Source organism: Streptomyces sp. NPDC046759 (assembly GCF_040645475.1).
Taxonomy (GTDB): Bacteria; Actinomycetota; Actinomycetes; order Streptomycetales; family Streptomycetaceae; genus Streptomyces.
This window is the reverse complement of sequence record NZ_JBEYYJ010000008.1, coordinates 167,287-223,949: the sequence shown is the minus strand read 5'-3', so window position 1 is coordinate 223,949 and position 56,663 is coordinate 167,287. Positions and strand designations below refer to the sequence as shown.

Genomic DNA, 56,663 nt, shown 5'->3' with positions numbered 1-56,663 from the left:
CCGGCCAGGCCCATGTCTGCTGGGCATGTCGTCGCCGCCGGCGTCCGGACTCCGCGCCGCCCCGCCGCCCCGCCGGTCGGCCCGTCGGTCCCGACCGAGCCGGCCGGTGGCGCTGTGGCAAGCGGTGGTCGCCCTGCCATGACAGCCAGGCGGACCGCGCGAGCGGCACGCCGCACCCGGCGGCCCTTGCTCACGCCCCGCTCCTCGCCCCCCGTTCTCCTGACGGCGTGACCTGGCCGTACGCAGAGCGGCACCGGGCCGAGGAGCGGCGTCGAGGCGGCAACGACCGGCAGGGTCACCGCGCCGGACCCGCACCCGATTCTGGATGATCTCTTACCGCCGTCTGCACGGCCACGGGCGGTGCGCTGCGTACGGTTTCCCTCGTGGAGCGGCTGTCGGTCGTGACAGCCTTCGATCAGGTGTGGGGGAACGGATGACGGCTGGTCGCCGCGCGGTGCTGGCCGCCATGGCGGGCGGACTGCTCGCCGGTTGCGCGGGCCCGAAGAGCAGCGCCTCCGCCTCCGCCTCACCCGGTCCGGCGAGGCCGACGACGGGCGCGGCGACCACGCCCACCCCTGGTCCCGTGCCCTCGGCGACCCCCGCCGCACGGCCTCCCGTCAGCCGCGCGCAGATCGTGGCCCGCTACGGGCGCAGCGTTCCGCACACCTGGGGCTTCGACGCCCCCGGCGTGGTGCACTCCCTGCCGCGCACGACACAGGACATCGCGCTGACCTTCGACGCGTGCGGCGGCCCGGGCGGCAGCGGCTACGACCGGGCGCTCATCGAGTTCCTGCGCACACGGCACATTCCGGCCACGCTGTTCGTCAACTCCCGCTGGGTCGACGCCAACCCGGGGCTGTTCCACCGGCTTGCCGCGGATCCGCTGTTCGAGATCGCCAACCACGGCACCCGGCACCGCCCCCTGTCCGTCACCGGCCGCTCGGCCTACGGCATCCCCGGCACTCGCGGCGCCGGCGAGGTGTACGACGAGATCGCCGGCAACCGGGCCAGGCTGACCCGCCTGCTCGGCGCCCCGCCCCGCTTCTTCCGGTCCGGCACCGCGTACTGCGACGACGTCGCGGCACACATCGTCACCGACCTCGGGGAACGCTTCGTCAGCTTCTCCGTCAACGGTGACGGCGGCGCCACCTTCACCGCCGAGCAGGTGCACACCACCGTGGCGTCGGCCCCGGCCGGTTCCATCGTGCTGTGCCACATGAACCATCCCGAGGGCGGCACGGCCCGGGGCATCGCGAGCGCCGTTCCGCACCTGCTGGCCACCGGACACCGCTTCGTCCGTCTCTCGGACGCCCTGCACCGGACCTGAGGTGTGCGCCGGAGCAGCACACCTGACGTGACCGGTCATCGCTCCCTGTGATCGCCAGGAGCGGCGGCGCGCCGGACGGCGGACTGCCGGCGCCCCGCTGTAGTTCGCGGCCTTCACCGCCCTTGTCGCACCACTCGTCACAGCGGCCCCGGTGGATCACAATGTGTCCCAGAGGCAGACCGGCCGCCGGGAGGCGTCATGAGCACATCAGCGGAGCCAAGGGTGTCCGGCCTTGAGGTCCGGTCCATCGACTACGTCCCCCTGAACGAGCGGCACGGAAAGCTGTGGCATCTGGGCCCGCTGTGGTTCATGTCCAACGCGCAGATCGCCACCCTGGCCGTCGGGCTGATCAGCATCACCGAAGGCGGCAACCTGATCTGGTCCCTGCTGGCCATCGTCGCGGGCACGGTCATCGGCACCTTCTTCATGGCCTTCCACTCGGCCCAGGGCCCCCAGCTGGGTCTGCCGCAGATGATCCAGTCGCGCCCCCAGTTCGGCTACGTCGGCGCCCTTCTGGTGTGGCTCTTCGCCTATGTGCAATACGCCGGTTTCAACGTCTTCAACAGCATCCTCGCCGCCGACTCGCTGCACACCACCCTGCACGGCAGCGTCAAACTATGGGTCATCGTGGTCACCGCGGTCGCGCTCGTCATCGCGCTGGTGGGCTACGACATCATCCACAAGGCCGAGCGGGTCCTGACGTACACCTTCCTGGTCGTCTTCGGGATCTTCACCGTCGGCGTCCTCGTCACCCTGCACTATCCGGCGGGCTCCTTCGATCTGGGCGCCTTCAAGTGGACCCCGTTCCTCGCGCAGTTCGGCGTGGTCGCCGGCTACCAGATCAGCTGGGCCATCTACGTCTCCGACTACTCGCGCTACCTCCCGCCGGACGTGACGGTGCGCAAGACCTTCTACTGGACGTACTTCGGCTCCGCGCTCGGCGGCATCTGGCTGATGGTGCTCGGTTCGCTGCTGGCCGCGTGGGCGGGCAAGGACTTCGACACCATCAAGTCGATCAACGCGGCCGGGGACAAGGTGTTCGACGGTTTCGGCGCGATCGTGCTGCTCTTCGCCACCCTGGGCCTGGTGTCCGTCACCGCGCTGAACATGTACGGGGGTTCGCTGACCCTCATCAGCGGCATCGACTCGTTCAAGCGGGTGCGGCCGACCCTGGGCGTACGCCTGCTGACCCTCGGCCTGACCGCGGCGCTCTCCCTGATCGGCGCACTGGCCGCGACCGCCAACTTCCTCGCGAACTTCAACGACTTCCTGCTGCTGGTGCTCTATCTGTTCATCCCGTGGACCGCGGTGAACCTCATGGACTACTACGTCGTGCGCCGCGGGCACTACGCCATCGCGGAGATCTTCAACCCGCACGGCATCTACGGCCGTTGGGGCTGGCACGGCATCATCTCGTACGTGGTGGGCTTCGCCGTCATGATCCCCTTTTTCTCCGTCGGCACTCTGTACGTCGGCCCCGCGGCCAAGGCGCTGGGCGGCGCCGACATCTCCCTGTTCATCGGCCTTCCGGTGGCCGCGCTGCTGTACTGGTGGCTGACCCGCTCGATCGACGTGGCCGCCGAGACCCGCGTGGCCCAGGCCGAGGCGGAGGCGCTGGAGCAGGCGGCCCACGAGCACCGTGAGCCCTGAACGTGGCACGACCGTCCACGACAGCGGGCGTGCCGGTCCGCCTCCGGTCCGCCGACGCCGCGGCAGATCGCCGTCTGCCGCGCACCGGCCAGGGTGAGAGGCGCAAAAACAAATAAACCGGGTAATAGGCTATTCAGTACGGTAAATGGGTACCTTTCGTACAGGGAGACGCTGACGGCACCGGGTGTGCCGTCAGCCCGCCTCGGGGTTCCGGCCAGCGCGTTCGCGGGCTCTGCGAGCGTCGGCAGCCGGCGTCTGCTCTGGTCGAAGGGATACCGGACATGAACGAGGACATGAGGAGCCTCCACCCGGAGCAGCCACCCGTGGTGGAGCCGCGTCCGGCGGCATGGGGCGACCCCGCCCCGCTGGGTCTGGCCGGTTTCGCGCTGACCACGTTGATGTTCTCGATCATCAACACCAACCTGTTGAAGGAACCCGGCGCCATCGTGCCGGTGCTGGGTCTCGCCGCCTTCTACGGCGGCCTCGCCCAGTTCGCCGCGGGCCTGTTCGAGTTCCGCCGCGGCAACTCCTTCGGCGCGACGATGTTCGTCTCCTACGCCGCGTTCTGGCTGTCCTACTGGTGGGTCGCCCCCCGCCTGCCGCTCGCCGGTGACACCCACAACGCGGTCGGCCTGTTCCTGCTCGGGTGGGCCGTCTTCACCGCCTTCATGAGTGTCGCCGCGCTACGGGTCAGTCTCGCCGTGCTGGCGATGCTGGCGCTGCTCACGCTCACCTACGTCTTCCTGGCCATCGCGTCCTTCCAGACCGGCGTGGGGCCGCACGTCACGACCCAGGTGGGCGGATGGTTCGGCATCCTCGCCGGACTCGCCGCCTGGTACGCGGCGGCGGCGACCGTCATCAACGAGGCGCACGGCCGTACCCTGCTGCCCGCGGGCACGCGCCGGCCCGGCGTACCCCCGCCGGCACGGGACGAGCGGGTCGTCTGAGACCCGGCAAGAAGGCAGCGCCCTCCTGCAGGCCGCTCCCGAGGGGGGACTGCCGTCCGGCGCGCCCTGCGAGCGTCGTTCGGCCGTCCCCGCTCTCACAGGCCTCTCACCCCCGGCCGGGACAATCCTCGTCATGAACGACGACACGGATGACGCCCGGAGCCGGCTGGCCAGGATCGAGCGGCTGCTGGAGAGCGGCGAACGCGAACTGGTCCCCGCCTGGCGCAGGGCGACGCGTGGTGAACCACGCTGGACGGTGACGGCGGTGATCCTGGCAGCCGTCGCGCTGCAGCTGATCCTGCCGCACCGGCTCATCCTCCTGCGCACGGTCTGGGCCCTGCCCGCGCTGGAGTTGGTGCTGCTGGCCGGACTGATCGCGGCCAATCCCCGGCGGGTCGAGCCCCGTACCCGCTTCCTGCGGTACCTGGGCCTGGCCCTGACCGGTGTGATCAGCCTGGCCAACGGCTGGGCCGCTGTCCGGCTCGTGGGGGACCTGGTGAGCGGCGGAGGGGGTACCGACGCGGTCCCGCTCCTGCTCACCGGTGGCGTGATCTGGGCGACTAACGTCATCGTGTTCGCCCTGTGGTACTGGGAGTGGGACCGGGGCGGCCCGATGGCCCGGATCCAGGGGCGGCACCAGTTCCCCGACTTCCTCTTCGTGCAGATGCAGAGCCCGGAGCTGGCCCCGCCGGACTGGGAGCCGGCGTTCCTGGACTACCTCTATCTGTCCTTCACCAACGCCACCGCCTTCAGCCCGACGGACGTCATGCCGCTGTCCCGCTGGTCGAAGATGCTGATGCTGCTGCAGTCCTCGGTGTCCCTGGTGACCGTGGTCCTCGTGGTCGCCCGCGCGGTCAACATCCTGAAATGACCCGACCGGCTGCGCGAGGCGGCCGGCGGGCGGGTCCGCCTGCGTTCCCTGGTACGGCGCTGCTCTGAGGAGCGAGGACCGAGGAGCGATGACCGCTGCCGGCTCCGGCCGAAACTCCGCTCACCCATATCACACGGGGCCGGGCTGTCTCGTCCAAGATCTCGGAAAGGCGAGCCGGAACCGGGAAGGTGTTGCTCATGGGTGTGTTCCCTGACGTCGGCAATGAACTCCCGCACCTGCGAGGAGGGGCCGAGTGAGCCGCGTCGAGGAGTTCGAGCGGCTGCGGCCGTTGCTGTTCTCCATCGCCTACCGCATCCTGGGCAGCGTCACCGAGGCGGAGGACGCGGTCCAGGAGACCTGGCTGCGCTACGACCTCTCCGCGACCCGACCGGAGTCGGCCAGGGCATTCCTGTCGGCCACGGTCACCCGGATCTCCATCGACGTACTGCGCTCGGCCCGCGTGCGCCGCGAGGAGTACGTCGGACCGTGGTTCCCCGAGCCACTGCTCGCCGACCCGTACCAGGATCCCGAGCACTCGGCCCAGCTCGCCGACTCGCTCTCCATGGCGTCGCTGCTCCTGCGGGAGCGGCTCAGCCCGCTCGAACGGGCGGTCTTCGTCCTGCGTGAGGTGTTCGCCTTCGGCTTCCCCGAGATCGCCTCGGCCGTCGGGCGTTCCGAGGCGGCCTGCCGTCAGCTCGCCGTACGTGCGCGCCGCCACATGAGCGCGGGCAGGCCCCGCTTCGAGGCCGACCACAGGGAACGGGAGCAACTCGCCGAGCGCTTCTTCGCCGCCTCGAAGGAGGGCAACGTCGACGGACTGCGGGACCTGCTCGCCGCCGACGTCCGGATGATCGTGGACAGCGGGGGCAAGGCCCCGCAGTGGGCGGGGGGAATCTTCGGCGTCGAGGAGATGTGCCGGATGCACGACGCGCTCCTCCTGCCGTTCCTCGGCATCGGCGGCGCCATGGAGCCACGCCAGGTCAACGGCCAGCCGGGCGCGGTCTTCCGCGACGGCGACGGCAGGGTCGTCAACACCTGGACCCTCGACATCCTCGACGGACGGAACCAGGCGATCCGCACGGTCACCAACCCCGACAAGCTCGGGCACATGAGCTCGGTCGCGGACGCCTGGGCCCTCCTGCGCCAGGCACAGCAAGCTCGCCGGGCCATGGGCCTACCGGCACTGACCTACCCGATCACCGCACAAGACCCCGTACAGCAAGCGGACCAGGAGAACTGACGTGACCAGGATCGGCATCATCATCGGCAGCACCCGCCCCGGCCGCAACGGCGACAAGGTGGCCCGCTGGGTACGGAGCCTGGCCGCCGAACACGCGGGTGACGCGGCGGAATTCGACATCGTGGACCTGAAGGACCACGCGCTGCCGCTGTTCGACGAGGCCGTCCCGGCCCTCAGGGCACCGGGCGTAGACAACGGCTCAGCCCACGTCGCGAAGAAGACGAAGGCCTGGCTGGCCACCTGTCCCCGCTTCAACATCCCACTCAAAGCCGCATGAACCCCGAAGGATCAACGCGGCGCTGCACCTAGTACTGGAAGAGTACTTCCGGATTGTTCGGCGAGGGGCCGTCCAGCAGCGGACTGTGGATCCCCTTCAGCGTCTGGTCGAAGAACGCTGTCACGTACTCGCGGGTGATCACCACCCCGCGTTCCGGGGAGAGGGGCGGCGTCGGGAACCCGGCCTCCTCCAGAAGCAGGTCCAGGTCGGTGAAGCTGGTGTGGTCGGCGCCGGCGACCGTCAGCCACTTCTTGTAGCCGCCGAGGGCGGCCCAGGCCTGCCCCCACGAGGTGTCGTGGCCGCCGACCGGGTGGTTGGCGGCCGCACCCAGCATGAGGAACGGCCGGCTGATCTGGCCGGGCATCGGGGCCGGGTGGAAGGCGCCGTCCATGTTCACTCCGGCCCGTACTCGCGGGTCGGCGATCATCGTGGCGGCGGCCGCCGCTCCGCCGATGGAGTGTCCGGCCATGCCGATCTCGTGCTTGTCGATGTGGTGTGCCAGGCGCCACGCGGTATTGCCATGCGTCAACTGGTCGATCACGAAGGACACGTCCAGCGCGCGGCTGGCGGCGACGGAGTCGAAGTCGAGCGCCGGGTCATGGCAGATCGCGCACGGCGGCGTCTGGCCGTTCGCCAGCGTCTCGCCGCTGTCCTCGTAGGTGTGGCCGACGAGCGCGACGACGTAGCCGTGACTGGCCAGGTCGGTCGCGAGCGAGGTGAGCACCATGCGCGGGTCCTCGAACCCGGGTGAGAGGACCACCAGCGGATACTTGCCGCTCTGCGGCCGCGCGCCGTCGAAGGCGTGAGTGGTGACGCTGGAAAGGTTCTGTGGGGTGACGCCGGAGCTCGCCGGCACCCCCCGGAACTGGATGGATCCGGCTGCCTCGGCCAGGGTCATGTAAGGGGCCGGAGTCCCGGTCCCGGGGACGGCCGGGTAGACCATCGTGACGGTCAGTTGGCGGGGGCCGGATGACGGCACCCACGGGTCGGGACGGCTCGCGTCGGTGAGGTGGATGACGTCCTCGCCGGCGGCGTAGGGGCCGGTCGGCACGGGGAGCGTGCCTTGGAAGGACCGCGTGGGCGCGGTAGCCGTGGCCGGTGCGGTGTCGAACGCGTGCGTGGCCACCGGTGTGGCCGACGGCGTGGTCGTGGCGGCGAACCCGGCGCCGGTTCCGGTGACGAGGGCGGCGAGCGCCAGCACCGCGACAGCGCTGATACGGCGATTGCGTTTCATGGGATCGACGCTAGGTTCCGCAGCTCCGTAGCGAGTCAGCCGATAGATGTAAACATTCTGGTGTCGTTCGTAGCCCCCGCGAGGTACCGGAGTCATCCGCCGGGACTATGTCGTGCGGCGCGGAGCTCCCCTCGCCGGCATCGTCGAGCGCCACCTTCGTCTTTGCCTGCGACTTGGCCTGCGACGAACACGACGCCGATCCCTACCGCTGGACCTACGACGGCAGCCCACTCAAAGCCGCATGAACCCCCGCAGGATCAACGCGGCGCTGCACTAGGCGATGCCGGGACCGTCGAGCAGCCGGAGCAGCACGGCGGCCTCCTCACGCAGCCGCGATGCCCGGTCGGCCTGCTCCGGCGCCGTGAACTGCGCTGCAACCGCGAGCCGTTCGCCGGCCTCGGCACGCACGAGGTCGGCGATGTGCTGTTCGCTCAGCTCCCGCCGGGCAGCCTCGGTGGCGCCGACACCGATCGGCACCTGCTCGAGAGCCGAGCCGCGCAGTTGCGCGGAACTCACCGGCACCGCCTCGGCGTTGTCCACCGCGGCGAGCGTGGAACGCAGGACACCGACCGCCGTCCTGTCCCGGGCACGCATCGCTTCCCGGAGGGCTTGGCGCATCTGAAGACGCAGAGACATGCGCCGACCTTATGGCTCCGCCTCCAGGAGCCTCAACGGAGTTATTCGTCCGTCACCGCAGACGGAGTCGGCCCGGATCAGCGGACATCGACAGAGGCGACGCGTACGAAGCCCTTCGTGGCCGTTGCCCACGCCGCCGTCCGGCGTGACGGGCAGCGCCGACACCGAGCACACAGAGCTCGGACGCCGTGTCACATGACGGCGATCCGTCTCGTCAGATGTGTGTGCACATCGCCACCGACTCGAGGAGAAGTCGTATGCCGACGGATGAGGCAACGCGTAACAAGGCGACGCTCGCCCGCTTCCATGGCGCCGTGAACACCGGCGATCTGGAGATCATCTCGAAGATGGTCGACGAGCTGGTGGCACCGGACGCGCTGTTCCACGCACCGGTGCCGACGGATATGACAGGGGTACGGGCGCTCAAGCACGTGTGGGCTGTGCTGCTGCGCGCATTTCCCGACATCCACGTCGCGACCGAGGACGTGATCGCCGAGGGGGACAAGGTCGTGGCCAGGAACACGGTGACCGGGACCCACCGGGGTGAGTTCCAGGGTGTGCCACCCACCGGCAGGTCCGTCACCTACGGCGAGATCTTCGTCCTGCGCTTCGAGGCCGGACGGATCGCTGAGATCTGGGGCGTCGTCGACGTCCTCTCCCAGATGCGGCAGCTGGGCGCCCTGTGACCGGGGCGAGCGGCCCCTGACCAGTGCCGTCCTCATGGGAGCGGAAATCTCTTTGCCCGGCGGGTCCAGCGGTTCCATACTGGGCCCATGCTGGGATTCGCCAGGACCGACAACGAAGCCCTCGTCTCCTGCCTGGGTGACCCGCAACGCAGCACCGCCGCGTTCCGCGAACTGCTGCGGCGAGAGGAGCGTGCGACGAGCGCCGTCCGTGCCGGCCTCCGGGACGGGGATCCGGCCGTAAGGGAGGCGTGCTGCCGCCTTCTCGACCACCTGGTCGACACGGACTCGATGGGCGAACTCGTCGCCATGGCCGGCGATCCCGACGCCCGTGTCAGGATCGCCGCCTTCCATGCCCTGGCCTGCGACCGATGCAAGGGCGGCACCTGCGCTCCGGGCGCGGACCAGGTCCTCGAACCCGCGCTGCGCCACCTGTCCTGCGACCCCGACCCGCACGTCCGGGCCATGGCTGCCGAACTCGTCGGCAAGTTCGCCCGTACCCATGCGCGCGCCGCCGCTGCCCTGCAGGAGTCCCGCACCGGCGACCCGAGCCCCGCGGTGCGGAAGAAGGCGGGCTGGTACGCGCCCGGAGGACCCGTGTACGAACGGACACTTCCGCGCACCCGGTGAGCGTCCCCCCGGCCGCCGACGGCGAACAGCACCGGAGAGGCGGCCGGGTGACGCCCCGTAGGCCGAGCGTGCCCGACGGAGCTGATGTGGCGGACGGTTTTCAGCCGGAGGCGCGGGAAGCCTCCAGCATCGTGCGGGCCGTGACGGAGGCGTCGTAGTCCTCGCTCACGCCCGGGACCAGGATGATGTCCCCCTCGATGTGCCGCGAGCGCAAGGGCGCGATGGCTTGGTACGCGTCCGAGTCCCACCAGGCGCGTGCCTGGTCGAACGACGGGAAGCCGATCACGACGACGTGCCCGGGCCATGCGCCCTCCTTCACCTCGTGCGGATCGCCGTGCACGAGGAATCGGCCGCCGTAGGGCTCGAAGGTGGCGGTGATGCGCGCGATGTACTCGGCGATCTCCGGGTGCGGAGCGGCTTCCTGCAGGTGAGCGATCGCGTAGGCGGGCATGGTGTCTTTCCTTCCGGCTGCTCGGCTGCTGTGACGTGAACGATCCTGCCCCAGCGGCCCGGGGCCGTCGATGACCTGCCGGGTAATCGGACGCCGTATCGCTGTCCGTTCGCTTGCGTCCCGGACGGATCGCCCGGAAAGGGGCTGGATCCGGCCAGCCGGAGCTGGTCTTGAGCCAGCGCCTGACGTGGTGTTTTACAGTGGCTGGCACCAGTTCCGGCGATAACACCTGTGAGGTATGCGCGACCATGCCGACTGAAACGCTCGAGTTTCAGGTAGAGGCCCGTCAGCTGCTGCAGCTGATGATCCACTCGGTCTACTCGAACAAGGACGTCTTCTTGCGGGAGCTCGTCTCCAACGCTTCGGACGCGCTGGACAAGCTGCGTCTCGAGAAGCTGCGGGACGACTCGCTGGACGCCGACGTGTCCGATCTGCACATCGAGATCGACATCGACAAGGACGCCCGCACCCTCAGCGTGCGCGACAACGGCATCGGGATGTCGCACGACGAGGTCGGGCAGCTCATCGGCACCATCGCCAACTCGGGGACCGCCAAGTTCCTCCAGGAACTGCGCGAGGCCAAGGACGCGGCCGGGGCGGAGGGGCTCATCGGCCAGTTCGGCGTGGGGTTCTACTCGGGCTTCATGGTGGCGGACGAGGTCACCCTGGTGACCCGGCGCGCCGGCGAGAGCCAGGGCACCCGCTGGACCTCGCGCGGCGAGGACACCTACACCCTCGAGCCGGTCGACGACGCTCCGCAGGGCACCTGTGTCACCCTGCACCTCAAGCCCGCCGACCCGGAGAACCAGCTCCACGACTACACCTCCCCGTGGAAGGTCAGGGAGATCGTCAAGCGCTACTCGGACTTCATCACCTGGCCCATCCGGATGGTCCCGGAGCGGGGCGAGGATGACGAGTCGCGCGAACCCGAGACACTGAACTCGATGAAGGCCCTCTGGGCGCGCTCGCGCGACGAGGTGTCCGACGACGAGTACCACGAGCTGTACAAGCACATCGGCCACGACTGGCGCGACCCGCTGGAGACGATCCGGCTCCAGGCGGAGGGCACCTTCGAGTTCCAGGCCCTGCTGTTCCTGCCCGCGCACGCTCCCTACGACATGTTCACGCGGGACTTCAAACGCGGTGTGCAGCTGTACGTCAGGCGCGTGTTCATCATGGACGACTGCGAGGCGCTGCTGCCGCCGTACCTCCGCTTCGTCAAGGGCGTCGTCGACGCGGCCGACCTCTCCCTCAACGTGTCCCGCGAGATCCTCCAGCAGGACCGCCACATCGAGATGATGCGGCGACGACTGACGAAGAAGGTCCTCTCCACGGTCAAGGACATGATGGCCAAGGACCAGGACCGATACGCCACGTTCTGGCGGGAGTTCGGCACCGTCCTGAAGGAGGGCCTGGTCACCGACACGGAGAACCGCGACGCCCTCCTCGCGCTCGCGTCGTTCGCGAGCACCCACCATGACACCGAGCCCATCACGCTCAAGAGCTACGTGGAGCGGATGAAGGACGGGCAGGAGGACATCTACTACCTCACCGGCGAGTCCCGGCAGAGCATCGAGAACTCCCCGCACATGGAGGCCTTCCGGGAACGGGGCATCGAGGTGCTCCTGCTCACCGACCCCGTCGACGAGGTGTGGGCCGACGCCGTCGGCGAGTACGAGGGCAGGAAGCTGCGCTCCGTCGCCAAGGGGCGCATCGACCTCGACGCCCAGGACGACGCCACCCCCGACGCCGATCGGGAGCAGCGGACCGAGGACTACGCCGGTCTGCTCGGCTGGATGAAGGAGCAGCTGGACGAGGACATCAAGGAAGTCCGCCTGTCCTCCCGTCTCACCGTCTCCCCGGCCTGCGTCGTCTCCGATGCGAACGACCTGACCCCGGCGCTGGAGAACATGTACCGCGCGATGGGCCAGGAGGTGCCCCGCGCCAAGCGGATCCTGGAGCTCAACCCGGACCACCAGCTGGTGAAGGGCCTCAACCAGGCGTACAAGGAGCGCGAGGACCGCGCGGAGCTCACCGAGACCGCCGAGCTCCTGCACGGCCTGGCGGTGCTCGGCGAGGGCGGCCGGCCGAAGGACCCGGCCCGTTTCGTCAAACTGATGGCGGACCGCCTGGAGCGCGCGCTGTAATCCGGCACCGTCGGACGCCGGCGGCCCGCCCGGGAGCGGGGCGGGCCGCCGGCCGCGCATGTCCCGGCCCGCGGGACCGGCGAGGAGCACGGCGGCCGATTCCTGTGCTCGTTCACGTCACGGCCGATCCTGCCGCTCGGTGCCGTCGCAGAGAGCACAGGGCGGTGGCCGTGAGGATCAGCGGCCACAGGAGGTAGCGGCCCGTCATGACGAGGAGTGCGGTGACCGCGACGAGGGCGAGCAGCGCGCAGCGGTGGGCCAGGCCGCCCCGGGGCAGGAGCCGCAGGGCGGCGGCCGTACCCAGGCGTGTACACGGTCACGAACGACCCCGTGGTGAGCAGCAGGAGCGGCCGTGGGCCGACGCCGGCGACCGCCGTGGCGGCCAGCGCGAGGCCCGACAGCCCGGACACGACCGCCAGGCTGCGGCGCGGGACCTCGCCGACGCCGCCGCCCCGGGCCAGCGGGCCGGGCAGGGCTCCGTCCCGGCCGAGCGCGGCGCCCAGTCTGGCCGCGCCGGCGAAGTAGGCGTTCATCGTGCCGGGGGTGAGGAGCGATGCGGCGGCCGCGGCCAGCACGTGGACCGTACCGCCGACGCCCAGGGCGAGCAGTTCGGCCGGCGGCGCGTCGGAGGTGCCGGCGGCCGGTCCGAGGACGAGAACACTGATGGCGGCCACGGCGAGGTACAGGGCGCCGACGACGGCCACGGCCAGGGTGGCGGCACGGGGCAGGTCGCGCGCCGGGCGGCGGAAGTCGGCGGCGAGATGGGTGATGGCCTCCCAGCCCGCGAAGCTCCACACCAGCAGGGCTGCGGCCGAGCCGGCCGCGGACCAGCCGTGCGGGGCGAACGGATGCAGGTTGCGCAGGCGGGCCTGGGGCAACGCGGCCGCGACCGCGGTCAGCAGCACGACGAGCAGCCCGGCGAGCGCGAGTTGCAGACGGCCGGAGACCGTCAGGCCCAACCAGTTGGCCGCCGTGACGAGGAGCAGCAACACCACCGCCGTGACCACCACCGTGCGCCGGCCGCCGCCGAACGCGGCCGCGACGTACGCTCCGGCGAACATGCCGGCAGCCGGAGCACCCGTGGGTACGGCGAAGTAGAAACACCAGCCGACCACCGCGGCCGCCCGTGCGCCGAAGGCATGCCGGACGTAGGTGGAGACACCTCCGCCGTCCGGGAAGCGGGCGCCGAGCGCCGCGAACGTAGTGGCGAGCGGCACCGACAACAAGACCAGCCCGAGCCAGGCCAGCAGTGAGGCCGGTCCGGCCGCCCGGGTGGCCAGGGCGGGCAGGGCGATCACACCGGTGCCGAGGACCGCGCCGACGTACAGCGCCGTCCCCTGCCAGACGGTCAGGCGACGGAGGGCCGTCATCCCCATCGAGTCCGCCGAGCACACCGTCGGCATGCTGCTGCGCCTCGGCGCGGAGGCGGAGGTCGTGGCGCCCGCCGGGTTGCGGGCACTGATGGCACAGGCGGTCAGCGCGCTGGCGGACGCATACGGCCGCCCGCCCGCCCCACCGTGACCGTGAGGGCGGACCCAGGGGGGGACCAGATCACCGCTTGGACAAACCCGAGCGCTTCACTAGACTCCTCATCCAGAGATGGACGATTGATCTAAAGATGATGGGTCCAAAGATTCTCTCGAGGGGATCCCGTGGGTGACGCGGCAGACGGTCCGGTCAAGACCGAACACGACGGCAGGGAGGCCGTCGCCGCATGCTCCGGCGCGGCCGACGAGCACCTCATCCGTGAGGCGGAGAAGATCGCCGTGGCGCTGGGCCGCATGTTCCCGGGACTGTGCGAGGTGGTGCTGCACGACCTGCGGAACCCGGACCACGCCATCCGGGCGATCGAGAACAACCTCTCCGGCCGCCAGGTCGGTGACTCCGCCACCGAGTTGGGCCTGGCGCGCATCGAGGATCCCGACTACCCCAGCGTCATCCAGAACTACCCCAACCGGTTCCCCGACGGCCGCCCGGCGAAGAGCACGTCCATCGGCATCAAGAACCTTGCGGGGGAGTACATCGCGGCTCTCTGCCTGAACCTGGACGTGTCCGTCCTGTCACCGGTGACGCTCGCTCTGTCCAACCTCGTGGCGACGGACACCGAGTACCGAGAGCAGCCCCTGGAAACCCTGCGGGACCGCTACGCGCGCGAGCTGCGCCAGACGGTGGAGGCACATGCGGCGGAGCGCGCCGCGACGCCCCGGTCGCTGAGCCGGGACGACAAGAAGGCGCTCGTACGGCAGTTGCAGCGGGACGGCTACTTCGACTCGCGCGATGCCGCACAGACCATCGCGGACCTGCTGGGCGTGTCCCGGGCGACCGTCTACAACTACGCCAAGTGACACGGCGGTTGATGAGTCGCCGCTCGCCTCAGGAGAGGTCCGCAAGGCCCCCGTCGACCTGGACCCCGCCTTCGAAGAAATGGGACACCTCCCCGTGAACCCCTCCGTGAATTCCCCTGTGAACACCGGCGACGGCGCGCGCATCGCCTCCTCGGCCACGGCACGGACGCTGGCGGACCCGGACACCCCGTTCGCCGTCGTCGACGTCCACCCGATGCGGCGCAACATCGAACGCCTGAGGGCCAGGGCGGCCCGTCTCGCCGTCCCCCTGCGTCCGCACGTCAAGACGGCCAAGAGCCTCGACGCCGCCGCCCTCCTGCACCCCGGCACACCCTGCCCCGTCACCGTGTCCACCCTGGCGGAGGCCGAGGCGTTCGCCGACGGCGGCTACACCGACATCACGTACGCCGTCGGCATCGACCCCCACAAACTCCCTCGCGTCATCGCGCTCTCGCGCCGCGGTGTCACCCTGCGCCTCCTGCTGGACAGCGTCGAACAGGCGTCGTTCGTGGCCGAGGCGTCCCGCCGGGCGGGCATCCCGCTACCCACCCAGATCGAGACCGACTGCGACGGCCACCGCGGCGGAGTCGGCCCCGAGGACCCCGCACTGCTCGATATCGGCCGCATCCTGCACGGCGCGGGTTGCCTGGACGGGGTCCTGACCCATGCGGGAGAGTCCTACTTCGCGTACACCGCCGAGGAACAGCGCTCGGCGGCGCAGCACGAACGGGACACCGCGGTCGCCGCCGCAGAACGGCTGAGGGCGGCCGGCCTGCCCGTGAACGTCGTCAGTGTCGGCTCCACCCCCACCGCGCACGCCGCCGAGGACCTCACCGGCGTCACCGAACTGCGCGCGGGGAACTACGTGTTCTTCGATCTCATGATGGCCGGGCTCGGCGTGTGCCGGGTGGAGGACATCGCCCTGTCGGTGGTCGTGACCGTCATCGGTCACCGCCCCGAGTACGGGTGGATCATCACCGACGGCGGCTGGATGGCCATGTCGCGCGACCGCGGGACCGCCGCACAGGCACAGGACCAGGGCTACGGCCTGGCCGCCGACCTCGCCGGGAACCTCGTCCCCGGGCTGGTCATGACGGCCGCGAGCCAGGAGCACGGCACGCTCACGGCCCGCGACGGCGCCGCACTGCCCGACCTGCCGGTGGGCACCCGCCTGCGCATCCTGCCCAACCACGCCTGCGCCACCGCCGCCCAGCACGGCGGCTACCACGTCGTCGACGGCACCCGCGCGACCTACCCGCCGGCACCGGCGATCGAGACGTTCTGGGAGCGTGTCACCGGCTGGTGAACAGCGACTTCTGCACTGCAGCCGGCAACCCGGAACGTGCCGTCCCGCCGCGGAAATCGGATGCCGGCGGCGACGCCGGCCCCGCTGGGGCCGGCAGAGTGGTCCTGCGCAACGGCCTGCACCTGCCCGGGGTCTCGGTACCGGAGCGGATGCGAGTGCCCGGGTCATGGGTCCGTGAGGCGCGTGCGACGCTACGAGGCCGTCCCCCAGGAAGAAGACCGACCGTAACCACTGCAACTGCCCACCGGCGGCGGGTGACCGGGGATCCCGCCGTCGCGTGATGCCGGCTGCCGAGCCGCCGCCGGAGACCGGAGGGCTTTGCACAGACCGATGCGTTTCTTGGGCTGCACACGGTACGACCGTCCGTCGGTGTACATGTTCTGCCTCTCGGATGTCGGTGCACGACCCGCACGCTCCCACCGGCTCCACACAGTCCGAGGAGAAGCCATGTCCCGACGTCCGGCCCACCCCGCACGTTCCCTCACGGCGGCCGCGGCCGCGCTGGCCGCGGCCGGCGCGCTCACCGCCGCGGCAGCGCCCGCCGCGGCGCACGCCCCCGCCCACCCGCACCAGGCTGCCCGGCATGTCCTGCTGCTCTCCGTCGACGGTCTGCACCAGTCCGACCTCGCCTGGTACATCGCCCGTCACCCCCACTCGGCGCTCGCCCGGCTCACCACCGGCGGAGTGGAGTACACCCACGCGGCGACCACCAACCCCTCCGACTCCTTCCCGGGCATGATCGCCCAGGTCACGGGCGGCGATCCGGGCACCACAGGCGTCTACTACGACGACACCTACAGCTCCGCCCTCCTGCCGGCCGGTACGACCCGGTGCGCCGGAGCCCGGCCCGGTGCCGAGGTCGACCTCACCGAGGACCTGGACAAGAACCCGGACTCCCTCGACGCCGGCCAGGGACTGAGCGGACTGCCCGGAAGCATCCTGCAGATGACCGGGGACCCCGCCCGGCTCCTCGACCCGTCGAAGCTGCCGGTCGACCCGAAGACCTGCAGACCCGTCTACCCCCACGCGTACTTGCGCGTGAACACCGTCTTCGAGGTGGCCCGCGCCGCCGGCCTGCGCACCGCCTGGTCCGACAAGCACGCCGCCTACGACATCCTCAACGGCCCCTCGGGACAGGGCATCCAGGACCTGTTCACACCCGAGATCAACAGCAAGGCCCTCGGCTACGACGCCGGGGACTGGACGAAGGACAACGCCGCGACCCAGCAGTACGACGGCTACAAGGTGGAGGCCGTCCTCAACGAGATCGACGGCTACGACCACGGCCGTACCCGCAAGGTGGGGACGCCCGCTGTCTTCGGCATGAACTTCCAGTCCGTCTCCACCGCCCAGAAGCTGCCCAGCTCCGATGGCCTCACGGGCGGTTACCGGGCGAAGGGCGTGCCCGGGCCGCTCGTGGTGAAGAACCTCGACTTCGTCGACCGGCAGATCGACGCCTTCCTCACCGAACTGGGCAAGCGGCACCTGGCCGACAGCACCACGGTCATCCTGTCCTCCAAGCACGGACAGTCACCCGTCGACCCCGAGGCGCTGACCCGCATCGACGACGGCCCGCTGCTCGACGGCCTCAACGCCGCCTGGAAGGCCGCCCACCCGGGCGCCGGCGACCTTGTCGCCCACGCCGTGGACGACGACGCCATGCTCCTGTGGCTCACCGACCGTTCCGCGTCCGCCACCGCCTTCGCCAAGGCCTACCTGCTCGCCCGGTCCGGCACGGGCAACGACATCGACGGCAGGGGCAGGCCCTTCACCGCGAGCGGCCTGAAGGACCTCTACGCGGGCGCGGGCGCCGCCCGCTACTTCCACGCCCGGCCCGGCGACTCCCGCGTGCCCGACCTGGTCGGCGTCACCCAGTACGGTGTCGTCTACACCGGCGGCACGAGCAAGATCGCCGAACATGGCGGCGCCCACGCCGACGACCTCGACGTCCCGCTGGTCGTCGCCGGAGCCGCAACCCCGCGCGGTGTACGTGTCGACGGCCCGGTGCGCACCACGCAGATCGCACCGACGATCCTGCGTCTGCTGGGCCTTGACGCCCGGGATCTGGCCGCCGTGCGCACCGAACACACCCGGGCCCTGCCCGTGCGCTGACCCCGGCGGTCCCCTCCCGTCAACCAGGCACGTGCGGCTGATACATCAGCAAACCGCCGCATCAAGGACGTAAACCGTCACTACAGGCGAGAGTCATGGATTTCTGCTGAATACGTAAAGCCATGCGCGCTTCCCGGGCAGAACGGGGCGCAGGTTGCAGGGTGTGGCTGTGCGGCCGACCGGCCGCCGACGCGCATCCTCGCGAAGGAGACCTCGTGTCCGCTTCTTCTTCCGTCCGCCGCATGACCGCGGTCGCTGCCGTGGCCGCCGCCCTGATGGGTGCCGCGGCGCTCCCGGCTGCGGCCGCCGGTCACCAGCCCGGCCGTACGGACCGCGGAGTGGTGGTCATCAGCGGCGTGCGGCACGCCTGGCAGGGCCGGGGGGACCGTGCCGGCCGCTCGCTGAACAAGCAGTGGGTGGACGTCACGAACAACACCCGCCGGGCCGTGGACCTGGACAGGTGGACGCTGTCGGACCGGGACGGCCACACCTACACCTTCCACCACGTCCGGCTCGCCGGCCGGGCCACCGTCCGCGTGCACACGGGCGCCGGACGGGACACCCGGACCGACCTCTATCAGGACCGCCGCATGCGCGTGTGGGACGTCAACGCCGACACGGCGACCCTGCGCGACGCCGGAGGCCACATCGTCGACGCCGTCTCCTGGGGCCGTGGTCACCGTGCCGAGGACAGCGGACGCCGTGAGGGGGCCCGCCGGTACCACACCGATCACCGCCACCAGGAGAGCATCGGCCGGCACCGCGCCGGCTCCCGCCACCACGAGGACACCGGCCACCACCACGGCGACCACCTGCACGGCCTCCACCGCTGACCCTCGGCCGGCGGCCCGCGGCACGCCCCCGGACACCCTGCCGCCGGCCGGCCGCAGGGGCGGCCGCCGCCGCTCCCGAGCGGGTTCCCCTGCCACACGTGGACGGCTGCAGCCCCGGACGGCGTCTCGCCGGCGGGGGCTGTCCCCTGCCCGGCACCGTGCCTCGCCCCGTGCCGGGCACGGGCCCGGCGCCGTCGTGCAGTACCCCGATGCCCGTCGTCGAGGCGCGGGGGACTAGCGTCGTCCCGTCGTGGATCCGAGCCGGTTCTTCCGCGTCGAGTCGAAGGAGGACGAACCACATGGTTGGTCACGCGATGACCGAACTGTCGGCCGGCCAGCTACCGGAGCTGACCACAGGGCGTCTGCTGTCCACATGGCAGCTGGACGTCCCCGCGCTGCTGCTCGTCGTCGCGCTGGGCACGCTCTACGGCTGGGGCGTCGCGCGGCTGCGCGAGCGGGGCGAGGCCTGGCCGCCCGTCCGTGCCGTCGCGTTCGCGCTGCTCGGCCTGGGCGCGCTGGTGGTGGCCACGATGTCCGCCCTGGCCGTCTACGACCACGTGCTCTTCTGGCCGGCCGCCGTGCAGAACATCCTCCTCGACCTCGTCGCCCCCCTCGGCCTGGCCCTCGGTGATCCGCTGCGGCTCGCCGTGGAGGCCCTGCCGGAGGGCGCCGCCGGGCGAGTGCGCCGGGCCATCACGGGCCGCCTGGTGCGCGTGCTGACGTTCCCCCTGGTCAGCACGGCCCTCGTGCTCGGCACCGAGCTGGTGGTGTACTTCACGCCGTACTTCCAGACCGCCCTGCGCGTGGGCTGGCTGCACGAGCTGATGTACCTGCACCTGCTCGTGGCCGGGTGTCTGTTCGTCGTACCGGTGCTGACCCACGAGGAGGCGCTGCCCGCCTGGTGCACCCACCCGGTACGGGCGGGGCTCGTGTTCCTGGACGGCATCGTCGACGCGGTCCCGGGCGTGGTGGTGATGACCCACGGCACGCTGATCGCAGGCGCCTGGTACCTGCATCACGCGCCGAGCTGGTCCCCGGACGTCGAGCACGACCAGCAGATCGGCGGCGGGGCGATGCTGAGCATCGCCGAACTGGTCGCGCTGCCCTTCCTGCTGGCGCTCCTGTTCCAGTGGGCGCGTGCGGAGCGGGCCCGGTCCGCGGCGCTCGACCGCCGGCTCGACGCGGAACTCGCCCCCGCCGCGGCGCCTTCTGGGGATCACGCCGAGGCGCCGTCCGCCGAACGGGTACGTCCCTGGTGGGAGACCGAGCAGAACGAGGTGGCCGCCAGGATCCGCAGCCAGCACCAGGAGAGGTGACCGGCAGCGAAGAGGTGGGACAGGGCCTTGGACGACCGTCCGTGATCCCTTCGGCTCACGCCGAGGAGTGGGAGCTCCACGGTCACGGCACGGAGGCAGGGGCACACCGGAGCAAACCTGGTGGACCGGCCGAACTGGTGATCAGCCTGCCTGAACCCGGGCAGCGGGAGGCCGTGCAGCGGCTGCACCGGTCACCGGCCGTCCCACGGCGTCCGGGCGCTGACCGCTCCGCGCGCGTCACGAGCCGGACGCGCCCACGGGGACCGGCTTCCGCCCTGGGCACCGCGAGCGCCCCGCCCGCCACCGGCGTCCGCCCGCGCTCGGAGCGGGCGTCGTGGGCGCGGCCGGCACGGCGCTCGCCGTGGGCCTGCGGCCCCCGCCCCGGCTGTCTCAGCGCGCCTGCGGCGACGCGTCGCTCAGGCGGACCGCGCACTCCAGCAGGAGAGCGTGGACGAACGCCTGGGGAAGATTGCCGCGCAGCTGGCGCTGACGCACGTCGTACTCCTCCGCGAACAACCCGGACGGCCCGCACGCCGCCCGGGTCCGTTCGAACCAGCGGAGCGCGCCGGTGCGGTCGCCGAGGTGATCGGTGGCCAGCGCCATGGTGAATCCGCAGAACAGGAAGGCCCCCTCGGCCTCGCCCAGGGGGATTCCCGGGTGGACGAAGCGATAGAGGTAGCCGTCCTCGGCCAGCTCTTCCTCGATGTAGCGGCGGGTGACCGGGCTGCTCGGATCGTCGGCGGAAGGACAGCCCCGGGCCAGCGGCATCAGCAGGGCGGCCTCCGGCCCGTCGTCGTCGGCGGCCCGGCGCCAGCGGCCGTCGGTACGCAGACAGCGGCGCCGCGCCTCGGTGAAGACGGCGTCGGCAAGGCCGGCGCACCGCTCCGCCGTGCGCCCCCGCACCACCTCGGCGATCCGCCGCAGCCCGCAGACCACACTCAGCCGGGACTGGGTCCACCACCGGTCTTCCAGTTCCCACAGCCCCGCGTCGGGCCGACGCCAGTTCCGCTCCACCGCGCCGACCGTCACCGCGACCGCCTGCTCGGCCTCCGGTGTGAGCCGGTCGTGGCGAGCGGCGGCGGCGAACAGCTGGAGCGCCTCCCCGAACGCGTCGAGCTGGAACTGGGCGGCCGCCCGGTTCCCGATGCGGTCATTTCCCCCCGGATACCCGGGAAACGGAAGCCGGCGTTCCTTCGGCACCGGGCCGCCGTCGACGGCATACGCGGGATGCAGGCCGTCACCGTCGGCGAGCACCCGTTCGGCCGTGAAGCCCACGGCGGCGTCGAGCAGATCGTGCGGACCGTGTGCGGCGACGGCGAGGCCCGCGTAGCTCTGGTCACGAACCCAGGCGTACCGGTAGTCGTAGTTGCGGCCCGTGTTGGCGCGTTCCGGCAACGAGGTGGTGGCCGCCGCGACCATGCCGCCGGAGGAACTCGTCAGCCCGCGCAGCACGGCGTAGGCGTGGCGGGCGTCGCGCGGTGCGGCCAGACCGGAGCAGTCGGGCACGGCCCGCCGCCAGGCGTCCTCGGTGCGCGCCCACAGCTCATCCGGGTCCAGCCGGGCCGTGCTCTCTCCCGTCGACAGCTCCAGGGCGAGGTCGTGCCGCTCCCCCTTGCTGAGCCGGAACTCACCGCGCAGCCCGGACCCGGGGTGCCACGCCGCCTCCTGCGCCCCGACGAGCCGCAGCCGCAGCCCGTCCGCGTCCGCGGTCCACACGTCTGCCGCGAGACGGGGATCGCGCACCCGGCCCGCGCCGAAGCCGGGCCGCGGGTCGAGGCTGAGCCGCAGGCGTGCCTGCCCCCGCTCGACGCGCATACGGCGCAGCAGCACGAGGCGGTCCACCGAGGCCGGCATCGCCAGGGCGTCACGGCACTCGACCACGGCGTCGGCGGTCACCCAGCGGCTGACCCGGATCAGCGTGCCGTCCTCGTAGTAGCCGCCCCACACGTGCCAGCGGTCCTCCGGCTCGACGCCGAAATACCCACTGCCCCCGATGAGGGAGGCGAACACCGCGTCGCTGTGCCAGCGGGGAGCGCACAGCCAGACGATCCGCCCCTCCGGATCCACCACGGCGCCGCGTTCGCCGTCGGCGAGGACCGCGTACTCCCGCAGCACCCACGGCGGGCAGACGTCGTCCGGCACGTGCTCCCGCTTGTCACCTTCGTCACCCATGGCACTGTGGTTTTCCCGGCCGCCCCGTGAAGAAACGACCCGTACGCCGGGGGAGGGCACGACCCGGCGGCCCCAGGGGTGGGGGACCCCGCACAGGGCGGCCGCCCGTCCGCCGCACCTATCGGGTCTCACGGCGCGTCGCCTCACGTTCCGCGGGGGCCGCGTCCCAGGCCCCGCTGACCGACGGAGCGCTCGCGAGCCCGAGGCTCCCCGCCCCGATGAGCAGGATCCCGAGGACCTCGGGGACGACCCGGACACCGAGACCGACGTGCTCCTCGAACAAGGCCCAGCCCAGCGCCACGCTGGTGATGGCGTCGCCCAGCGTGAGGGCGGGCTGCGACGCCGTCAGGGAGCCGGCCCGGAACGCGCCCTGCAACAGGACGAAGCTCACGAGTCCGGCGACGGCCGTCGCGTACAGCGACCAGTGCCCGAACACGGCCCCGGGCCCCTGCCCGAACCTGCCCACGACCTCCTTGACCAGTGCGGCCGTCAGCGCGAACGACATCGCCGACGCCAGACCGAGCAGTGCGGCCCGCGGTCCGCCCCGCGTCGGGCGGGAAGCCAGCACCAGCGCCACCACCGCGGCCAGCACCGCGCCGCCCGCGAGGAGCCACTCGCCGGCGGAGGCACTGGTCCGGCCCGGCGACGGCGCGGCCGCGGCCAGGAAGAGGGCCAGCCCGGTGCCGAGCGAGGCGAACGCCACCCAGGTGCGACGGTCGGGACGCCGATGGAAGACGACGCTGCCGACCACCAGGGTGAACAGCAGCTCGCTCGTGAGCAGCGGCTGGACGACGGACAGGCTGCCCACGGCGAGCGCCCAGGCCTGCAGCACCGTCGACAGGGCGAGCAGCCCGGCCCCCGCCAGCCAGTGCGGCCGCTGCAGCACGTTCGCCAGCCAGCGCACGGCATGCCGGGCCCCGCTCCGGGTGTCCGACTCGTCCGCCGCTGCCCGCCGCTGCAGGACCGAGGCCGAGGCGTTGGACAGCGCCGCGAACAGGGCGAGAACGATCGTGAGCGCGCTCACTGGCCCCTCAACCGAATCCGGCGGCGAGCCGCCTGAACAGGCCCGGTGCCGCGCCGCGCACCCGGGCGGGCAGACGCAGCCAGGAGGGCACGAACACCTCCTCCTTCCCGGCCCGGACCGCCTTCCACACCGCGTCCGCCACCCGCTCGGACGACACCGGCCTGGGCCGGGTCCGCAGGTAGGGCACCCCGCGCCGCTCGAAGAAGCGGGTGTCCACCACACCCGGGATCACATGGCTGACCCCCACGCCGGTGCCGCGCAGTTCATGGCGCAGGGTGTCGGCGAACACGGCCAGACCCGCCTTCGCCGCGGAATAGACCACCTCGCCCCGCACGCCTACGCTGCCCGCCACGGAGCCGATCAGCACGATGCGCCCGGAGCCGGCCGCGACCATGGACGGCACGAGCCGCCGTACCACGTGTCGGGTCGCCAGCAGGTCGACCGCGACGACGTCGTCGATGGCGGAGCGCAGCATGGACGTGAACTGCCCGGCCCAGCCGACCCCGGCGCAGGCCACCAGCAGATCGAGCGGGCCGGTCTGCTCCAGGACGAAGCCGGACAGCGCGCGGTCGGCCCCGGCCCGGCTGAGGTCGGCGGCGAACGCCGTGGCGGACGTCTGATCGGCCACCCGCTCCAGCCGTCCCCTGTGGTGCCAGCCGCCCTCGATGGACAGCCGACGCGCGACGGCCGCGCCGAACCCGGACAAGGCGCCCGTGACGAGCGCCGTGCCCCGGAACGCGGGGGGTCCGCGGTCGATGCGCTGCGCCGCATCCGCCGGCGACGGGAGCTGCGGCGCCCACCGCGCCCGGGTCGCCGACCCGGCACGGGAGCGGTCATGGGACATGGACGGACCTCGCTGAGGTGTGATCACGGGACGCGGAGCCGCGGAACGGTCGTGCCTGGATCCCGGCGGGCCGGGCGCCCCACGGGGTATCCCGCACACCGTGCCGTGAAACGACCGGCCGGGCAGGGGAACCGCACCGGGTCCGCGGGATGTCCGGGACCTCGGCGACCCGCTTCAACGGGACCACCGCGCAGGTGTGGTGGCGCAGGACCAGGCCGCGAGACACCGCGAGGACGGTTCCCCAGGCGATACGGGCGACGTTCATGGGCACCATGGTGGATCTCCTGATCCGCGACCGCCCGACGGCGGACGGTGGGTTCGCCGCCGCGCGGAGGCGGAGGCGGACGACGGACGCCTGCGGGAGGGACGGGACATCCGGAGGGTGCGTCGGCAGGACGACCCTCCAACGGTCGGCAGGACGACCTTGCAGCGATCGGCATGACGACCGTGCAACGGTCGGACCTGCTGGGTAACCATCCGCCGGGCCGGTCAATCAGCCGGGGCGGATTCCGGCCGGTCGAATCGCCGGCCGCCGCGTCGGCGCAGCGCCGCCGCCCCCGCTCAGCCCGCCATGCACCGACACGGGCCCCGTCACCGGGACGTGCGGAACTCCGCGTCCGCACGGGGGTGAGCATTGCATAGCGCAATGGAATGGGGATACCCACCCGCTGTGACAGGAAGCAGGTCCGAGTAGAGGCTCGCATGCTGCAGATCGCCGAAGCCGTGGGTCTCGCGCAGATGCATGTCTCGCGACTGCTGGCCCGATGCCTGGGGCAACTGCGGCACGCGCTCGCGGACCTGGAGCCCGTCGACGGCGCGAGAGGCCGCAAGGACGGGACAGCGCCTCGGAGCGGGGCGACCCGACGCGTACGGCGCCCCCGGCTCGACCGGCGCGAGCCCGCGCCGGCACCCCTCCGAGGCCGCCGGTGGAGGTCGGCCCGCGGTCCCTGACATCCGCGGGCACCCGGCGGAGGCCGTCCGGCGTCTCCCGTCGAACGCCTTCCGGCCTTCGGAGTCGTGCGGCTCCCTGCCTTTCGCGTCGTGCGGCTCCCGGTTTCCCGCGCAGCGACGGCCGTCACCGCGCCCTGCCCCGGCGGTCGTCCCGGGCCGACCCGGCGCCCCGGGCAGGCGGGTGTTCGGCCGGACGGACGGAGGAGACCGGGACCCGTTTGGGCGGGAGGCCCACGGGTCACCCAGTTGCGACGGCAGAGGTGCGCATCCGAGGGAGAGCACGTCATGACACTGGTGGCCGACTGCGTACTGGAACGTTCGCGGGAGTGGGGGATCGCGCGGGTCTGCGGCTGTCCCGGACTCTCCGGGACGCCGGCGACGAGGGGGCCGGGGGCTCCGTACGCGATCGCGGCACGGTTCGCCCACCCGGACCGGCCGGAGATCGCGTTCGTCGGTGGCGGGGCGTTCCAGAGGAACGGCATGGCCGGGATGATCACGGTCAAGCGGTACCTGGACCGTCTGTCCGGTCCGGCGCCGTTCATCTTCTGCGTGTCCAACGACCGGGACCTCAACCAGGTCACCTGGGAGCAGCGCGCCATGGCCGGCGACCCGACGTTCCCGGGTTCGCAGTACGTCCCCGACGTGCCCTACGCCAAGTACGCCGAGATGCTGGGCCTGAAGGGCATCTGCTGCGACAAGCCGAAGAGGGTCGGCAAGGCGTGGGACGAGGCGCTCGCCTCCGGCGTGCCGGTGGTCCTGGAGTGCAAGGGGGACCGCGAGATCGCGCCGATCCCGCCGCACCTCACGCTCGCGCAGGGCAAGAAGGCCGACAAAGCGGCCGTGCGCGATCCGGAGCGGGCGGGCATCGCCGCCAAGGGGATGCGACAGAAGGTCACCGAGGTGGCCGAGCGCCTTCCGGGACAGCACTCGTGAGCGGTGGGGCGGCCGGCGGGAACCTGGCCGACAGCCGGATCGACGCGGTCGACGTGCACGCGTTCGAGGTGCCCACCGACGGACCGGACGGCAAGGAGCAGGACGGCACCCTGGAGTGGGACTCCACCACCATGGTCCTGGTCCGGGTGCACGCAGGCGGCCGCACCGGGCTCGGTTACACCTACGGGGACGTGTCGGTCGCCTCCTTCGTCGAGTCCAAGCTGGCCCCCCTGCTGCCAGGGGCGGACGCGAGCTCGCCCCCGGCCCTCTGGCACCTGATGGGACGCCAGATCCGCAACGCCGGCCGCCCCGGCGTCGGCGCCATGGCGGTCTCGGCGGTGGACGTGGCCCTGTGGGACCTCAAGGCGCGGCTGCTGGAGCTGCCCCTGATCCATGTCCTCCCCGCCTGGCACGACCGGGTCCCGGTGTACGGCAGCGGCGGGTTCACCAACTACCCGCTCGACCGCCTCACCGAGCAGCTCTCCGGTTGGGTGGACCAGGGAATTCCGCGCGTCAAGCTCAAGACCTCCCGGGACCCCGAGGGCGATCCGCAACGCCTGACGGCCGTGCGCAAGGCCATCGGCGACGGGCCGGAGATCTTCACCGACGCCAACGGGGCCCTCGGCCGCAAACAGGCGCTGTACTGGGCGCGCCGGTTCCACGACGAATGGGATGTGCGGTGGTTCGAGGAGCCGGTCAGCTCCGCCGACCTGGAGGGCCTGCGCATGCTGAGCGAGCGGGGCCCGGAGCGCCTGGAGATCGCGGCGGGGGAGTACGCGTACACCACCCAGGACTTCGTCAACCTCGTCCAGGGCCCGGCCGTGGACTGTCTCCAGGCCGACGTCACCCGGTGCGGAGGCATCACCGGCGTCCTGGAAACGGCCGGTCTGGCGGCGGCCCACCATCTGGACCTGTCCGCGCACTGCGCGCCGGCGGTCTCGGCCCACGCGTTCTGCGCCGTGCGACGGCTGCGGCACCTGGAGTACTTCCACGACCATGTGCGGCTCGAGCGCCTGCTGTTCGACGGCACGCTGTCGCCCGACGGCGGTGCCCTGCGCCCCGACACCGGCCGCCCCGGCCTCGGCCTGGAGGTCAAGTGGGCCGACGCCGAGCGCTACCGCCTGTACGGGACCCGGACCACCTGACCAGGCTCGCGAAGGAGACTTGAGTCCGATGGCGAAGCCACGCCGCCGGACGACCCGCGAGATCCCGGCCAGGACCCACCCGCAGACCCCCGGAGCACCGCGAGCCCGCCAGACGCCGGAGACGCCGACCCACCGGGACAGGAGCGGGTCCGGTCGCGCGGTCGGCGGAGGAGTAAAATATTCATCGGACGATGAATTACTGCGCCGGAGAAGGGCGGTACCGCCATGGAACGGACCACGTGCTGCATCCTGGGAGGCGGCCCCGCCGGCATGGTGCTCGCGCTGCTGCTCGCCCGGACCGGCGTCGAGGTGACGGTCCTGGAGAAGCACGGCGACTTCCTGCGCGACTTCCGCGGCGACACCGTCCACCCCTCCACCCTGGCGCTGTTGGACGAGCTGGGTCTGGCCGAGCGGTTCGCCCGGCTGCCGCAGCGCCGCGTACGCACCGTGCAGCTGCCGATCGGAGCCGGCCGGTCGACGGTCACGGTCGCGGACCTCACGGTGCTGCGCGGGCCCTACAACTACGTGGCCATGGTGCCCCAGTGGGACCTGTTGGACCTCCTTGCGGACGAGGCCCGGCGCGAGCCGTCCTTCCGTCTCCGCATGAACACCGAAGCGACCGACTTCCTGATCGAATCCGGCCGGGTGACCGGAGTGCGCTACCGCACCTCCGAGGGCCGCACCGGCGTGTTGCGCGCCGTCCTCACCGTCGCCTGCGACGGCCGTGGGTCACTGGCCCGGGCCCGGCCCGAACTGGGGCTGCACAGCTTCACCTGCCCCATGGACGCCTGGTGGTTCCGGCTGCCGCGCAAGGAAGGCGATCCGCAAGGACTCGTGGGGGCCGCCGGTGACCGCTTCCTGACCGCGATGATCGACCGGGGCGACTACTGGCAGTGCGCCGGGCTCATCCCCAAGGGCACGAACGATCGGCGCCGCGCTGCCGGTCTCGGCCCTTTCCTGGCCGAGTTCGCGGCCGCCGCTCCGTGGATGGCCGACCGGGTGCACGCCGTGCGCTCGTGGGACGAGATCAAACTGCTCGACGTACGCCTGGACCGGTTGCGCCGCTGGCACCGGCCCGGCCTGCTGTGCATCGGCGACGCCGCGCACGCGATGTCGCCCGTCTTCGGTATCGGCATCAACCTCGCCGTGCAGGACGCCGTGGCCGCCGCCCGCTGTCTCGCCGAGCCGCTGCGCCAGGGGACCGTGGGCCCGCGCGACGTGCGCCGTGTGCAGCGCCGGCGGCGTCCCGCCGCCATCGCCACACAGGCCCTCCAGCGGGTGGCCCACGCCCGCTTCATCGCTCCCGTCCTCCAGGGCCGGGCACCCCTGGGCGGCGCGGACAGGGCCCGGCGCGTCGCACGCCTGGTCGCCGAGTCGCGGTGGATGCGCCGGGTGCCCGCGTACTTCGTCGCATACGGCGCACTGCGGGAACGCCCGCCCGCCGCGGCCGTCCGGTAGCCCGGAGGGCCGCGCTCCGTCCGGCCTTCGGGTGCGGATCGAGGCCGGTCGCCGCAGGATGCGAACCCAGGTGCTTCGGCCACGGGCGAACCCGCGGGGAGAGGTCATGCGCACACAAGCCCTTCCGAGGGAAACCCCCGATCCGGGGCCGGTCCGTCACCGGCACCCCCGTCACGCGTGCCGTGGGGTGTGATCCGGCGCGCCGGCAGGTCCCATCAGGGTCGTCCTGTTCCCGATGACCATGGCCGCCGGTGCCGTAGACGCCGTGTCCTTCCTCGGCCTGGGGCACGCCTTCGCCGCGCTGCAGACGGGGAACGTCCTGCTGCTCGCGTTCGGGGTGGCGAAGGGGGGAGCGCCGACCGCCCGTCCCGCCGAGGCCCTTGCGGCCGTCGCGACCGGAATCGCCACCGCCCACGCCGTCATCGTCAGGCTGGAGCGGCGCGGACGGCGCCGCTCCGTACGCCTGGGCTCCCCGGTCCCGGCCATCATCATTGTCTTGACAAGTGTTGTCGTGACAATAATAGTGGACGCATGAGCAGGACGAGCGGACTCCACGATCACCTCGGCTACTGGCTGCGCCGGCTGTCCGACGAGGTCCACAGCCGATTCGAGGCCGAACTCGGCCGGCACGGCGTCACCGTCTCCCAGTGGGGGGTGATGGTCAGCGTGTTCCACGGCCACGACACCACCAAGGCCGTGGCCGCGCACATGGACATCGATCCAGGAGCGGTCTCCCGCCTGGTCGACCGCCTGACGGCCAAGGGCCTCGTCCGCCGCGAACCCGACCCCGCCTCCCGGCGCACGGTCCGGCTCGTCCTGACCGACCAGGGGCAGGCCCTGGTGCCGGAACTGGCCGAACTGGCCGACCGGAACGACGCCCACTACTTCGGCTCGCTCGACGCCGGTCAGCGCCGGCAGCTGGAGGAATGGATCCGGCGCCTGGTGGGCGAGAACCACCCCGCGACACCGCCCGACGAACCCTGAAAGAAGCGCACCATGAGCATCAGCACCTCCATCACCAAGACCATAGGCATCGACCGTCCGCGGGAGGAGGTCTTCGCCTTCCTCGCCGCCCCCGCGAACTGGCCCCGGTGGGCCGTGGTCAACGTCCGGTCCATCGAGCCCACCGACGACCCCGACTGGTGGCGCATGTCCACCCCGCTGGGTCCGGCCAGGCTGCGCGTGCGTGCCAACGCCGAGTTCGGCATCCTCGATCACGACTTCGTCGACGACACCGCCTCCTGGCGCGTGCCGGCCCGCGTGGTCCCCAACGGGGACGGCGCCGAGTTCATGATCACCTTCCATCGGCCGCCGTCGCTCACCGAGTCCGCCTTCAAGGAGCAGACCGACCTGGTCGACACCGAACTGGCCGCCCTCAAGGAGATCCTCGAGACCGGCCGGGCCGCCGTCACAGCATGACGTGCTTGACCTGCGTGTACTCCAGTAGACCGGTGAGCGAGAGGTCGCTGCCGTGACCCGAGTGGCGTACGCCACCGTGCGGCATCTCCGACACCGTCGTGCCGTGCGTGTTGACCCAGACGATGCCGGTGTGCAGCGCCCGGCTCGCGCGCATGGCGCGGTCGTGGCCGCGGGTCCAGACGCTGGCCGCGAGCCCCTGCGGGACCCCGTTCGCCATGCGGAAGGCCTCGGACTCGTCGGTGAACGGCTGGACGGTGACGACCGGCCCGAACACCTCGCTCTGCACGATCTCGTCCTCCTGGCGGACCCCGGCGATCACCGTCGCTGAGTGGAAATAGCCGGGGCGGCTCACCGGTGTGCCGCCCGTGACCACCTCGGCATGGCGTGGCAGACGGGACAGCAGATCGCCGACGGAGGCCAGTTGAGCCTGGTTGGCCAGGGGGCCGAAGTCGGCGTACTCGTCGTCGGGGGCTCCGGGCCGCCGGCCTGCGGCCCGTTCGGCGAAGGCGGTCAGGAAGGTGTCGTGGATCCGGTCGTCGACGAGGATCCTGGCGGGCGCCGTGCAGTCCTGCCCCGCGTTGTAGAAGGCCAGCGACGACAACTGCTCGACCGCGTCCCCGAGATCGGCGTCCCTGTGGACCAGCACCGGCGCGTTGCCGCCGAGTTCGAGATGGAGGCGTTTGAGGTCGGCCGCCGCCGCGGTGGCGATCTCCCGCCCGGCACGCACGCTGCCCGTGACGGCCACCAGCCGGACGTGCGGATGGGAGACCAGCGAGCGCCCGGTGTCACGATCGCCGCACACCACGTTGAGCACGCCGGCCGGCAGGTGCTCGGCGGCCAGCCGGGCGAGGAGCACGGCCGAGGACGGCGTGGTGTCGGACGGCTTGAGCACGACCGTGTTCCCGGCGGCGAGAGCCGGGGCGACCTTCCACACCGCCATCATCAGCGGATAGTTCCACGGCGTGATCTGGGCGCACACGCCGACCGGCTCGCGGCGCAGCACGGAGGTGCGGCCCGGCGTGTACTCGGCCGCCGCGGCGCCCGGCAGATTCCGGGCGGCTCCGGCGAAGTACCGCAACACGTCCACGATCGCGGGAAGTTCGTCCCCGAGGAACGCGGCGCGCGGCTTGCCCGTGTCGGTCACCTCCGCGCTCGCCACCGCGTCGGCCTGCCGCTCCAGGGAGTCCGCGATGCGCAGCAGTGCCGTCTGCCGCTGCGCGGGCGTCGTGGCCGACCAGCCGTCGAAGGCCTGGCGAGCCGCCCGGCAGGCCGAGTCCACGTCCTCGCCGCCGGAGAGCGGAGCCAGCCCGTGCAGGAGTCCGGTCGCGGGGTCGACCAGCCGCAGGGCGGCTCCGGAAGCGGCCGGGACGTCCTGGCCGCCTATGTGGTTCAGCAGCGTTGTCAGACGGTCGGTGTCAGCCACGGCGCAGTGCCTCCTCGGCGGCGGCACGTCCGGTGCGGACCGCGCCTTCCATGTACCCGGCGACCCACTGGTCGGAGCCGCAGACGTAGAACGGCGGTTCATGGGTGCCGTGCAGCGGGCCGACCGCCATCACCTCGCCCGGGGGCCACTGGGTGACGTAGCCCTGGGTCCACGGGTCGGTGCCCCACAGCCGCAGATGGCAGGCGGACGGCCGCAGTGCCTCGTCGCCGAACATGGCGGCCACCTCGGCGAGCAGCTCGGCGGTGCGCAGCTGAGGCGGCATGCCCAGCAGGACGCCGTAGCGCTCGGGCGGCACCAGCGCCGACAGGACACCCTCGTTCTGCGGCCAGGTGCTGCCCAGGACACCTTCGGCCTCGGACAGGCCGCTGAGGTCGTCGGAGCGCCAGAAGGGGCGGTCGTACACGACGGCGAACTTCGCGGCCGTCGCCTGCCGTTGGCGGTGCAGCGAGGCCAGGCGGGCGTCGCTCACCCCGGTGACGGCGACCGACCGCAGCGGTCCCACCGGCAGGGCGCTCACCACGGCGGCCGCGGTGAGGACCTCACCGGTCACCAGGCGTACGGTGCAGCAGCCCGGGCGTACGTCCAGCGCGGTCACGGGCGAGCCGAGGCGTATGCGCGGACTCAGCTCACGGCCCATGACCTCGGCGAGCGTGGCCGACCCCGCCGCCGGCCGCAGGCCCTCCCAGGCGGCGTAGTCGTAGTCGCCCGCACCGGGCACCGCAGCGCCCTTGCGGAGCGCGGCCAGCAGCGAGATGCGTTCGTACGATCCGCCCGCCAGCGCCAGTTGACCGATGTCCCACAGCCGTACCACGGCGGGGGTGGCATGGCGGGAGCGCAGCCAGTCGGCCACGGACAGCCGGTCCAGGGCGGCCGCCTCCGGATGCGACCAGGGGTCGTCGGGATCGACGGTGGCCCCGAGTTCGCCGAACTCCCGGCCGAGCTGCTCGTGCTGGGCCATGTCCTGCGGCCCGAACCAGTGCGGTGGGTCGCCGGCCGAGAGCCCCTCGGGTGTGCAACGGGTCATCCGGCCGGGCTCGGCGACATAGCTGGGAACCAGCTCCAGGCCCAGTTCCTCGGCGAGCCGGAGGTAGGCGGTGTGGGCATGGCCGACCACTTCGCCGCCCAGCTGGACGGTACGGCCGTCGGGGGTACGGGTCTGCTCGACCCGGCCGCCGACGCGGTCCCGGGCCTCCAGGACGAGCACGTCGGTGCCGGCGGCGGCCAGGTCCCGGGCGGCGGCGAGTCCGGCGAGTCCGGCCCCGAGCACGATCACGTCGTGATGCATGGGATTCGCTCTCTGTGCGGTGGGCTCAGGCCAGGACCAGGCAGTGCTCGGGCCGCCAGCCGAACTCCACGGTCTCGCCGCCGCTCCAGCGGTCCTCCATGCGTGCACGAGCGGTGTTCTGCTCCAGCACGGACAGCGTGACGCCCGGAGCGAGTTCGATGAGATAGGTCGTGGTCGGGCCGCTGTAGACCGTCTCGCGGATCACACCGGACAGCACCGACATGCCCGGTTCGAAGTCGGACAGCCAGATCTTCTCGGGGCGTACCGAGACGCTGACCGAGGTGCCCTCCGCGATGCCGGTGCGCGTGCCCACCGGCACTGCGGGGCCGCCGTCCAGGGCGACCTCGCCGCCCCGGTAGGTGCCGGCCATGAGGTTGGACGTGCCCATGAACGAGGCGACGAACCGGCTGGCGGGGTGCTCGTAGACGTCCTCGGGAGTGCCGCACTGCTCGATGCGGCCCTCGCTCATCACCGCGATCCGGTCCGACATGGTCAGGGCCTCGTCCTGGTCGTGGGTGACGAAGACGAAGGTGATGCCCACCTCGCGCTGGATCTGCTTCAGCTCCACCTGCATCTGCCGGCGCAGTTTCAGGTCGAGGGCGGCCAGCGGTTCGTCCAGGAGCAGCACGGCCGGACGGTTGACCAGCGCGCGGGCGAGCGCGACGCGCTGGCGCTGACCACCGGAGAGGGTGGCGGGTTTGCGGTCGGCGAGGCCGGCGAGCTGGACCAGGTCCAGCATCTCGCCGACGCGCTGGCGGATCTCCGCCTTGGCCACGCCCTTGCGCTTGAGACCGAAGGCGACGTTGTCGGTGACGCTCAAGTGGTCGAACAGGGCGTAGCTCTGGAAGACGGTGTTGACGTTGCGCCGGTCGGGGGGCAGCGCGGTCACGTCCTCACCGGCGAGCAGCACTGCGCCCTCGGTGGGGTCGCTGAACCCACCGATCATGCGCAACGTGGTGGTCTTGCCGCAGCCGGAGGGGCCCAGCAGGGAGAAGAAGTGGCCGGCCTCGATGTCGAGGTCGAGGTGGTGGACGGCGTAGGAGTCCGCGAACTGCTTGGAGACGCCGTCGAGCCGGACGGCCGGGGTCGCGTCCATGGGGTCACTCTCCGGAGAGGATGTCGAGGCCGCCGCGGCGGCCGAAGAGGCGCGGGATGAACAGGGCGAGCGCGATCAGGAGGACGGATCCCGCGAGCATCAGCGTGCCGACGGCGTTGATGGTGGGCTGCACTCCGAAGCGGATCGCGGAGTAGATCCGCACCGACAGCGGCTGCGGGTCGACACCGGTGGTGAAGTAGGCGAGGACGAAGTCGTCGAAGACCAGCGCGAAGATCAGCACCGCGGAGGCCAGGACGGCGGGCAGCAGGGCCGGCAGGGTCACCAGGCGGACCGCCTGCCACCGGGTGGCGCCCAGGTCCATCGCGGCCTCCTCCACCTCCGGGTTCAGCGCGGCGACCCGGGAGCGGAGGATGACGGTGACGTAGGAGATGGAGAAAGTGATCTCGGCGAGCATCACCGTGCCGGTGGACAGGTCCACCCCCAGCCCCTTGAACAGCAGCATCGACGCGACACCGGTGACGATCTCCGGCGTGACCAGCGGCACCAGCATGATCAGGCCGGCCAGTGAGCCGAGCCGGGTGCGGCAGCGGACCAGCCCGAGGGCGAGCGCCACACCGAGGACGACCGAACCGGCCATCGCCACCAGGGAGATGCGCAGACTGGTCCCCAGGGAGGAGACCAGCACGTCGTCGTGGACGAAGGCGCGGTACCAGCGCAGGCTGAACCCGCCGAAGACGGTCAGCGACTTCTTGGAGTTGAACGAGAACAGCGCCACGACCGCGATGGGCAGGTACAGCAGGGCGAAGAAGAGCGCGGTGACCGCGACGAGGACGCGGGGCTTGCGGTCGGCGCGTCCGCGGCGTGTGCGGCTCCTGACGGCGGAGCGGGCCGGGGCGGCGGCGGAGGGGAGCTTGAGCAGGGTCATCGGCGGGCCTCCGCCTCGTCCTTGCGGGTGCGCCGGAGATAACCGAACATCCCGATCAGCAGAACGAGCATCAGCAGCATGGTCAGCGCCGAGCCCAGCGGCCAGTTCTGGCCCTGGAAGAACTTGTCCTGGATGAGGTTGCCGATCATGATCTGGTCCGGTCCTCCCATGAGCTGTGCGCTGACGAAGTCGCCCATGGCGGGCAGGAAGACCAGGACCAGCCCGGCCGCCGCGCCCTGCCGGGTGGCGGGCAGGGTGACGAAGAAGAAGGTGCGGACCGGGCCGCCGTACAGGTCGCGGCCGGCCTCGATGAGGGAGACGTCCAGACGCTCCAGGGCCGCGTACAACGGGATGATCATGAAGACGACGAAGCCGTAGACGAGTCCCGCGACCACGCCGACACCGGTATTGAGGATCTTCGTGCTGGAGTCGGCGAGTCCCGCCGCGCGCAGGGCGCGCAGCACCGGCCCGTCGTCGGAGAGGACCACCGACCAGCCGTACATGCGCACCAGGTAGTTGGCGAAGAACGGGACCACGATCGCCGCGATGAGCGCGTGTTTGTACCGTCCGCCGTGCAGGGCGATGGTGTACGCCACCGGGTAGGCGATCACCAGACAGATCACGCAGGTCAGCACGGCGTAGCCGAGCGAGCGGGCCAGGACCTCGGTGTAGGCGGGGTCGGCGAGGGCGCGGACGCCGGACAGGTCGAAGCCGAAGCGGGGGTTGCCGAGGTCGTCGGTGGTGCCGACCGCGAGGACCGCCACCAGGAACAGTGAGGCGATCAGGAACCCGGTCATCCACAGGGTGCCGGGCAGCATGAACCAGGTCCAGATGCGGGTGCCGTCGGCGCCGCGCCGGCGGGTGCGCGAGGAGGGGCGGAGCAGTGCCATGTCAGCCCGCCTTCACATGGGTCCAGGCGGTGTCGCGGGCGTCCTCCGCCGCGCGGCTGCCGTTGCGGAAGAACAGGTCCACCTTCAGGTCGTCCTGGGTGACGAGGCACTCGGGGAAGGGTTTGACCAGCTCGGCGTAGGTCTTCTCGGTGCCGGCCACCGGCATCGGGTAGCCGATGTACTCGATGTTCTTCTTCACGTTCTCCGGCCGCAGCATGTAGTCGATGAACAGCATCGCGGTGCCGGGGTGGGGGGCGTTCCAGGGGATGGCGTAGCAGTCGGAGTTGATCGGCGTGCCCTCCCTGGGGGCCTCGAAGCCGAACACGGAGGGGTCCTTGGCCTGGTTGAGCATGGCGGCCATGTCACCGCTCCAGGCCTGGGTCATGAGCGCGTTGCCGTTGAGGAGGTTGTTGTAGCTGTCGCTGGAGAAGCCGCGCAGCCGGGGCCGCAGGGTGCCCAGGAGCGAGGTGATGCGGTCGAGGTCGTGGCGGTCGCCGGTGCTGACGTCCAGGCCGAGGGCGAGGGCGCCCATGCCGAGGACCTCGTCGCGGTCGTCCAGCAGGAAGACCTTCCCCCTGACCCTGTCGCTCCACAGGTCCCGCCAGGACCCGGTCAGCTCGCCGATCCTGTCGCGCCGCCAGCCGATGCCGGTCTTGTACGCGGTGAAGGGGACGGTGTGCGCGGAGCCGGGGTCGTACCAGGGGTCGGCGAAGTAGTCGTAGGTGCCGAATATGGCATGGGCGTTGGGGAGCTGCGCGTGGTCGATACGACGCAGCCGGCCGGCGCGGACCAGGCGCTGGGCCCACTTGGCGGAAGGGAAGACGACGTCGTAGCGGTTGCCCGCGTTGAGCTTGGCGACCATGCCCTCCATCGAGTCGAAGTTCGACTGGACGACCTTGACGCCGTACTCCTTCTCGAAGCCCTTGAACACGGACGGGTCGACGTAGTCGGCCCAGTTGAAGTAGACGAGATCGCCGTCGGCACGCGCTTTCACGGGCGCGAGCGCTTGCGCGTCGGGCGTTTTGGCGGGCATGAACCCGCAGCCGCCGACCGCGGCGCCGAACAGACCGCAGGCGCCTGCCCGCAGCACGGCGCGTCGGGTCGGTGGGAGTACCTCGGGGGACACGGAACGTCCTCTCCGTCGAGGAACGGCACAACTCCAGGGCTGGACCGGCGGTGCGGCTCACGGAGGCCCTGACTCCGTGGGAATGACCGGTCTGGGGAGGTGCGAGCGTGTGTCAGCGAGGGAGGGGTAAGCCCGTCCGCAGGCATACGGTGTACGGCGTGCGGGTGGACGTCACTGCGGCGCCCCCTCCAGGTCGTCCCGGACCCGGCGGGCGAACCAGCCGACGGCGGCCTCGCGCTGCGAGAGGGGACCCGGCTCGAAACCGGGCGTGCTCAGGCCGGCCTGTACGCGCTCCACCAGCTCGGCGTCCTCGTCGTTGGTGACCCAGCCGATGTGGATGTTCAGCCGGCGGGCCAGCCGGGTGCGGACGCTCTCCCCGTGCTTCGTGTAGAAGGCGCCGGGGATCGCCGCCCGGTCCTGGGCGGTGGGCAGGGCGGTCCACGCGAGCACGTGGTCAGGGTAGAAGTCGATGAGCGTGTTCGGATAGATCACGGCGTAGCGCCACACGCGCCGGTCGGCCTCGGTCAGCCCCGGCATCGGGGTCGCCAGCCGCTGGTAGAGCCGCTCCGTCCAGTTCGAGGAGGGCTTGTCGCGCAGCGGTGACTCGAACAGGACGTAGTTCTCCTGGACGTCCACGGTGTACGCCTGGTAGTCCAGCAGGCGCATGAGCGCGGGGTGGGCCACGGGGACGTGATAGCCCTCGAGGTAGTTGTCGACGATCACCTTCCAGTTGGCGTTCTGCTCCTCGCCGCCCGCCAGGTCGTGGATGCGGTGCCTGCCCACCGGTACGAGGCCGGGCCCCGCGTAGCGGCCGACGGCCTCGGCGAGCCCGGCGCAGCTCTCGCCGAGCGGGGTCGCCTCCATGTCGAGGTTGACGAAGACGAAGCCGAGGAAGGACTCGACGTTGACCGGGTGCAGTCCCAGGCGGGGCTTGTCCAGGCAGGGGATGCGGCGTGCTTCCGGGGCGCCGACGAGGCGTCCGTCCAGCTTGTAGGTCCAGCCGTGGTACGGACAGCGGATCGCCTTGCCGGACGGCTCGGCTTCCGTGACCAAGCGGGTGCCGCGATGCCGGCAGACGTTGAGGTGTGCGGCGAGTCCGCCGTCCTCGGTACGGACCACCAGCACCTCCCGGCCGGCGGCGGTGGCGGTCAGGCGCGCGCCGGGCCCGGGAAGGTCGGATTCGTGGCAGACGAGCTGCCAGGACTTGGCGAAGATGCGTGCGGTCTCGGCCTCGGCGATGGCCGGATCTGTGTAGTAGAGGGCCGGTAGGGCTTCCCCGGCATGTTCGGGGGGCGGCACCGGCGGGGCAGGGGAGACGGCGGCTGCCCGGGTGGTGGTCGAGGGGTGCATGGAGTCCTCCTCCGCGCCGCGGCGGCGGCGATGGGCGGTGAGGCTGTGCGGGGGGATTCCAGCAGGTGGGAGCCTTCCGACCTGCCGGGATCCAGCTGACTAATTGGTTAGTCAGATTGCGGCCAAGGTGCCGGCAAGTCAAGACTTGTGGCCTGACTAATTAGTTAGTTAGTCTCGGAGCGAGCGGGATGGCCCGGGCCCCCGGAGGGGTCCTCACCGTTCATTCCGTACGCACGCGGACCTGGAAGAGCGCCCGAACCAGCGTCCAGAACCGGACACCCCGGCCCGAGCGGCGTACCGGCTCCGGCCGGACACCGACGCCGCACCGACCCGCAGCGTCCACGCCGCGCCCCGCCCCGGGGCCGGCCACCCCGCACCCGTCTCCCGGCCCGGCCCTCCGGGCCCCGGAGCACCCCCTCCCCGTCATCGCCGCGCCGCCCCGTTCCGGCCCGTCCGGACCCGCTGCCACCCAGGAGGCACGCATGAGCGCTCGCCGAAGTCTGGTATGGCTCGGCCTCACGCCGGAGCCCGAACGGGAACTGCCCGCCGCAGTGGCCGCCCTGCGGGCCAAAGCGGCCGGCCGCCCGCCGGCCGCCCTGGCCGCCGCCGAGCGCCACCGCGTCGAGCGGCTGGTGCTGCGCGGCACCCACACCGGCTGGCTGCGCTACCTCGACGAGGTCACCGGCCTGGTCGTCGAGGCCGCGGCGGACTCCGCCACCGCAGACGCCCGGCCGGCGCTGGTGGCCGGTGAAGTCGTCCTCGACCACCACCGCATGCTGATCGGCCTGCCCGGCACCGCCTACGCGCGAACGGCCACGCAGCGGCGGGACCTGGAAAGGGCGTTGGCGCTGCTGCGAGCCCGCGGCGGCGCCACCCCCTCCGGCCACTTCGAGCCCAGGAGCACCGTATGACCGGCGTCCGCTCCCTCCTTCCCGAAGGACAGCCCGGCCTGCTCGTCTCGCCGGTGTTCGGTGCCGAGCCGTACCGCGACGCCGAGGATCTCGCCGGATACCTCGCGGTGGGCGGGTACGCGCCGCTGACCGCGCGGGACCGGCTGCTCGACCGGATCGCCGCAGTCGGACTCCGGGGCCGCGGCGGCGCCGGCTTCCCCACGGCCGTGAAGCTGAGCGCCGTCCGCGACGCACCTGGACGCCCCGTCGTCGTCGCCAACGGGGAGGAGGGCGAGCCCGGATCGGTCAAGGACCGGTGGCTGCTGCGCCACCGACCGCACCTGATCCTGGACGGCCTGCGGCTGGCCGCGGCCCTGACCGGCGCCGAACACGGCGTCGTCTACCTCTCGGACACGCGCGCCGAGCAGGCCGTCCGACAGGCCCTCGCCGAACGGCTCGCGGGCCTGCGTGTCGACGTCGTACGCACGGACCACACATACGTGGCGGGGGAGGAGACAGCGGTCGTACGGCGCATCGAGGGCGGTCCGGCCCTGCCCACGGCCAAGCCCCCGCGCCCCTTCGAGGCGGGCGTCGGCGGCGCGCCCACGCTGGTCGCCAACGTCGAGACGCTGGCCCGGATCGCGGTCATGCACGCGTGCCCCGACGCCGCGGGGGCCGTGGCCGGCGCCCATCTGGTGACCCTCGCCGGGGCGGGCGGCGCAGCCGCGCTGGCCGAGGTGCCCGCCGGTACGCATCTGAAGATCCTGGCCGACCTGTGCGGGCACGGCAGGGCCGAAGCGGTGCTGCTGGGCGGCCTGTTCGGCGGGCTGTACGGCGCCGGCTGGACGGATCTCCCGCTCGACCACGACCTGCTGCAAGCGGCCGGCGGAGCACTCGGCTGCGGAGCGCTGCACTTCCTGGGCCCCGACGACTGTCCCGTTGCCGCGGCCACCGAGGCCACCGCCTACCTCGCGGCGCAGAGCGCCCGGCAGTGCGGGGTCTGCGTCTCCGGGACCGGAGCACTGGCCGGGACCCTCGCGGCCGTGGCCCGCGGCGAGGCGGGGGACGCGGCGGCCGACAAGCTGCACCGCTGGTCGCGACAACTTCCCGGCCGCGGCGCCTGCGGTCTGCTCGACGCCGCCGCCCGGATCGTCAGCACCCTCCTCGCCCACTTCCCCGGCCGCATCGACGCCCACCGCGGCGCCACCTGCCCCGCATGCGCCGGCCCCGCACCCCACGACGGCCGCCGTTTCACGGTGCCCGTGCCCTGACCCGCCCCGGCCCGCACCCTGCCGAGCCGCCCGAACCCGCCGCACCGAAAGGACCCCACCGTGAAACTCCTGCTGGACTCCACCCGCTGCCAGGGCTACGGCCTCTGCCAGGAACCCGCGCCCGAGCTGATCGACCTGGACGAATGGGGGTACGCCCAGGTGCTCGTGAGCGACGTGCCGGCCGATGCCGCCGACGTCGCCGCGGCCGCCGTGGCCGCCTGCCCCAACTCCGCGCTGCGACTGGTGAAGTGACATGGGACGCGACCTGTCGGCCCTCTTCGACCCCGTCTCCGTCGCCGTCGTCGGCGCCAGCGACGACCCCGCCAAGTACGGCCACGCCATCGCCGCCCAGGCCCTGCGCGCAGGCGGCCGCCGCCCCGTCCACCTGGTCAACCGGCGTGGCGGCACGGTGCTGGGGCGCACCGCCGCCCCCGGCCTGGGCGCGATCGGCGAACCCGTCGACCTCGCGGTGGTCTGCGTGCCCGCCGCCGGCTTCGAGGACGCCGTCGACGAGGCTCTTGCGTGCGGGGCCCGGGCCGTCGTCGCCATCACCGCGGGCTTCGCCGAGACCGGCGACAGAGGGCGGGCCCGCCAGCTCGCCGTCGCCGAACGGGTACGCGTCGCCGGTGCCGTGATGGTCGGCCCCAACTGCCTGGGACTGGCAGACAACACCACGGACCTCTTCCTGGCCTCAGACACGTTCACCCCCGGCGGTGTCGCCCTCCTCAGCCAGAGCGGCAACCTCGCCCTGGAACTCCAGCTCCGCTTCCGCCCGCACGGCCTCGGCTTCTCCCGGTTCGTCTCGCTGGGAAACCAGGCCGACGTCACCCTCGTCGACCTGCTCGCCGACTGCGCCCGGCACGAGGGCACCCGGGCCATCGCCGTCTACGCGGAGGACTTCGCCGACGGCCGCGCCTTCGCCGAAGCCGCCGCCGAGGCGGGCAAGCCCGTCGTCCTGCTCACCGCCGGACGCGGCGACGCCTCCGCACGCAGCGCCCAGTCCCACACCGGGGCGCTCACCACCTCGGCCGACGTGGTGACCGCGGCGTGCCGGGACGCAGGGGTGGAACTGGTCGCCACCCCGCGCGAACTCGCCGTGGTCCTGGCCGCGTTGCACGGCGCACGGAGTGCGGCGGGCCGTCGGGTCGCGGTCCTCACGGACGGCGGTGGCCACGGTGTCATAGCCGCCGACGCCGTCGAGACGGCCGGCCTGACCGTCCCCGAACTCCGCGCGCCGACCCGGGACCGGCTCCGGAAGGTCCTGTGGGACCAGTCGGCCGTCGCCAACCCGGTGGACCTCGCCGGAATGGGCGAGCAGAACCCGGGCTCGTACGCCGAGACCGTCGCCGCGCTGCTGGCGGCCGAGGAGACCGACGCCGTCCTGATGACCGGCTACTTCGGCGGGTACGCGGCTGCCGACGGCGGGCTCGGCGGAGGAGGCACGGTCCTCGCGGACGGGGAACAGGCCGCGGCGCGACTCATCGCCGACCGCCACCACGCCACCGCCAAACCCCTCGTGGTGCAGTCGATGTACCCCGAGTCGCCCAGCTGCCGTACCCTCGCCGCGGCCGGTGTCCCGGTCTTCTCCGCCACCGAGGACGCCGCCCGAGCCCTCGCCGCCACGGCGCCCCGGGCACCGCACACCGGCCTCACGCACCTTCCCCCGCCCGCGGCACCGCTGCACGAGACCGGCTATCTGCAGACGCGCGGTGCTCTCGCAGCGGCCGGACTGCCGTTCCCCGCCGCCCGGGAGGTCCGCGACGAGACCCAACTCCTCGCCATCACCGAGGAGTTCGCCGGGCCGTACGTCCTCAAGGCCCTGCATCTGCTGCACAAGTCCGACGCTGGTGGTGTGGCACTGGGCCTGGCCGGCCCCGGCGAACTCCTCGCCGCCTTCCGCGAGATGCACGCCCGCCTGGGCGCCCCCTCCTACTCCGTGGAGGCCATGGCGGACCTGACCGGCGGCGTCGAGCTGATCGTCGGTGTGAACCGGGACGCCCGCTTCGGTCCCGTGGCCATGGTGGGCCTGGGCGGCGTGCTGGCCGAGGTCCTGCACGACGTCGCCTTCACTCTGGCCCCCGTGACCGCCGACCGCGCCCTGCACCTGCTGCGCGGGCTGCGCACCGCCGCCCTGCTCGACGGCGTGCGCGGCAGGCCCCCCGTCGACGTCGCCGCGGCCGCCGCCGCCGTCGAGACCATCACGGCGTTCGCCGCCGCCCACCCGGAGATCGCCGAACTCGAGGTCAACCCCCTGCTCGTCCTCCCGCGCGGGGTCCTCGCCCTCGACTCCCGTGCCGTACTCGCCTGACCCATCCCCTCGAGCCCCGACCGAAGAGGCCCCCATGGACATGCGCTACACCCCCGAGCAGGCCGATCTCAAGCGCCGCGCCGCCGTCTACGCCCGCCTGCTGATGAGCTACGAGGACCAGTCCGAGGAGGCCGGCGGCCCCCTGCCGCAGGAACTCGTCGCCGAACTGACCCGGTCCGCCATGGACGCCGGCGTCTATGCCATCAACATGCCCGCCGAATGGGGCGGGGCCGGCCTCAGCCTGCTCGACCAGGTCATCGTCGAGGAGGAGTTCGGCAGGGTCACCAACTGCCTGTGGGACATCCCCTGGCGGCCGGCCAACGTCCTCGCGTACGGCGACGAGCGGCAGCGCGAGAAGTACCTGCTGCCCGTGATCCGCGGGGAGAAGTTCGACGCGTTCGCCGTCACCGAGCCCGGCGCGGGCTCCGACCCCTCCTCCGGCACCTCCACGGCCACCCGCACGGACGGCGGCTGGCTGCTGAACGGCGAGAAGTGGTTCGTCACCTGCGGGGACATCGCCGACTTCCTGCTGGTGCAGGCGGACGCCGGACCGGACCGGCTGCCCACCCTCTTCTTCGTCGACAAGGCCGCGCCCGGCGTAGAGATGACGCGCGTGCCGCGCTTCATGCACTCCGCGGTCAACGGGCACCCCGAGTTCACCTTCACGGACGTCTTCGTGGGTGACGAGGACGTGCTCGGCGGAGTCGGCAACGGCTACGAGCTGACCAAGGAATGGTTCACCGACGAACGCCTGATGATCGCGGCACGCTCCGTCGGCGCGGCCGAACGCTGCCTGCGACTGGCCCGCGACTGGGCGGTGGAGCGGAAGCAGTTCGGGGCGCCGATCGCCTCGTACCAGCTGATCCAGGGCATGCTCGCGGACTGCGCCGTGGACATCGCCGTCAACCGTGCCTACACCCACCAGGTCGCCTGGGAGGCGGACCAGCCGGACACCGACCGCAAGACGCTGCACGCCAAGGCCTCCACCGCCAAGCTCGCCGCCAGCGAGGCAGCCGGCCGGGTCGCCGACCGCTGTCTGCAGATCTTCGGCGGCCGCGGCTACGACCGCACCTACCCCGTCGAACGCATGTACCGCGAGCTGCGCGTCGACCGGATCTGGGAGGGCACCTCCGAGATCCAGCGGCTGATCATCGCCAACGAGCTGATCAAGCGTGGCACCCGCGCCCTGGCCCTGCCCACGCACTGACACCGCCCTCCTCCGCACCGCCCTCCTCCGCACCACCGCCCCCCTTCGTCACCGCAAAGCGAGGAACCCGATGGACTTCCGTCTCACCCCGCGCCAGGCACAGCTCAAGGCCGACGCCCGCGCCCTCACCGACTTCATCGCCGCCTACGAGATCCAGTGCGAGGAGAACAACGGCCTGCCCGCCGACGTGCACGCCAAGGTCCGCGACGCCGTCCTCGACGCGGGGCTCCAGGCCGTCAACATGCCGGCCGAATGGGGTGGCGCCGGACTCACCGTCGCCGAGCAGGCCACCGTCCAGGAGGAACTGGGACGCCTCACCGGCGCCCTGTGGGACATGGTGTGGCGGCCCGCCAACGCCCTCCGCTTCTGCACCCCGGAGCAGCGGGAACGGTTCCTCGTCCCGGTCATCAAGGGCGAGCGGCGCGACTGCTACGCCGTCACCGAGCCCGGTGCGGGCTCCGACCCGCAGAACCTCGCCACCACCGCCGCCAGGAACGACCGGGGCTGGGTGCTCAACGGGGAGAAGTGGTTCGTGACGGTCGGCGACCACGCCGACTTCATGATCGTGCTGGCCGCGGCGGGACCGGAGCGGGCACCGACGCTGTTCCTCGTCGACAAGGACACGCCCGGCATCGAGATGACCCGCGTGCCCCGCTTCATGCACACCTTCGTCTACGAACACCCCGAGTTCACCTTCACCGACGTCCAGGTCGGCGAGGACGCGGTGCTCGGCGGCATCGGCGAGGGGTACGACATCACGCGCTCGTGGTTCACCGAGGAACGCCTGATGATCGCCGCGCGCACCACCGGCGCCGCCGAACGGGCCCTGGAACTGGCCCGTGACTGGGCGGTGGAGCGGGAGCAGTCCGGGGCGCCGATCGCCTCGTACCAGCTGATCCAGGGCATGCTCGCGGACTGCGCCGTGGACATCGCCGTCAACCGTGCCTACACCCACCAGGTCGCCTGGGAGGTCGACCGGGCCTCGGCCGAGGACCGCAAGACACTGCACGCCAAGGCCGCCATCGCCAAGCTCGCGGCCAGCGAGGCCTCGGGCCGGGTGATCGACCGCTGTCTGCAGATCCACGGCGGCCGGGGCTACGACCGCACGTACGCGGTCGAACGGCTCTACCGCGAGCTGCGCGTCGACCGGATCTGGGAGGGCACCTCCGAGATCCAGCGGCTGATCATCGCCAACGAGCTGATCAAGCGCGGCTCGGGCGTCCTCGACCTGCCCACCGTCTGACGGCCACGGCCGACACGGACCGAAGGGGAAGCTCGGATGACCGACATCGAACGCGTCGGAGTCGTCGGCTGCGGCCTGATGGGTGCGGGCATCGCCGAGGTCTGTGCGCGGGCCGGCCTGCCGGTGACCGTGGTGGAACGCGACGCGGAGGCGGCCCGCTCGGGCCGCCTGCGCATCGCCCGGTCCCTCGACCGGGCCACCGCGCACGGCAGGCTCACCGACGAGCGGCGGGGGGCCACCGCCGCCCTCATCACGGTGGTCGACCAGATCGAGGCCCTGCACGACCGCGACCTGGTCATCGAAGCCGTTGCGGAGGACGAGCGCCTCAAGACCGACGTCTTCACCCGCCTCGACTCCGTGGTCACCGGCGACCGTGCCCTCCTCGCCACGAACACCTCCTCGCTCCCGGTCGTCCGGCTGGCCTCCGCGACGACCCGCCCCGAACGCGTCGTCGGAGTGCACTTCTTCAACCCCGTACCGGTACTGCCGCTGGTCGAACTCGTCCCCTCGCTGCTCACCTCGCCCGACACCCTGACCCGGGCCGAGACCTTCGTGACGGGCAGGCTCGGCAAGGAGACCGTCCGCACCCGGGACAAGGCGGGCTTCATCGTCAACGCGCTGCTCGTGCCCTATCTCCTGGCCGCCATCCGCATGGTGGAATCGGGCGGCGCGAGCGTCGAGGACGTCGACCGCGGCATGGTGCTGGGGTGTGCGCATCCGCTCGGACCGCTGGCCCTGGCGGACCTGATCGGTCTGGACACCACACGGGCCATCGCGGAGTCGCTGTACGCGGAGTTCCGCGAACCGCAGTACTCACCGCCTCCGCTGCTGTCCCGCATGGTGGAGGCCGGACTGCTGGGGCGGAAGTCGGGGCGCGGCTTCCACGTGTACGACGGGCAGCCGCGGCGTGAGACGGCGGCGCCGGCGACGCCCCGGTGAGGGGAAAGGTGAGGGAAGATGGTCATGGCATACGGCCACCGGACGAGAGGAGCCGCAGGGTGTCGACCAAGGTGCGCACCGCAGACACACGCGAGCGCATCCTGACCGCGGCGTGCGAGGTCATCGCAGAGATCGGCTTCGAGAAGATCCGGATGCGCATGGTCGCCGAAAGGGCCGGCGTGTCGACGGCTCTGCTGCACTACCACTTCGACACCCGCGAGAAGCTGTTCACCGAGGCGATGACCCACTCCTTCGCCAACACCGCCGTCGACGTGGAACGCGACGCGGAGACGGCGCCCGCGGCGGTCGTCCTGGCCCGCATCGTGCGCAACCTGCTGCCGACCGACCCCGAACTGCATCAGGACTGGCGGCTGTGGCAGGAACTGTGGGTCCGGGCGCTGCGCGACGAGGCGACCCGGGCCTATGCCGTCGACCTGTACGCGCAGCTGCACACCTGGGTGGCCGACGCGGTGCGGCGCGGCATCGCGTCCGGTGAGTTCGAACCGACCGACGTGGACGATCTGTGCACGCTCGTGCTGTCCCTGAGCGACGGCTACGGGATCCGCCTCATGCTGCGCGACCCGTCGGTCACTCTGGACACCGCGCTCGCATCCATCTGGCGCCATGTGTCCGCCGCGCTGGGCCTGCCCGGCGAACTGCCGGTGGAGTGACTGCGGTGAGCGGGGCACGAGCGAGGCGCACCGACAGGCGGTGCCTGCGCATCCCTCACAGGTGCGGCTGACCGACGGAGGTCTTCGCCGTCGGGCGCAGGTCTTTGCGGTCGGGCGCATGCGGGCAGACAGAACACGACGCTGTGCCGGACGGCGTTCACGGGCCAGCACCGAGGAGTCAGCGCATGAGGGTCGTCATCACCGGTGGGTTCGGCTTCCTGGGACGCCGGCTCGCCGCCGCACTGCTGCGGACGCGGACGTTCGGCGGCACACCGATCGAACGGCTGGTGCTCGCCGACCGCGCCGTGGAACCCGGCGCGCCACCGGCGGCCGACCCGCTCGTGGACGTCGTGCACGGCGACCTGACCGATCGTCTGGACGAGGTGTTCGCCGAGCCGGTCGATGTGGTGTTCCACCTGGCCGCCGCGGTGTCGGCCGAGTGCGAGGCCGACGTCGACCTCGGCATGTACGCCAATGTGGACACCACCCGCGCTCTGCTCGACGCCGCCCGCGCGCAGTCGGCCACCACAGGACCGACCCCGCGGGTGGTGTTCTCCAGCAGCCTCGCCGTCTACGGCTCCGACCCGGCGCTGCCCGTGCCCCCGGTGATCGACGAGTCGACCCTGCCCCTGCCGCGGTCGAGTTACGGGACCCAGAAGCTCGTCTGCGAGCACCTGATCGCCGACTACACCCGCCACGGCTTCGTCGACGGACGCGTCGCCCGCCTCATGACCGTCGCGGTACGCCCGGGCACGCCGAACGCGGCCGCGTCCGGTTTCCTGTCCGGCATCATCCGTGAACCCCTCGCGGGACTGGGGGCCGTCTGCCCGGTGCGCCCCGGACTCCAGGTGGCGCTGTCCTCACCCCGGCGCACGGTCCACGGGCTCCTTCGCATCGCTGAGGCCGAGCGCGGCAAGGGGCCGGGACGCCTCGAAGGCCAGGTGCCGGTCAACCTCCCCGCGCTCACCGTGTCGGTCGCCGAGATGCTGAGGACGCTGCGGGAGGTGGCCGGCGAGGCAGTCGCCGACCGGGTGACCATCGCACCCGATCCCGCCGTCGAAACCATGGTGGGCTCGTGGCCCGCCGTCTTCGACAACCGGCGCGCCGCCGCACTCGGTCTCGCGCCCGACGCGAGCTTCCTGTCGCTCGTACAGGACTATCTCGCCGACCATCCCAACGCGGTGGCGCTCGACGCCTCCGAGTGACCACCCGCTGTGGCCGCGGTGTCGGGTACGGTGTCGGGTACTCAGGCGGAGCTGAGTAGGAGGGCTCAGGCCGGCACCGGTACCGGCTGTCAGGCTCGGGCCATGCGCCAAGGACCGCTGACATTCGTCGCCCATGTGGTGTCGATCGTCGTGCTGGCGGGGGTGTCAGTGGCGGCGTGGGCCGCATGGCTCGGCTGGGACCAGCACCGCGACGTCCACGCCGATGGCTCGATGACCGGCCCGTACCAGGCGTGGCAGGTGATCGGGCTGGTGGTGACCCTCCTCGTGCCGGTGTGCTGGGCGGCACACCGGCGGTACTTCGCGGGCACCGTGCTGGGCACCACGGCCGGCCTCACCCTTGCCGCCTGCCTCGACTGGTCGGACGACAGCAGTGGACTGTTCATGATCGGCGTGGGAATGGTGATGATCGCCAGCCTCGTCGTCACCGTCCTCGTCTGCGCGGTGACGGCTTCCCTGCGCTGAGAACGGCCCTTGCCCCGCGTCTGCGCGCACCACCGGCCACAGGGGTCGTCCAGTTGCCACTCGTTGATGTGGGGGAGCAGGAAGCGGCGGCCCTCGGAGTCGTACAGAAAGGCCGGCCACCGGGGTTGGCCGGCGCCCGGGTGCCGTATCCGGCCTTCGCCTTCGCCCTTCGCCTTCGCCTTCGTCGGCAGGTCGTCTGGGTCCTGGACGGCCACCTGACCCGCCACGACGGCGATGCGGTCCACGCACTCGACGCGGGCGACACCGTCGAACTCGGCGCGCCCCGAACGCTTCTTCGTCAACACCACGGACGCCGTGTGCCGTTACGCGGTCATCCTCGCCCGCGGCGCGCAGCCGTGACCCGTCCCCTTCCCCGAGGCGGCAGCTTGCCGCTCGCCTGCACCGCCGGTCCGGCGATAGCGAACAACCGCGCCGTCCGGCCCGCGCTCACCGTGGTCGCCGCCGTCCTGCCGGTGAGCCTCACCCGGTGCCAACCGCACGCCGTCGACCGACAGTTCCTTGCCGCCGACCGGTAGCGGGACGAGGACTCCGGTCGTTCGAGCGTGATCATTCTTTACTGTTCTGTGCCAGACTTGGTAAAGACATGACCAACTGCTGCAGCGGTGCGGCAGCCGATCGGGGGAGTGAACATGTCGTGGGACGAGGAATGGGCGCAGCTCAAGGCTGACGCGCTCGCGAGGCGACAGCGGCCGGCGCACATGCGGCTGGACCAGTTGACCGCCGACGCAGGCAGCGGCGGATCGGCGGGGCCGTCCGGCCACGGCGACGGGTACGCCGTGAACGCGAGTTCCATGGACGGAAGCTCGCACGCCCTGCTCGAGATCGCCGGCGTCCTGTACGAGGGCCGGATGGACGGCGAGAACGCCACGATGTGCCGCGTACCGCGATCCCATCCCGACGTGGCCGCCCATGTCGACACGTTCGCCCGCTACGCCCAGGACCAGTACACGGATGCGGTCGTGCTGCTCGCGGCCCTGTCGGCCGAACTGAAGTCGGCGAACAACACGTACACGCAGTACGACGAGGGAGTCCGCGCCCGGCTGAACTCCGTTCTGGTGTCGGGACGTTACACCGAACCCGGGGACCGGTGATCCGCCGTGGCCCATCGCGCGGACGTCGAGTTCCTGGAAGACGCGGATCCGGCGCTCATCGAGCGCAGCGCCGCGGAGTACACGCGCCTGCACAAGCTGATCGAGACCACCGACGACGCCTTCGGCAAGGCGATGAAGGTGGACTGGCAGAGCGACGCCCATGACCTGTACGCCAAGCGCCTGAGCGAGGCCCAGCACCTCACGGACGCCCTGTCCGGCGCCTTGCGTACCGTGGGCAAGGCCCTCGTTGCCTATGCCGGGGCGGTCACCACGGCCAAGGGCCACTACAAGAGCGGCAGGACCACCGAGGGCAAGCTGTCCGAGGTGATGGCCCGCGAGGCCACCGCGATCACACCGACCGCGCGGGCCGCCGAGCCGATGCGGCAGTGGGAGGACCTCCGGAGCACCACCGGAGTACTCGACTGCTTCGCGGAACTGACCGTCGACGTCGACGCGATCCGCGAGGACGCCGAGCGCTACTACAACCAGACCAGCGATCACTACGGCGACGCCCTCCGCGCGGAGTCGGAGGCGCGCGGCACGTGCATCGCCGACATCGACGCGGCCTACCGTTCCCTCCCCGACTTCCGCAGCCCCGTCGAGGACCCGGGCCAGTTCCTGAAGACACTGGGACCGCTCCAGGCCGAGGCCCGTCAGGCGAGCGGCAATCCCTACGCCCAGCTCCCGGGCGCGGGCCCGAAGGTGGACGCGATTCCCACCATGGGCGGCGACGTGGTGGCCGACGAGATCCTGACGCGCATCGCAACCCGTGTCGACGGGCTGCCGAAGGCTCAGGGCAACAACTACTGGCTGCCGTCGAACTCCGACGAAAGCCGCCGCGAGTACATCTCGGCCAACAGCGAGCTGATCAAGGCCGCCGCCCATGACGCCGGACTGCCGCCGGAGATGGTCGCCGGCATCGCCTGGCAGGAGGTCGAGGGCGACCCGGGCGTCCTGGACGATCTTGCCTACCAGGGCCGTCAGTTCCTGCCCGGCTCCGAGGACCCCGACCAGACGTCCATGGGCCCGCTGTCCATCCAGGTCCGCCGCGCCGCCGAGGTCCTGGGCTACGACCCGCATCACCTCACCGACATGCAGCGGGACCAGGTCGTGGGCGCGATCAAGGATCCGGGCAAGAACGTCTTCATCGCCTCGGAGTACCTCGCCCAGCTCAAGGCGCAGAGCGACTTCGCCGACGTGCCGCCGGAACGGATGACCCGCGAGCAGATGGCGGAACTGGCCGCCCGCTACAACGGCGGCCCCTATTACCAGGACCCGGCAGCCCAGGCCTACGGTCGGGGCTTCGACCGGAAACTCGACCAGGCGAAGGAGGCCCTCGGGTGAGCAGCCCCGTCACGCGGCCGGGTACGCGGTTCGGCATCGGCTCCGCGGTGTGCGGCCTGTTTCTGGCCCTGGGTCACCTGGTGACCGGCTATGTGGCCTTCCTCGCGTACATGGCCGACCCCGCCGGCCCCTGGGACGGCGAAGCCGTCTCGCACTCCCGGTTCGCCTCCCTCCTCGCCCTGGCGCTGACAGCCGTCACGGCCGTGCTGACGTGGGTGTTCACCAAGGCCGAGTGGTCGAGGAAATGGTGGTACGCGCTCTCCGCGGTACTGGCCGTCGCGGCCGTCCTGAGGCTGACCGTGCTCGCCCCCGGTCTCTGACCACGACGGTGGCGCCACCGGGAGGCAGCGCGTCGCGCTGCGCCCCGGTGGGCGAGGGATCTGTGCGACAGGCGGGCCGCGGGTCAGGGTCTGTGCGAAGTCGTGGTGTCACACCCCGACCGCGCCGTCGATCCGTTCGCGGATCAGATCGGCGTGTCCGTTGTGACGGGCGTACTCCTCGATCATGTGGATCAGCACCCAGCGCAGGGAGACCGCGCCCCGCCAGGAGTCGTGGCCCTCGACCTCTAGATGCGGAGCCTGCGCGACGAACGCTTCCGCGAAGGCGACCTCGGCGCGCCAGGCCGCCCAGGACGCCGCGACGACCTCGGGGCCGGGGCCCGCGCCGTCGAAGTCGCCCTCGGGGGTGTCGGTGGAGGAGAAACGCAGCTCGACGTCGTGCCCGGCGAGCACGGACCGGAACCAGCGGCGTTCCACGTCGGCGAGGTGCCGGACGAGCCCGAGCAGGGAGAGCGAGGACGGCGGCACGGACCGCATGGCCAACTCCGGCCCCAGCCCGGAGCACTTCAGCTTCAGGGTGGTGCGCTGGGCGTCCAGCACAGCCACGAGCATGCTCCGCTCGTCACCGGTCGCGGGGCCGCTGAACCGGTGCTCGCTGTCGGTGCCGGTGAACAGTTCGATCCGTCGGTCGGGAATCTTCATGTCCACATCATGCTCTGCTCGTGGTCCTCAGAGGTGACTGAGAGGTGGCTGTGCCAGTCTGGCGCGCGCCCGTACCCCCCTCAGGAGCTCCTGGATGACTCTGATCAACGGTCTGCCCGCCCATGTCCTGTTCGTCCATGTGGTCGTGGTGCTGATACCCCTCACCGCGCTCGCGCTGGTGACGGCCGCGCTGTGGCCGCGCGCCGCCCGGCGGCTGGGCGTACTGCTGCCGGTCCTCGCCTTCCTGGCGCTGGTCAGCGTGCCGCTGACCACGCACGCCGGCGAGTGGCTGGAGCGGCACGTGGACGACGACGCCCTGGTGCGCCGGCACACCGAACTGGGCGACGGCCTGCTGCCGTGGGCCCTGGGCCTGTTCGTGCTCGCGGCACTCGTGTGGTGGGCGGCGGGGCGGCGCGCCGCGGCGGAACCCGGTCGCAGCGGCAACACGCGCTGGTCCGCCCTGCCCGTTCGGATCGTCGTCGGCGTGCTCTCGCTGGCCGTCGCCGTCGGTGCCGTGGTGGACGTCTACCGGATCGGCGACTCCGGTGCGAAGGCCGCCTGGCACGACGCCTATTCGAAGACGGCGAAGGGATCGGAGGACCACGGCGACTGATCCGGCGCGCGCCCCGCTCGGCCGGCTCCGGCCTCGTTCGGAAGTCCCCTTCCCCGAGGAGACGACGATCGCGGGCGGATGCAGGTGGCCGTGCGTCCGCGGACTCCGCCCGAGCCCCGGACTCCGGAGCGGCGGACACCGTCCGGGCAGCCACGGCCCGTCGCACGACCCGGCAGGCCCATGGAGGGCCCCGGCGCGCACTGCCGCGCCGGGGCCCTGTGCGTCCGCCGTGCTGGGCGGTCCAGGACGCGCGCTCCGGATCCCGCGGGGCCGCCGCACGGTCGTCCCGCCCGGGGCCGAAGGGCCCCCGGCCCGGCCCGAGTGGCCTGTGGTGCCCTGGGCACGGAGCGCCCAGGCTGGAACACAAGCCTTGAAGGGAGCCGGTGCGATGACCTCCAACACCATGAGCGCGGCTCTTGAGCCCGTGCACCGTGATCGGTTGATGCGCCTGAGCCATGACGTCTCCTACGACGCCGGGGCCCGCCTCTTCGAGGAGGGCCGTCGCGCCGACCGTTTCTGGATCCTGCGCACCGGCACCGTCGCCCTCGACCTGCATGTGCCCGGCCGCCGGCCCGCCGTCATCGAGGCCCTCGGAAACGGTGAACTGCTCGGCTGGTCCTGGCACTTCCCGCCCTGCATCTGGCACTTGGGCGCCCGGGCGATGAGCCCGGTCAGTGCCTGGGAGTTCGACGCCGAGGCCGTGCGGGCCCTGTGTGCCGAGGACCCGGAGTTCGGCCGGGCGATCGCCGTGTGGGTCGGGCGCGTGGTCGCCCAGCGGCTGCACGCCACCCGGGTACGGCTGCTCGACCTCTACAACGCCCCCTACGGCAGCGGTGACCTGGTCTGACCTCCGGCCCCGTGAGGAGAACGCCATGGACAGCAGCCCGCACCGGGTGAGTGACGTGATGACGCGAGCTGTCGTGGCCGTGGGCAGCAAGGCTCTGTTCAAGGACGTCGTCGAGCGCATGGTCCGGTGGGAGGTCAGCGCCCTTCCCGTGCTGGAGGGCGACGGTCGGGTGGTGGGCGTGGTGTCCGAGGCTGATCTGCTGCCCAAGGAGGAGTTCCGGGACAGCGATCCGGACCGGCTCACCCAGCTGCGCCGGCTGTCCGACCTCGCCAAGGCGGGGGCCGTGTGCGCCGAGGAGCTGATGAGCACCCCGGCGGTCACCGTGCACGACGACGCCACACTGGCCGAGGCCGCGCGAATCATGGCGCTGCGGCAGGTCAAGCGGCTGCCCGTCGTGAACGCCGAGGGCCTGCTCGAAGGCGTGGTCAGCCGCAGGGACCTGCTCAAGGTGTTCCTGCGCCCCGACAATGACCTCGCCGACGAGATACGGCGCGAGGTCGTCGACCCGCTCTTCCCCGCCCCGGTCGAGCCCGTGCACGTCGTCGTCACCGATGGCGTCGCCACCCTGACCGGGCGGGTGCCGGACGCCACGCGGATCCCGCTCGCCGCACGCCTGGTGAACGGCGTGGAGGGCGTCGTCGGCGTGGACTGCCGGCTCACCGGTGCCGCCGGCGAGTGAGCCGGGCGCCCGCGGGGTCGCCACCACGCCGCTGACGCGCGCTGAGACGCGCGGAGAGCAGGGAGAACCAGTGGTCGTGTGGCCGTGAGGTTCGCCCGCACCGTCCGTCCGGGGCCACGTCATCGTCGCCGACCCCTGTCCGGGCCCGGCGCCGCCGTCAGGGCAGGTGCGCCGGGTCGGCGGCGGGAAGGTCGGGGTCGAGAACCGGACGGCGGGGCGGACCGGCCAGAGCGCACTGCACGTCGACCACGCCCGCCACGGCCCTGGCGAGGCGCGCCGCCAGCGGGATCAGAGCCGTCTCGCGGACGCGGCCGGCCAGCGTGACGACACCGTCCTGCACCTCCACCCGGACGGCTTCCGCGTGCGTGCCGAAGAGGCGTGCGACGACCTCGCGCCGGAGCTCCCCGGCGATCTCCGCGTCGTCCCGCAGGAAGACCTTCAGCAGGTCGGATCGGCTGACGATGCCCCGGAGCGTTCCGTCACGGCCGACCACCGGCAGCCGCTTGACCCCGGTTCGGGCCATGGTCCGCGCGGCGTGGGCGAGCGTGGCGTCGGGTGCCACGGTCACGGCCGGCGTGGTCATCAGCTCGGCCGCGGTCACGGCGTCCGCCTTGCGGGCTCCGGTGAGGTCCCACAGCTGCCCGTACCGGCCGAGGCCGCCGTCCTGGTACTCCTCCTTGGGCAGCAGATCCCCCTGGGAGACGACCCCGACGACGCGTCCGGCCTCGTCCAGCACCGGCAGGGCGCTGACGCTCCACTCGCGCATGACCTTCACGATGGCCTTGAAGGCCGCCCCTGAGCGCAGGGCGACGACCCGGTGGGTCATCACGTCCTGCACGAAGGCCGGAGTGCCGTTCATGGCGCCCTCCAGAGGCTCGGTGCCGGCTCCGGACACCTTCAGACTGCGGCGGCGCAGCCGGCGGCTGCATGGGCCGAGTGGGCCCGAACCCGTGTCCCCCTCGGCCCGGCCCCGAGCGCAGGGGGCGCCGGGCGGACCCCTACTCGGCGGGCAGCGGGACGTGCCAGTCCAGTGTGGCGCCACCGCCGCCGGCGCTGCCGGCCTCGAGTCCTCCGCCGAGACTCTCGGCCCGCTCGGCCATGTTGAGCAGTCCGCTGCGCCGGCCGTCGGGCGGGATGCCCACACCGTTGTCCGAGACCCTGAGCCGCACCTCCCGGCCGTCGGTCGTCAGAGCCACCTGGGCCCGGTCGCAGTGGGCGTGCCGGGCGATGTTGGTGAGGGACTCCGTCAGCACGGCCACGACGTGGTCGGCGATCTCGGACGGCACATCGGTGTCGACCAGGCCCTCGATGCGTACGCTGGGGGTGAAGCCCAGCACCGGCGTGGCCTCGTCGACCGCGCGGACGACCCTCGACCGCAGCCCCTTGCCCGCGCCGCCCACGCGTGCGCGCAACCCGAAGATCGTCGACCTGATGATCTTGATGGTCTCGTCCAGGTCGTCCACGGCCCGCAGCACGCGCTCGGCGGCCTCGGGATGCTCGATGAACCGGCCCGCGCTCTGCAGGGTCATCCCGGTGGCGAACAGCCGCTGGATGGCGAGGTCATGCAGATCGCGGGCGATGCGGTCGCGGTCCTCGAGCAGTGCGATCTGCTGGGCGTCCTGCCTGCGCTCGGCCAGCTCCATCGCGATCGCGGCCTGCGCGGCGAACCCCTGCAGCAACTCGGTCTCCTTCTCCAGGAAGACCGGCCGGCCGGCTTCCCGGGCCACCAGGACCACGCCCCGCGCACCGCCCTCACCCGTACCGATGGGAACGGCCACCGCCGGGCCGAGCCCCTCGAAGCGTGGCGGCTCGGGGGTGATCCGCGGGTCGCTGACGACGTCGTCGCTGGTGACCGGGGCGGTCGCGGTGTACGACAGCCCCATGAGGCTCTCGTCCAGGGGCAGCACCAGTCCCCGGTGCGCGTCCGCGTCCACTCCCACGGCGATCTCCACGGTGAGCGACTTGGTGCCCTCCATGGGCAGGGCGACCGCCGCCAGGGCCGAGCCCGAGATCTCCCGGGCGTGTTCGGCGATCAGACCCAGCGACCAGGCCCGGTCGCTGCCGGACATCAGGCTGTGGCCGATCTCCGCGTTCGCACGCAGCCAGCGCTCGCGCAGCCGGGAGTCCTCGTACATGCGGGCGTTGTCGATGGCCACGCCGGCGGCGACGGCGAGCGTGGACAGGACCGACTCGTCCTCCTCGTCGAACTCCCGCCCGCCGCGCTTCTCGGTCAGATACAGGTTGCCGAAGACCTGGTCGCGGATCCGGATGGGGACGCCGAGGAAGCTGCTCATCGGCGGGTGGCCCGATGGGAAGCCGTACGAGGCGGCGTGCTCGGAGATCTTCGGGATCCGCAGGGGCTCCGGGTGCCGGATCAGCTCGCCGAGGATGCCGTGACCTTCCGGATACGGACCGATCGTGGAGATCTGCTCCTCGGTGACGCCCACCGTGTGGAAGGCGGACAGCCGGCTGCCGTCCGGTCCGATGACGCCGAGGGCGGCGTACTTGGCGTCCACGAGTGCCGCGGCCGCCTCCACGATGGAGTGCAGAACCTGCTCCAGGTTCAGCTCCCGGCCGACGGAGAGGACCGCCTCGAGCAGACCCTGCACCCGATCCTGCGTCCCGCGGGCCGTGTCGATCCGGGCCTGCAACTCCTCCAGCAACTCGTCGAGCTTCAGCTGCGGCAGTCGTACGCGGGGCTCCTCCGCACCGGTCACCAGTCCTCCAGTTCCCATCGGCACATGGCTTTGAACCGGTGGGTCTCCCCACACCGTATCCCCTTCCGGGCGGGGCGGAGGCGATACCTCGACTGATCCCGGGGCGTGTGCCTGCCACACGACCGC

Annotated in this window: 52 protein-coding genes and 2 pseudogenes; 37 read left to right on the top strand and 17 right to left on the bottom strand. The window is 71.9% G+C overall.

Annotation, left to right across the window (positions count from 1 at the left end; all coding sequences use genetic code 11):
- The first annotated feature begins 433 nt into the window (after positions 1–433).
- The 6 genes from ABZ919_RS14040 to ABZ919_RS14015 all read left to right on the top strand — a co-directional run bounded on the left by ABZ919_RS14040 (position 434) and on the right by ABZ919_RS14015 (position 6,312).
- The gene (locus ABZ919_RS14040; RefSeq protein WP_361246960.1) at positions 434–1,327 is read left to right on the top strand and encodes a polysaccharide deacetylase family protein; all 894 of its coding nucleotides are present in this window, start codon (positions 434–436) and stop codon (positions 1,325–1,327) included.
- Positions 1,328–1,525: 198 nt separating this feature from the next.
- Positions 1,526–2,977: a cytosine permease gene (locus tag ABZ919_RS14035; RefSeq protein WP_361246957.1), complete on the top strand. Its 1,452-nt coding sequence runs from the start codon at positions 1,526–1,528 to the stop codon at positions 2,975–2,977.
- A gap of 281 nt (positions 2,978–3,258) precedes the next feature.
- Positions 3,259–3,924 (top strand): acetate uptake transporter, encoded by a 666-nt coding sequence (locus ABZ919_RS14030; protein WP_361246954.1) that lies wholly within the window; start codon positions 3,259–3,261, stop codon positions 3,922–3,924.
- 133 nt (positions 3,925–4,057) lie between these two features.
- Positions 4,058–4,795 carry a hypothetical protein gene (locus tag ABZ919_RS14025; RefSeq protein WP_361246951.1) on the top strand — a complete coding sequence of 246 codons (738 nt, stop codon included), beginning with the start codon at positions 4,058–4,060 and terminating at the stop codon, positions 4,793–4,795.
- 253 nt (positions 4,796–5,048) lie between these two features.
- Entirely contained in the window at positions 5,049–6,035 is a 987-nt protein-coding gene (locus ABZ919_RS14020; RefSeq protein WP_361246948.1) for an RNA polymerase sigma-70 factor, read from the top strand.
- A gap of 1 nt (position 6,036) precedes the next feature.
- Positions 6,037–6,312: an NAD(P)H-dependent oxidoreductase gene (locus tag ABZ919_RS14015; protein ID WP_361246945.1), complete on the top strand. Its 276-nt coding sequence runs from the start codon at positions 6,037–6,039 to the stop codon at positions 6,310–6,312.
- A gap of 28 nt (positions 6,313–6,340) precedes the next feature.
- On the opposite strand, the gene ABZ919_RS14010 is transcribed toward ABZ919_RS14015, so the two are convergent.
- Both ABZ919_RS14010 and ABZ919_RS14005 read right to left on the bottom strand, forming a co-directional pair.
- Positions 6,341–7,546 (bottom strand): alpha/beta hydrolase, encoded by a 1,206-nt coding sequence (locus ABZ919_RS14010; RefSeq protein WP_361246942.1) that lies wholly within the window; start codon positions 7,544–7,546, stop codon positions 6,341–6,343.
- Positions 7,547–7,819: 273 nt separating this feature from the next.
- Positions 7,820–8,140 (bottom strand): hypothetical protein, encoded by a 321-nt coding sequence (locus tag ABZ919_RS14005; protein ID WP_361247116.1) that lies wholly within the window; start codon positions 8,138–8,140, stop codon positions 7,820–7,822.
- A gap of 299 nt (positions 8,141–8,439) precedes the next feature.
- Between ABZ919_RS14005 and ABZ919_RS14000 the strand changes: the two genes are divergently transcribed.
- Both ABZ919_RS14000 and ABZ919_RS13995 read left to right on the top strand, forming a co-directional pair.
- Positions 8,440–8,868, top strand: coding sequence for an ester cyclase (locus tag ABZ919_RS14000; RefSeq protein WP_361246939.1), 429 nt, complete (start codon positions 8,440–8,442; stop codon positions 8,866–8,868).
- Positions 8,869–8,955: 87 nt separating this feature from the next.
- Positions 8,956–9,495, top strand: a complete 540-nt coding sequence (locus ABZ919_RS13995) for a HEAT repeat domain-containing protein (RefSeq protein WP_361246936.1) — start codon at positions 8,956–8,958, stop codon at positions 9,493–9,495.
- 100 nt (positions 9,496–9,595) lie between these two features.
- On the opposite strand, the gene ABZ919_RS13990 is transcribed toward ABZ919_RS13995, so the two are convergent.
- Positions 9,596–9,946: a DUF1330 domain-containing protein gene (locus tag ABZ919_RS13990; protein ID WP_361246933.1), complete on the bottom strand. Its 351-nt coding sequence runs from the start codon at positions 9,944–9,946 to the stop codon at positions 9,596–9,598.
- A 248-nt stretch (positions 9,947–10,194) separates the two neighbouring features.
- Here ABZ919_RS13990 and htpG point away from each other — a divergent pair, with 248 nt between their 5' ends.
- Entirely contained in the window at positions 10,195–12,093 is a 1,899-nt protein-coding gene (gene htpG / locus ABZ919_RS13985; protein ID WP_361246930.1) for a molecular chaperone HtpG, read from the top strand.
- Between the two features lie 440 nt (positions 12,094–12,533).
- Here the strand turns inward: htpG and ABZ919_RS13980 are convergent.
- Positions 12,534–13,463: pseudogene (locus ABZ919_RS13980) on the bottom strand (amino acid permease); the annotation flags it as partial.
- 372 nt (positions 13,464–13,835) lie between these two features.
- Here ABZ919_RS13980 and ABZ919_RS13975 point away from each other — a divergent pair.
- From ABZ919_RS13975 to ABZ919_RS13955, 5 genes are all read left to right on the top strand, one after another.
- Positions 13,836–14,438 (top strand): PAS domain-containing protein, encoded by a 603-nt coding sequence (locus ABZ919_RS13975; RefSeq protein ID WP_361247113.1) that lies wholly within the window; start codon positions 13,836–13,838, stop codon positions 14,436–14,438.
- A gap of 79 nt (positions 14,439–14,517) precedes the next feature.
- Positions 14,518–15,744 carry a DSD1 family PLP-dependent enzyme gene (locus tag ABZ919_RS13970; protein ID WP_361246927.1) on the top strand — a complete coding sequence of 409 codons (1,227 nt, stop codon included), beginning with the start codon at positions 14,518–14,520 and terminating at the stop codon, positions 15,742–15,744.
- A 447-nt stretch (positions 15,745–16,191) separates the two neighbouring features.
- Complete coding sequence (locus ABZ919_RS13965; protein ID WP_361246924.1) at positions 16,192–17,856, top strand: alkaline phosphatase family protein; 1,665 nt, start codon at positions 16,192–16,194, stop codon at positions 17,854–17,856.
- 215 nt (positions 17,857–18,071) lie between these two features.
- Positions 18,072–18,689 (top strand): lamin tail domain-containing protein, encoded by a 618-nt coding sequence (locus tag ABZ919_RS13960; protein WP_361246921.1) that lies wholly within the window; start codon positions 18,072–18,074, stop codon positions 18,687–18,689.
- Positions 18,690–18,988: 299 nt separating this feature from the next.
- Entirely contained in the window at positions 18,989–20,005 is a 1,017-nt protein-coding gene (locus ABZ919_RS13955) for a cytochrome c oxidase assembly protein (protein WP_361246918.1), read from the top strand.
- Positions 20,006–20,395: 390 nt separating this feature from the next.
- On the opposite strand, the gene ABZ919_RS13950 is transcribed toward ABZ919_RS13955, so the two are convergent.
- The 3 genes from ABZ919_RS13950 to ABZ919_RS13940 all read right to left on the bottom strand — a co-directional run bounded on the left by ABZ919_RS13950 (position 20,396) and on the right by ABZ919_RS13940 (position 24,045).
- Complete coding sequence (locus tag ABZ919_RS13950) at positions 20,396–22,177, bottom strand: glycoside hydrolase family 15 protein (protein WP_361246915.1); 1,782 nt, start codon at positions 22,175–22,177, stop codon at positions 20,396–20,398.
- 118 nt (positions 22,178–22,295) lie between these two features.
- Positions 22,296–23,201, bottom strand: a complete 906-nt coding sequence (locus tag ABZ919_RS13945) for a DMT family transporter (RefSeq protein ID WP_361246912.1) — start codon at positions 23,199–23,201, stop codon at positions 22,296–22,298.
- Positions 23,202–23,208: 7 nt separating this feature from the next.
- Entirely contained in the window at positions 23,209–24,045 is an 837-nt protein-coding gene (locus tag ABZ919_RS13940; RefSeq protein WP_361246909.1) for an SDR family NAD(P)-dependent oxidoreductase, read from the bottom strand.
- A 1,311-nt stretch (positions 24,046–25,356) separates the two neighbouring features.
- Between ABZ919_RS13940 and ABZ919_RS13935 the strand changes: the two are divergent.
- From ABZ919_RS13935 to ABZ919_RS13910, 6 genes and pseudogenes are all read left to right on the top strand, one after another.
- A pseudogene (locus tag ABZ919_RS13935) lies at positions 25,357–25,929 on the top strand (thiamine pyrophosphate-dependent enzyme); the annotation flags it as partial.
- A complete protein-coding gene (locus tag ABZ919_RS13930; protein WP_361246906.1) occupies positions 25,926–27,074 on the top strand; it encodes an enolase C-terminal domain-like protein in 1,149 nt (382 codons plus the stop codon). The pseudogene ABZ919_RS13935 and the gene ABZ919_RS13930, both read left to right, overlap by 4 nt.
- Before the next feature lie 225 nt (positions 27,075–27,299).
- Positions 27,300–28,532, top strand: coding sequence for an FAD-dependent oxidoreductase (locus ABZ919_RS13925; protein ID WP_361246903.1), 1,233 nt, complete (start codon positions 27,300–27,302; stop codon positions 28,530–28,532).
- A gap of 235 nt (positions 28,533–28,767) precedes the next feature.
- Positions 28,768–29,067 carry a DUF1275 family protein gene (locus ABZ919_RS13920; RefSeq protein ID WP_361246900.1) on the top strand — a complete coding sequence of 100 codons (300 nt, stop codon included), beginning with the start codon at positions 28,768–28,770 and terminating at the stop codon, positions 29,065–29,067.
- On the top strand, positions 29,064–29,516 hold the full coding sequence (locus tag ABZ919_RS13915; protein ID WP_361246898.1) for a MarR family transcriptional regulator: 453 nt from the start codon (positions 29,064–29,066) through the stop codon (positions 29,514–29,516). Before ABZ919_RS13920 ends, ABZ919_RS13915 begins: the two co-directional genes overlap by 4 nt.
- Before the next feature lie 12 nt (positions 29,517–29,528).
- Complete coding sequence (locus tag ABZ919_RS13910; RefSeq protein ID WP_361246896.1) at positions 29,529–29,951, top strand: SRPBCC family protein; 423 nt, start codon at positions 29,529–29,531, stop codon at positions 29,949–29,951.
- Here ABZ919_RS13910 and ABZ919_RS13905 read toward each other — a convergent pair.
- From ABZ919_RS13905 to ABZ919_RS13875, 7 genes are all read right to left on the bottom strand, one after another.
- On the bottom strand, positions 29,941–31,374 hold the full coding sequence (locus tag ABZ919_RS13905) for an aminobutyraldehyde dehydrogenase (RefSeq protein WP_361246894.1): 1,434 nt from the start codon (positions 31,372–31,374) through the stop codon (positions 29,941–29,943). The genes ABZ919_RS13910 and ABZ919_RS13905 overlap by 11 nt on opposite strands.
- Complete coding sequence (locus tag ABZ919_RS13900) at positions 31,367–32,680, bottom strand: NAD(P)/FAD-dependent oxidoreductase (protein WP_361246891.1); 1,314 nt, start codon at positions 32,678–32,680, stop codon at positions 31,367–31,369. Before ABZ919_RS13900 ends, ABZ919_RS13905 begins: the two co-directional genes overlap by 8 nt.
- Positions 32,681–32,705: 25 nt before the next feature.
- Positions 32,706–33,776: an ABC transporter ATP-binding protein gene (locus tag ABZ919_RS13895; protein ID WP_361246888.1), complete on the bottom strand. Its 1,071-nt coding sequence runs from the start codon at positions 33,774–33,776 to the stop codon at positions 32,706–32,708.
- A 4-nt stretch (positions 33,777–33,780) separates the two neighbouring features.
- Positions 33,781–34,662, bottom strand: a complete 882-nt coding sequence (locus ABZ919_RS13890; RefSeq protein ID WP_361246886.1) for an ABC transporter permease — start codon at positions 34,660–34,662, stop codon at positions 33,781–33,783.
- On the bottom strand, positions 34,659–35,552 hold the full coding sequence (locus ABZ919_RS13885; RefSeq protein ID WP_361246883.1) for an ABC transporter permease: 894 nt from the start codon (positions 35,550–35,552) through the stop codon (positions 34,659–34,661). Before ABZ919_RS13885 ends, ABZ919_RS13890 begins: the two co-directional genes overlap by 4 nt.
- Position 35,553: 1 nt before the next feature.
- On the bottom strand, positions 35,554–36,678 hold the full coding sequence (locus ABZ919_RS13880) for a spermidine/putrescine ABC transporter substrate-binding protein (protein WP_361246880.1): 1,125 nt from the start codon (positions 36,676–36,678) through the stop codon (positions 35,554–35,556).
- Between the two features lie 171 nt (positions 36,679–36,849).
- Positions 36,850–38,028 (bottom strand): aromatic ring-hydroxylating dioxygenase subunit alpha, encoded by a 1,179-nt coding sequence (locus ABZ919_RS13875; protein WP_361246877.1) that lies wholly within the window; start codon positions 38,026–38,028, stop codon positions 36,850–36,852.
- 482 nt (positions 38,029–38,510) lie between these two features.
- Here ABZ919_RS13875 and ABZ919_RS13870 point away from each other — a divergent pair, with 482 nt between their 5' ends.
- From ABZ919_RS13870 to ABZ919_RS13805, 14 genes are all read left to right on the top strand, one after another.
- Positions 38,511–38,939: a hypothetical protein gene (locus ABZ919_RS13870; protein WP_361246874.1), complete on the top strand. Its 429-nt coding sequence runs from the start codon at positions 38,511–38,513 to the stop codon at positions 38,937–38,939.
- Positions 38,936–40,189: an NADH-ubiquinone oxidoreductase-F iron-sulfur binding region domain-containing protein gene (locus tag ABZ919_RS13865; protein ID WP_361246871.1), complete on the top strand. Its 1,254-nt coding sequence runs from the start codon at positions 38,936–38,938 to the stop codon at positions 40,187–40,189. The genes ABZ919_RS13870 and ABZ919_RS13865 overlap by 4 nt, the downstream gene beginning before the upstream one ends.
- A 60-nt stretch (positions 40,190–40,249) precedes the next feature.
- Positions 40,250–40,441: a ferredoxin gene (locus tag ABZ919_RS13860; protein ID WP_361246869.1), complete on the top strand. Its 192-nt coding sequence runs from the start codon at positions 40,250–40,252 to the stop codon at positions 40,439–40,441.
- A 1-nt stretch (position 40,442) separates the two neighbouring features.
- Positions 40,443–42,497 (top strand): acetate--CoA ligase family protein, encoded by a 2,055-nt coding sequence (locus ABZ919_RS13855; protein WP_361246866.1) that lies wholly within the window; start codon positions 40,443–40,445, stop codon positions 42,495–42,497.
- A gap of 34 nt (positions 42,498–42,531) precedes the next feature.
- Positions 42,532–43,704 (top strand): acyl-CoA dehydrogenase family protein, encoded by a 1,173-nt coding sequence (locus ABZ919_RS13850; RefSeq protein ID WP_361246863.1) that lies wholly within the window; start codon positions 42,532–42,534, stop codon positions 43,702–43,704.
- A gap of 70 nt (positions 43,705–43,774) precedes the next feature.
- Positions 43,775–44,947, top strand: coding sequence for an acyl-CoA dehydrogenase family protein (locus ABZ919_RS13845; protein ID WP_361246860.1), 1,173 nt, complete (start codon positions 43,775–43,777; stop codon positions 44,945–44,947).
- A gap of 36 nt (positions 44,948–44,983) precedes the next feature.
- The gene (locus ABZ919_RS13840) at positions 44,984–45,886 is read left to right on the top strand and encodes a 3-hydroxybutyryl-CoA dehydrogenase (protein ID WP_361246857.1); all 903 of its coding nucleotides are present in this window, start codon (positions 44,984–44,986) and stop codon (positions 45,884–45,886) included.
- A 59-nt stretch (positions 45,887–45,945) separates the two neighbouring features.
- On the top strand, positions 45,946–46,557 hold the full coding sequence (locus ABZ919_RS13835; RefSeq protein WP_361246855.1) for a TetR family transcriptional regulator C-terminal domain-containing protein: 612 nt from the start codon (positions 45,946–45,948) through the stop codon (positions 46,555–46,557).
- A 185-nt stretch (positions 46,558–46,742) separates the two neighbouring features.
- Entirely contained in the window at positions 46,743–47,762 is a 1,020-nt protein-coding gene (gene denD, locus ABZ919_RS13830; RefSeq protein WP_361246852.1) for a D-erythronate dehydrogenase, read from the top strand.
- Positions 47,763–47,864: 102 nt separating this feature from the next.
- A complete protein-coding gene (locus tag ABZ919_RS13825; protein ID WP_361246849.1) occupies positions 47,865–48,245 on the top strand; it encodes a hypothetical protein in 381 nt (126 codons plus the stop codon).
- 234 nt (positions 48,246–48,479) lie between these two features.
- Entirely contained in the window at positions 48,480–48,605 is a 126-nt protein-coding gene (locus ABZ919_RS13820) for a hypothetical protein (RefSeq protein WP_361246846.1), read from the top strand.
- A gap of 290 nt (positions 48,606–48,895) precedes the next feature.
- Positions 48,896–49,357, top strand: a complete 462-nt coding sequence (locus tag ABZ919_RS13815; protein WP_361246844.1) for a hypothetical protein — start codon at positions 48,896–48,898, stop codon at positions 49,355–49,357.
- Positions 49,358–49,363: 6 nt separating this feature from the next.
- Positions 49,364–50,701, top strand: a complete 1,338-nt coding sequence (locus ABZ919_RS13810) for a hypothetical protein (RefSeq protein ID WP_361246841.1) — start codon at positions 49,364–49,366, stop codon at positions 50,699–50,701.
- Positions 50,698–51,021 (top strand): hypothetical protein, encoded by a 324-nt coding sequence (locus ABZ919_RS13805; RefSeq protein WP_361246838.1) that lies wholly within the window; start codon positions 50,698–50,700, stop codon positions 51,019–51,021. Before ABZ919_RS13810 ends, ABZ919_RS13805 begins: the two co-directional genes overlap by 4 nt.
- Positions 51,022–51,129: 108 nt before the next feature.
- Here ABZ919_RS13805 and ABZ919_RS13800 read toward each other — a convergent pair whose 3' ends face one another.
- A complete protein-coding gene (locus ABZ919_RS13800) occupies positions 51,130–51,681 on the bottom strand; it encodes a DinB family protein (protein WP_361246835.1) in 552 nt (183 codons plus the stop codon).
- A gap of 94 nt (positions 51,682–51,775) precedes the next feature.
- On the opposite strand from ABZ919_RS13800, the gene ABZ919_RS13795 reads away from it, so the two are divergent.
- From ABZ919_RS13795 to ABZ919_RS13785, 3 genes are all read left to right on the top strand, one after another.
- Positions 51,776–52,294, top strand: coding sequence for a DUF2231 domain-containing protein (locus tag ABZ919_RS13795; protein WP_361246833.1), 519 nt, complete (start codon positions 51,776–51,778; stop codon positions 52,292–52,294).
- 388 nt (positions 52,295–52,682) lie between these two features.
- On the top strand, positions 52,683–53,141 hold the full coding sequence (locus ABZ919_RS13790) for a cyclic nucleotide-binding domain-containing protein (protein WP_361246831.1): 459 nt from the start codon (positions 52,683–52,685) through the stop codon (positions 53,139–53,141).
- 25 nt (positions 53,142–53,166) lie between these two features.
- Entirely contained in the window at positions 53,167–53,820 is a 654-nt protein-coding gene (locus ABZ919_RS13785) for a CBS domain-containing protein (RefSeq protein ID WP_361246828.1), read from the top strand.
- Positions 53,821–53,977: 157 nt separating this feature from the next.
- On the opposite strand, the gene ABZ919_RS13780 is transcribed toward ABZ919_RS13785, so the two are convergent.
- Both ABZ919_RS13780 and ABZ919_RS13775 read right to left on the bottom strand, forming a co-directional pair.
- Positions 53,978–54,679, bottom strand: a complete 702-nt coding sequence (locus ABZ919_RS13780; RefSeq protein ID WP_361246825.1) for a CBS domain-containing protein — start codon at positions 54,677–54,679, stop codon at positions 53,978–53,980.
- Between the two features lie 139 nt (positions 54,680–54,818).
- Entirely contained in the window at positions 54,819–56,555 is a 1,737-nt protein-coding gene (locus ABZ919_RS13775) for a GAF domain-containing protein (RefSeq protein WP_361246822.1), read from the bottom strand.
- Positions 56,556–56,663: the final 108 nt, after the last annotated feature.

Bases quoted from the DNA above. Each gene is read 5' to 3' on its own strand.
- ABZ919_RS14040 (WP_361246960.1), top strand. From the start codon at position 434: ATGACGGCTGGTCGCCGCGCGGTGCTGGCCGCCATGGCGGGCGGACTG.
- ABZ919_RS14035 (WP_361246957.1), top strand. From the start codon at position 1,526: ATGAGCACATCAGCGGAGCCAAGGGTGTCCGGCCTTGAGGTCCGGTCC.
- ABZ919_RS14030 (WP_361246954.1), top strand. From the start codon at position 3,259: ATGAACGAGGACATGAGGAGCCTCCACCCGGAGCAGCCACCCGTGGTG.
- ABZ919_RS14025 (WP_361246951.1), top strand. From the start codon at position 4,058: ATGAACGACGACACGGATGACGCCCGGAGCCGGCTGGCCAGGATCGAG.
- ABZ919_RS14010 (WP_361246942.1), bottom strand. From the start codon at position 7,546: ATGAAACGCAATCGCCGTATCAGCGCTGTCGCGGTGCTGGCGCTCGCC.
- ABZ919_RS14005 (WP_361247116.1), bottom strand. From the start codon at position 8,140: ATGCGTGCCCGGGACAGGACGGCGGTCGGTGTCCTGCGTTCCACGCTC.
- ABZ919_RS14000 (WP_361246939.1), top strand. From the start codon at position 8,440: ATGCCGACGGATGAGGCAACGCGTAACAAGGCGACGCTCGCCCGCTTC.
- ABZ919_RS13995 (WP_361246936.1), top strand. From the start codon at position 8,956: ATGCTGGGATTCGCCAGGACCGACAACGAAGCCCTCGTCTCCTGCCTG.
- ABZ919_RS13990 (WP_361246933.1), bottom strand. From the start codon at position 9,946: ATGCCCGCCTACGCGATCGCTCACCTGCAGGAAGCCGCTCCGCACCCG.
- htpG (WP_361246930.1), top strand. From the start codon at position 10,195: ATGCCGACTGAAACGCTCGAGTTTCAGGTAGAGGCCCGTCAGCTGCTG.
- ABZ919_RS13970 (WP_361246927.1), top strand. From the start codon at position 14,518: ATGGGACACCTCCCCGTGAACCCCTCCGTGAATTCCCCTGTGAACACC.
- ABZ919_RS13965 (WP_361246924.1), top strand. From the start codon at position 16,192: ATGTCCCGACGTCCGGCCCACCCCGCACGTTCCCTCACGGCGGCCGCG.
- ABZ919_RS13955 (WP_361246918.1), top strand. From the start codon at position 18,989: ATGGTTGGTCACGCGATGACCGAACTGTCGGCCGGCCAGCTACCGGAG.
- ABZ919_RS13950 (WP_361246915.1), bottom strand. From the start codon at position 22,177: ATGGGTGACGAAGGTGACAAGCGGGAGCACGTGCCGGACGACGTCTGC.
- ABZ919_RS13940 (WP_361246909.1), bottom strand. From the start codon at position 24,045: ATGTCCCATGACCGCTCCCGTGCCGGGTCGGCGACCCGGGCGCGGTGG.
- ABZ919_RS13925 (WP_361246903.1), top strand. From the start codon at position 27,300: ATGGAACGGACCACGTGCTGCATCCTGGGAGGCGGCCCCGCCGGCATG.
- ABZ919_RS13920 (WP_361246900.1), top strand. From the start codon at position 28,768: ATGACCATGGCCGCCGGTGCCGTAGACGCCGTGTCCTTCCTCGGCCTG.
- ABZ919_RS13915 (WP_361246898.1), top strand. From the start codon at position 29,064: ATGAGCAGGACGAGCGGACTCCACGATCACCTCGGCTACTGGCTGCGC.
- ABZ919_RS13910 (WP_361246896.1), top strand. From the start codon at position 29,529: ATGAGCATCAGCACCTCCATCACCAAGACCATAGGCATCGACCGTCCG.
- ABZ919_RS13900 (WP_361246891.1), bottom strand. From the start codon at position 32,680: ATGCATCACGACGTGATCGTGCTCGGGGCCGGACTCGCCGGACTCGCC.
- ABZ919_RS13895 (WP_361246888.1), bottom strand. From the start codon at position 33,776: ATGGACGCGACCCCGGCCGTCCGGCTCGACGGCGTCTCCAAGCAGTTC.
- ABZ919_RS13890 (WP_361246886.1), bottom strand. From the start codon at position 34,662: ATGACCCTGCTCAAGCTCCCCTCCGCCGCCGCCCCGGCCCGCTCCGCC.
- ABZ919_RS13885 (WP_361246883.1), bottom strand. From the start codon at position 35,552: ATGGCACTGCTCCGCCCCTCCTCGCGCACCCGCCGGCGCGGCGCCGAC.
- ABZ919_RS13875 (WP_361246877.1), bottom strand. From the start codon at position 38,028: ATGCACCCCTCGACCACCACCCGGGCAGCCGCCGTCTCCCCTGCCCCG.
- ABZ919_RS13870 (WP_361246874.1), top strand. From the start codon at position 38,511: ATGAGCGCTCGCCGAAGTCTGGTATGGCTCGGCCTCACGCCGGAGCCC.
- ABZ919_RS13865 (WP_361246871.1), top strand. From the start codon at position 38,936: ATGACCGGCGTCCGCTCCCTCCTTCCCGAAGGACAGCCCGGCCTGCTC.
- ABZ919_RS13855 (WP_361246866.1), top strand. From the start codon at position 40,443: ATGGGACGCGACCTGTCGGCCCTCTTCGACCCCGTCTCCGTCGCCGTC.
- ABZ919_RS13850 (WP_361246863.1), top strand. From the start codon at position 42,532: ATGGACATGCGCTACACCCCCGAGCAGGCCGATCTCAAGCGCCGCGCC.
- ABZ919_RS13845 (WP_361246860.1), top strand. From the start codon at position 43,775: ATGGACTTCCGTCTCACCCCGCGCCAGGCACAGCTCAAGGCCGACGCC.
- ABZ919_RS13840 (WP_361246857.1), top strand. From the start codon at position 44,984: ATGACCGACATCGAACGCGTCGGAGTCGTCGGCTGCGGCCTGATGGGT.
- denD (WP_361246852.1), top strand. From the start codon at position 46,743: ATGAGGGTCGTCATCACCGGTGGGTTCGGCTTCCTGGGACGCCGGCTC.
- ABZ919_RS13825 (WP_361246849.1), top strand. From the start codon at position 47,865: ATGCGCCAAGGACCGCTGACATTCGTCGCCCATGTGGTGTCGATCGTC.
- ABZ919_RS13820 (WP_361246846.1), top strand. From the start codon at position 48,480: ATGCGGTCCACGCACTCGACGCGGGCGACACCGTCGAACTCGGCGCGC.
- ABZ919_RS13815 (WP_361246844.1), top strand. From the start codon at position 48,896: ATGTCGTGGGACGAGGAATGGGCGCAGCTCAAGGCTGACGCGCTCGCG.
- ABZ919_RS13800 (WP_361246835.1), bottom strand. From the start codon at position 51,681: ATGAAGATTCCCGACCGACGGATCGAACTGTTCACCGGCACCGACAGC.
- ABZ919_RS13795 (WP_361246833.1), top strand. From the start codon at position 51,776: ATGACTCTGATCAACGGTCTGCCCGCCCATGTCCTGTTCGTCCATGTG.
- ABZ919_RS13790 (WP_361246831.1), top strand. From the start codon at position 52,683: ATGACCTCCAACACCATGAGCGCGGCTCTTGAGCCCGTGCACCGTGAT.
- ABZ919_RS13785 (WP_361246828.1), top strand. From the start codon at position 53,167: ATGGACAGCAGCCCGCACCGGGTGAGTGACGTGATGACGCGAGCTGTC.
- ABZ919_RS13780 (WP_361246825.1), bottom strand. From the start codon at position 54,679: ATGAACGGCACTCCGGCCTTCGTGCAGGACGTGATGACCCACCGGGTC.
- ABZ919_RS13775 (WP_361246822.1), bottom strand. From the start codon at position 56,555: ATGGGAACTGGAGGACTGGTGACCGGTGCGGAGGAGCCCCGCGTACGA.